The 57,114-nt window shown below is 66.0% G+C and carries 50 protein-coding genes (1 of these 50 only partly in view); 22 read left to right on the top strand and 28 right to left on the bottom strand.

What is annotated here, in order from left to right; genetic code table 11:
• A protein-coding gene (locus AO684_RS19550; RefSeq protein WP_255349807.1) for a nitronate monooxygenase family protein crosses the window boundary here: on the top strand, positions 1–967 show its 3' portion. Its footprint begins 98 nt before the window's first position; the window shows 967 of its 1,065 coding nt (coding positions 99–1,065); its start codon lies off the left edge, out of view; the stop codon is at positions 965–967.
• Complete coding sequence (locus AO684_RS19545; RefSeq protein ID WP_054304412.1) at positions 964–1,623, top strand: 5-formyltetrahydrofolate cyclo-ligase; 660 nt, start codon at positions 964–966, stop codon at positions 1,621–1,623. The genes AO684_RS19550 and AO684_RS19545 overlap by 4 nt, the downstream gene beginning before the upstream one ends.
• 153 nt (positions 1,624–1,776) lie before the next feature.
• Here the strand turns inward: AO684_RS19545 and AO684_RS19540 are convergent, their stop codons facing one another.
• The 8 genes from AO684_RS19540 to lysA form a co-directional block, all read right to left on the bottom strand.
• Positions 1,777–3,345, bottom strand: a complete 1,569-nt coding sequence (locus AO684_RS19540; RefSeq protein ID WP_054304411.1) for a D-aminopeptidase — start codon at positions 3,343–3,345, stop codon at positions 1,777–1,779.
• A 7-nt stretch (positions 3,346–3,352) separates the two neighbouring features.
• On the bottom strand, positions 3,353–3,868 hold the full coding sequence (locus tag AO684_RS19535; RefSeq protein WP_054304410.1) for a L,D-transpeptidase: 516 nt from the start codon (positions 3,866–3,868) through the stop codon (positions 3,353–3,355).
• A 13-nt stretch (positions 3,869–3,881) separates the two neighbouring features.
• Positions 3,882–4,859, bottom strand: coding sequence for an ABC transporter ATP-binding protein (locus tag AO684_RS19530; protein ID WP_054304409.1), 978 nt, complete (start codon positions 4,857–4,859; stop codon positions 3,882–3,884).
• Positions 4,856–5,851 (bottom strand): ABC transporter ATP-binding protein, encoded by a 996-nt coding sequence (locus tag AO684_RS19525; RefSeq protein ID WP_054304408.1) that lies wholly within the window; start codon positions 5,849–5,851, stop codon positions 4,856–4,858. Before AO684_RS19525 ends, AO684_RS19530 begins: the two co-directional genes overlap by 4 nt.
• 3 nt (positions 5,852–5,854) lie before the next feature.
• Entirely contained in the window at positions 5,855–6,742 is an 888-nt protein-coding gene (locus tag AO684_RS19520; RefSeq protein ID WP_054304407.1) for an ABC transporter permease, read from the bottom strand.
• Positions 6,742–7,677, bottom strand: a complete 936-nt coding sequence (locus AO684_RS19515; RefSeq protein ID WP_054304406.1) for an ABC transporter permease — start codon at positions 7,675–7,677, stop codon at positions 6,742–6,744. Before AO684_RS19515 ends, AO684_RS19520 begins: the two co-directional genes overlap by 1 nt.
• Before the next feature lie 104 nt (positions 7,678–7,781).
• Positions 7,782–9,365 carry an ABC transporter substrate-binding protein gene (locus AO684_RS19510; RefSeq protein ID WP_054304405.1) on the bottom strand — a complete coding sequence of 528 codons (1,584 nt, stop codon included), beginning with the start codon at positions 9,363–9,365 and terminating at the stop codon, positions 7,782–7,784.
• Between the two features lie 119 nt (positions 9,366–9,484).
• Positions 9,485–10,801 (bottom strand): diaminopimelate decarboxylase, encoded by a 1,317-nt coding sequence (lysA, locus tag AO684_RS19505; RefSeq protein ID WP_082401142.1) that lies wholly within the window; start codon positions 10,799–10,801, stop codon positions 9,485–9,487.
• 117 nt (positions 10,802–10,918) lie between these two features.
• Here lysA and AO684_RS19500 point away from each other — a divergent pair, with 117 nt between their 5' ends.
• A complete protein-coding gene (locus tag AO684_RS19500) occupies positions 10,919–11,851 on the top strand; it encodes a LysR family transcriptional regulator (protein WP_054304420.1) in 933 nt (310 codons plus the stop codon).
• An 18-nt stretch (positions 11,852–11,869) separates the two neighbouring features.
• Here the strand turns inward: AO684_RS19500 and AO684_RS19495 are convergent, their stop codons facing one another.
• From AO684_RS19495 to iolD, 9 genes are all read right to left on the bottom strand, one after another.
• A complete protein-coding gene (locus tag AO684_RS19495) occupies positions 11,870–12,649 on the bottom strand; it encodes an ATP-binding cassette domain-containing protein (protein ID WP_054304404.1) in 780 nt (259 codons plus the stop codon).
• Positions 12,649–13,770: an ABC transporter permease gene (locus AO684_RS19490; protein WP_054304403.1), complete on the bottom strand. Its 1,122-nt coding sequence runs from the start codon at positions 13,768–13,770 to the stop codon at positions 12,649–12,651. Before AO684_RS19490 ends, AO684_RS19495 begins: the two co-directional genes overlap by 1 nt.
• An 82-nt stretch (positions 13,771–13,852) precedes the next feature.
• Entirely contained in the window at positions 13,853–14,797 is a 945-nt protein-coding gene (locus AO684_RS19485; protein WP_054304402.1) for a sugar ABC transporter substrate-binding protein, read from the bottom strand.
• A 62-nt stretch (positions 14,798–14,859) separates the two neighbouring features.
• The gene (locus AO684_RS19480; RefSeq protein WP_054304401.1) at positions 14,860–15,969 is read right to left on the bottom strand and encodes a phytanoyl-CoA dioxygenase family protein; all 1,110 of its coding nucleotides are present in this window, start codon (positions 15,967–15,969) and stop codon (positions 14,860–14,862) included.
• Between the two features lie 192 nt (positions 15,970–16,161).
• Complete coding sequence (locus AO684_RS19475) at positions 16,162–17,295, bottom strand: Gfo/Idh/MocA family protein (protein ID WP_054304400.1); 1,134 nt, start codon at positions 17,293–17,295, stop codon at positions 16,162–16,164.
• Positions 17,296–17,312: 17 nt separating this feature from the next.
• On the bottom strand, positions 17,313–18,377 hold the full coding sequence (locus AO684_RS19470) for a sugar phosphate isomerase/epimerase (protein ID WP_054304399.1): 1,065 nt from the start codon (positions 18,375–18,377) through the stop codon (positions 17,313–17,315).
• Between the two features lies 1 nt (position 18,378).
• Entirely contained in the window at positions 18,379–19,191 is an 813-nt protein-coding gene (locus tag AO684_RS19465) for an SDR family oxidoreductase (RefSeq protein WP_054304398.1), read from the bottom strand.
• The gene (iolE, locus tag AO684_RS19460; RefSeq protein ID WP_054304397.1) at positions 19,188–20,081 is read right to left on the bottom strand and encodes a myo-inosose-2 dehydratase; all 894 of its coding nucleotides are present in this window, start codon (positions 20,079–20,081) and stop codon (positions 19,188–19,190) included. The genes AO684_RS19465 and iolE overlap by 4 nt, the downstream gene beginning before the upstream one ends.
• 4 nt (positions 20,082–20,085) lie before the next feature.
• Complete coding sequence (gene iolD / locus AO684_RS19455) at positions 20,086–21,957, bottom strand: 3D-(3,5/4)-trihydroxycyclohexane-1,2-dione acylhydrolase (decyclizing) (protein ID WP_054304396.1); 1,872 nt, start codon at positions 21,955–21,957, stop codon at positions 20,086–20,088.
• A gap of 106 nt (positions 21,958–22,063) precedes the next feature.
• Here iolD and iolG point away from each other — a divergent pair, with 106 nt between their 5' ends.
• The 6 genes from iolG (at position 22,064) to AO684_RS19425 (ending at position 28,396) form a co-directional block, all read left to right on the top strand.
• Positions 22,064–23,071, top strand: a complete 1,008-nt coding sequence (gene iolG, locus AO684_RS19450) for an inositol 2-dehydrogenase (protein ID WP_054304395.1) — start codon at positions 22,064–22,066, stop codon at positions 23,069–23,071.
• Positions 23,072–23,073: 2 nt separating this feature from the next.
• Positions 23,074–24,504, top strand: coding sequence for an NAD-dependent succinate-semialdehyde dehydrogenase (locus AO684_RS19445; protein ID WP_054304394.1), 1,431 nt, complete (start codon positions 23,074–23,076; stop codon positions 24,502–24,504).
• 10 nt (positions 24,505–24,514) lie between these two features.
• Positions 24,515–25,324, top strand: a complete 810-nt coding sequence (locus tag AO684_RS19440) for an HpcH/HpaI aldolase/citrate lyase family protein (RefSeq protein WP_054304393.1) — start codon at positions 24,515–24,517, stop codon at positions 25,322–25,324.
• The gene (locus AO684_RS19435) at positions 25,324–26,289 is read left to right on the top strand and encodes a hydroxyacid dehydrogenase (protein WP_054304392.1); all 966 of its coding nucleotides are present in this window, start codon (positions 25,324–25,326) and stop codon (positions 26,287–26,289) included. Before AO684_RS19440 ends, AO684_RS19435 begins: the two co-directional genes overlap by 1 nt.
• Positions 26,282–27,403 (top strand): Gfo/Idh/MocA family protein, encoded by a 1,122-nt coding sequence (locus tag AO684_RS19430; protein ID WP_054304391.1) that lies wholly within the window; start codon positions 26,282–26,284, stop codon positions 27,401–27,403. The genes AO684_RS19435 and AO684_RS19430 overlap by 8 nt, the downstream gene beginning before the upstream one ends.
• 117 nt (positions 27,404–27,520) lie before the next feature.
• Positions 27,521–28,396, top strand: coding sequence for a MurR/RpiR family transcriptional regulator (locus AO684_RS19425; protein WP_054304390.1), 876 nt, complete (start codon positions 27,521–27,523; stop codon positions 28,394–28,396).
• Between the two features lie 27 nt (positions 28,397–28,423).
• Here AO684_RS19425 and AO684_RS19420 read toward each other — a convergent pair whose 3' ends face one another.
• Together AO684_RS19420 and AO684_RS19415 are read right to left on the bottom strand one after the other, a co-directional pair.
• On the bottom strand, positions 28,424–29,143 hold the full coding sequence (locus tag AO684_RS19420) for an aspartate/glutamate racemase family protein (RefSeq protein WP_235451328.1): 720 nt from the start codon (positions 29,141–29,143) through the stop codon (positions 28,424–28,426).
• A complete protein-coding gene (locus AO684_RS19415; protein WP_235451327.1) occupies positions 29,140–29,784 on the bottom strand; it encodes a flavin reductase family protein in 645 nt (214 codons plus the stop codon). Before AO684_RS19415 ends, AO684_RS19420 begins: the two co-directional genes overlap by 4 nt.
• A 145-nt stretch (positions 29,785–29,929) precedes the next feature.
• On the opposite strand from AO684_RS19415, the gene AO684_RS19410 reads away from it, so the two are divergent.
• From AO684_RS19410 to AO684_RS19375, 8 genes are all read left to right on the top strand, one after another.
• The gene (locus AO684_RS19410; protein ID WP_054304388.1) at positions 29,930–30,616 is read left to right on the top strand and encodes a GntR family transcriptional regulator; all 687 of its coding nucleotides are present in this window, start codon (positions 29,930–29,932) and stop codon (positions 30,614–30,616) included.
• A gap of 255 nt (positions 30,617–30,871) precedes the next feature.
• Positions 30,872–32,437 carry an ABC transporter substrate-binding protein gene (locus AO684_RS19405; RefSeq protein ID WP_054304387.1) on the top strand — a complete coding sequence of 522 codons (1,566 nt, stop codon included), beginning with the start codon at positions 30,872–30,874 and terminating at the stop codon, positions 32,435–32,437.
• Positions 32,438–32,504: 67 nt separating this feature from the next.
• Positions 32,505–33,476 carry an ABC transporter permease gene (locus AO684_RS19400; protein WP_054304386.1) on the top strand — a complete coding sequence of 324 codons (972 nt, stop codon included), beginning with the start codon at positions 32,505–32,507 and terminating at the stop codon, positions 33,474–33,476.
• A 4-nt stretch (positions 33,477–33,480) separates the two neighbouring features.
• Entirely contained in the window at positions 33,481–34,413 is a 933-nt protein-coding gene (locus AO684_RS19395; protein ID WP_054304385.1) for an ABC transporter permease, read from the top strand.
• A gap of 3 nt (positions 34,414–34,416) precedes the next feature.
• Entirely contained in the window at positions 34,417–35,619 is a 1,203-nt protein-coding gene (locus AO684_RS19390) for an amidohydrolase family protein (protein WP_054304384.1), read from the top strand.
• Positions 35,616–37,106 carry an amidohydrolase family protein gene (locus AO684_RS19385; protein ID WP_054304383.1) on the top strand — a complete coding sequence of 497 codons (1,491 nt, stop codon included), beginning with the start codon at positions 35,616–35,618 and terminating at the stop codon, positions 37,104–37,106. The genes AO684_RS19390 and AO684_RS19385 overlap by 4 nt, the downstream gene beginning before the upstream one ends.
• The gene (locus AO684_RS19380; protein WP_054304382.1) at positions 37,103–38,095 is read left to right on the top strand and encodes an ABC transporter ATP-binding protein; all 993 of its coding nucleotides are present in this window, start codon (positions 37,103–37,105) and stop codon (positions 38,093–38,095) included. The genes AO684_RS19385 and AO684_RS19380 overlap by 4 nt, the downstream gene beginning before the upstream one ends.
• Positions 38,092–39,081: an ABC transporter ATP-binding protein gene (locus AO684_RS19375; RefSeq protein WP_054304381.1), complete on the top strand. Its 990-nt coding sequence runs from the start codon at positions 38,092–38,094 to the stop codon at positions 39,079–39,081. The genes AO684_RS19380 and AO684_RS19375 overlap by 4 nt, the downstream gene beginning before the upstream one ends.
• 244 nt (positions 39,082–39,325) lie before the next feature.
• On the opposite strand, the gene AO684_RS19370 is transcribed toward AO684_RS19375, so the two are convergent.
• Positions 39,326–40,414, bottom strand: a complete 1,089-nt coding sequence (locus tag AO684_RS19370) for a ParB N-terminal domain-containing protein (RefSeq protein WP_054304380.1) — start codon at positions 40,412–40,414, stop codon at positions 39,326–39,328.
• A complete protein-coding gene (locus AO684_RS19365) occupies positions 40,411–41,718 on the bottom strand; it encodes an AAA family ATPase (RefSeq protein WP_054304379.1) in 1,308 nt (435 codons plus the stop codon). The genes AO684_RS19370 and AO684_RS19365 overlap by 4 nt, the downstream gene beginning before the upstream one ends.
• A gap of 532 nt (positions 41,719–42,250) precedes the next feature.
• Here AO684_RS19365 and AO684_RS19360 point away from each other — a divergent pair.
• Positions 42,251–42,925, top strand: coding sequence for a hypothetical protein (locus tag AO684_RS19360; RefSeq protein ID WP_054304378.1), 675 nt, complete (start codon positions 42,251–42,253; stop codon positions 42,923–42,925).
• Between the two features lie 6 nt (positions 42,926–42,931).
• Here the strand turns inward: AO684_RS19360 and AO684_RS19355 are convergent, their stop codons facing one another.
• The 3 genes from AO684_RS19355 to AO684_RS19345 are packed head-to-tail and all read right to left on the bottom strand — an operon-like array spanning position 42,932 to position 46,733.
• Positions 42,932–43,552, bottom strand: coding sequence for an HAD family phosphatase (locus tag AO684_RS19355; protein ID WP_054304377.1), 621 nt, complete (start codon positions 43,550–43,552; stop codon positions 42,932–42,934).
• Positions 43,549–46,008 carry an ATP-binding protein gene (locus AO684_RS19350; protein ID WP_054304376.1) on the bottom strand — a complete coding sequence of 820 codons (2,460 nt, stop codon included), beginning with the start codon at positions 46,006–46,008 and terminating at the stop codon, positions 43,549–43,551. Before AO684_RS19350 ends, AO684_RS19355 begins: the two co-directional genes overlap by 4 nt.
• On the bottom strand, positions 46,005–46,733 hold the full coding sequence (locus AO684_RS19345) for a response regulator (protein WP_054304375.1): 729 nt from the start codon (positions 46,731–46,733) through the stop codon (positions 46,005–46,007). Before AO684_RS19345 ends, AO684_RS19350 begins: the two co-directional genes overlap by 4 nt.
• Positions 46,734–46,989: 256 nt before the next feature.
• Here AO684_RS19345 and AO684_RS19340 point away from each other — a divergent pair, with 256 nt between their 5' ends.
• Genes AO684_RS19340 through AO684_RS19330 form a run of 3 tightly spaced genes read left to right on the top strand, consistent with a single transcriptional unit; the run spans position 46,990 to position 51,298 of the window.
• Positions 46,990–48,021, top strand: coding sequence for an ABC transporter substrate-binding protein (locus AO684_RS19340; protein ID WP_054304374.1), 1,032 nt, complete (start codon positions 46,990–46,992; stop codon positions 48,019–48,021).
• A gap of 54 nt (positions 48,022–48,075) precedes the next feature.
• The gene (locus AO684_RS19335) at positions 48,076–50,229 is read left to right on the top strand and encodes an iron ABC transporter permease (protein WP_054304373.1); all 2,154 of its coding nucleotides are present in this window, start codon (positions 48,076–48,078) and stop codon (positions 50,227–50,229) included.
• A gap of 1 nt (position 50,230) precedes the next feature.
• Entirely contained in the window at positions 50,231–51,298 is a 1,068-nt protein-coding gene (locus tag AO684_RS19330; RefSeq protein WP_235451326.1) for an ABC transporter ATP-binding protein, read from the top strand.
• A gap of 1 nt (position 51,299) precedes the next feature.
• Here AO684_RS19330 and AO684_RS19325 read toward each other — a convergent pair whose 3' ends face one another.
• From AO684_RS19325 to AO684_RS19310, 4 genes are all read right to left on the bottom strand, one after another.
• Positions 51,300–52,595, bottom strand: a complete 1,296-nt coding sequence (locus tag AO684_RS19325; protein ID WP_054304372.1) for a type II toxin-antitoxin system HipA family toxin — start codon at positions 52,593–52,595, stop codon at positions 51,300–51,302.
• On the bottom strand, positions 52,585–52,932 hold the full coding sequence (locus AO684_RS19320) for a helix-turn-helix transcriptional regulator (RefSeq protein WP_235451325.1): 348 nt from the start codon (positions 52,930–52,932) through the stop codon (positions 52,585–52,587). The genes AO684_RS19325 and AO684_RS19320 overlap by 11 nt, the downstream gene beginning before the upstream one ends.
• 122 nt (positions 52,933–53,054) lie before the next feature.
• Positions 53,055–53,348: a DUF2218 domain-containing protein gene (locus AO684_RS19315; protein WP_054304371.1), complete on the bottom strand. Its 294-nt coding sequence runs from the start codon at positions 53,346–53,348 to the stop codon at positions 53,055–53,057.
• 23 nt (positions 53,349–53,371) lie between these two features.
• Positions 53,372–53,887: a hypothetical protein gene (locus tag AO684_RS19310; protein WP_054304370.1), complete on the bottom strand. Its 516-nt coding sequence runs from the start codon at positions 53,885–53,887 to the stop codon at positions 53,372–53,374.
• Positions 53,888–54,297: 410 nt separating this feature from the next.
• On the opposite strand from AO684_RS19310, the gene AO684_RS19305 reads away from it, so the two are divergent.
• The coding region (locus AO684_RS19305) for an AMP-binding protein (RefSeq protein WP_152968477.1) at positions 54,298–57,114 on the top strand (2,817 nt) is incomplete at its 3' end.

The raw sequence follows: 57,114 nt of genomic DNA, 5'->3' as shown, positions 1-57,114 counted from the left end.
GCTTCCCATCCTGCTGGCGGGTATGGGCGGCGTGGCAAGATGGGAACTCGCGGCCGCTGTTGCGCAGGCTGGCGGCTTTGCGATGCTGGGCATGGTGCGCGAAGATCCCGCCCTGATCGAGGCCGAGGTGACAGCGCTGCGGGCCGCAACCGACCGTCGCTTTGCGGTCAACCTGATCCCGGCAGCCACCGACCCCTTGTTGCTGGATGCCCAGATCGGCCGTTGCCTTGATCTCGGGGTCGATACCTTCACCTTCTTCTGGGATGTGATCCCGGCAGTGGTGCGGCGCATCAAACAGGCCGGTGGGCTGGTGCTGCATCAGGTAGGCAGCGCCGGGGCGGCACGGATGGCGGAAGATGCGGGGGCGGATGTCCTTATCGCACAGGGGGTCGAGGCGGGGGGCCATGTGCATGGCCGCAGCGGTGCCTTCGCCCTTGCCGAAACCCTGCTTGCCGAGGCCGGCGTTCCCGTCGTCATTTCGGGCGGCATTTCCACCGGACGCGGCCTTGCGGCAGCGCTGGCGGCGGGCGCGCAGGGTGTGCAATGCGGCACAGCCTTTCTGGCGACGGCAGAGTCCTTCGCGCATGACTATCACAAGGCGCGCGTGGTCGCGGCACGCGGCGAGGAAACCGTGCTGACCGATGTGTTCGTGCTGAACTGGCCGATGGGCGCAGCGGTGCGGGTGATCGGCAACAGCGTGACACAGGGGCTGGGCAATCGCCTGCTGGGCCATGATCCGGCCCGCCTGCCGCGCGAGGTGATCGCCGAAGACGGGGGCACGCCGCTCATGCGCTTCAGCACGGATTCCCCGATGCGCCACACCACGGGCAATCTGGAGGCGATGGCGCTTTACGCAGGGCAGGGCGTGGGGGCGATCCGCGATATCGTTCCGGCGGCGCAGCGCCTGCACCTGATGGCGGATGAGGCGGCGGCCTGTCTGGCCCGTGCCGCAGGGAGCCGGGCATGACAGATGATCCGCAGGCCCGGCCGCCCGCCTCATCGCCCTGTCTTGCGGCAGATCTTGCACCCGCCGATGTCTCTGACCTGCCAGGCTGGCGCCGGGCCGAACGGGCCCGGCTGCGCGCCGCCCGCGATGCCCTGCGCGTCACCGAACGCCAGACCATCGGCACTGCGATATTTCGTCATCTCGCGGGGCTGGTGCCGGGCATGTTGCCGCCGGGCGGCGTGTTTTCCGCCTATTGGCCGATCAAGGGTGAACCCGATCTGAGGCCGTTGATGTTCACGCTGCACGAGGCGGGATTCCGCATCGCGCTGCCGGTGGTCGAAACCCGGTTCGCCCCGCTGGTGTTCCGGCACTGGACGCCCGAAACCCGGATGGAGCGTGGTGACTGGAACATCCCGGTTCCGCCCGCCGACAGCCTGCGCCTGATCCCGGACGTGGCGCTGGCGCCATTGGTCGGATGGGATGATGCCGCTTTCCGGCTTGGCTATGGCGGCGGTTATTTCGACCGCACGCTGGCCGCGCTGACCCCCGCGCCGCTGGTGATCGGTGTCGGGTTTCAGGCCGCGCGGCTCGATACGATTTGCCCGCAACCGCATGACATCCCGCTCGACCTGATCGTCACCGAGGCCGGTGTGCAGGCCAGCCGGCGCCCGCGCTGACGGCAGCCTGACGAGACCAGGCGGATGGCTCGCACTTAATATTATAACATAATATAGATTAGCCGACTCTTCGGAAACCCGCCCGCCCCGCCCAGATGCGCTCATTGATCAATATGCAGCGCATTTCTGCTTGCACCAAAATACCGGACACAATCAGCCGCCCAGCGGGCCGTCATACTGGATCTTGCGGGCCAGCCAGCAACCCAGCGTCAGCCCGGTGACGCGGCCATCGCTGCCCCGCCGGATACGCAGGGTCCATTCGCCGGGCGGGGCCGCATCCATGGCGCGACGGCAGGTCACCGACCACAGGTCGTGTGCCAGAGGATACATCCGCTCCATCGGACCCGGGCCGAACAGCCCTTCAAAACCGATATAGGCCGCGCCGTCCCGCGCCTCGATCACCAGACCGGCGTCGATGGCGCCCGCGTGATATTGCCCGGCGATATCCGCGGCATCGGCACGGTCCACCGGCTCCAGCGGTTCGGCCCGGACGATCAGGTTCTCGGCCGGGCGCTCCATGACCAGCGCCCCGCCCTCCCGCCGCAGCAGGATGCCGGGGGCCTCGGCCTGGCTGGCGCTGACCGGGGCCAGCAGCACAGGCGAGACCGCGTAATGCAGTCGCACCCCGCCAGGCGTATCGGTCGTGCGCAGGAACAGATCCGCCTCAGGGTCAAGCCACAGCCCGCCCCAGCCCTGCGCCGGAACCGGCGCAGCGGGCGCGGGCAGATCCAGCGCCGCCGCCAGCAGCGCCTCGGCCGCGCGCATCGCGCTGGCCTCGTGATTGAAGATCACCACCACCGAAAACCGCTCTGCCGCGACATGCAGCCGGTAAGAGCAAAAGCCGCGCAATCCGCCGCCATGGCCCGTCACCTCGTAGCCCGCATGGCTGTAGCGGCGCAGGCCATAGGCATAGGGCGCGGGCGTGCCATCGGCGAAAGTGGCAGGCGCCGAAATGCGCCGGTAGAGCCCGGACGGATCATCGCGCGTCGCGTCGATATGGCGCTCCCACGCCAGCATATCGTCCAGCGAGGCCATGACACCGGCATCGCCAAACCATGTGATTGCAGTCTCGGCGGGCAGGAAGCCCACCTCGTCATTGCCTTCATAGCCCATCACACCATCGATGTGATCGCTTGTGTCCGCGCCCAAACAGGCGGTCGGCATCCCCGCGTGGCGCAGAATGCGTTCGGCCAGCAGTGCCCCGAAATCGCGGCCTGTCGCGCGCCGGATCAGTTCTGCCAGCAGGCGGAAGTTGCCGTTGCTGTAGGAATAATGCGCCCCCGGCGCAAAATGCCCGTCCCGCGCCGTCGCCAGCAGCTCCAGCCCCTGCGCCGCCGTGCAGCGGCCTTCCGGCGCCGCCCCTTGCAGAACGCTCAGGGCCCAGTAATCGCGCAATCCCGACTGGTTGTGACAGAGCTGCGCGACGCTGGGCAGCGGCCCTTCAAATCGCGGCAGCAGATCGGGCAGCAGCGGCGCCAGTGCCTCGGGGTCGTCGAACAGATCCAGCAGCAGCGCACAGGTCATCTGTTTTGAGATCGAGCAGATCGGCATGCGCAGCGTCGCGGTCATCGGCAGCCGCGCCGCCATATCGGCATAGCCCCATGCCCGCCGCGCGATCACCTGCCCGTCCTTCACCACGCCCGCCACACCGGCAGGGCCGCGATACTGACCCGGCAGCAGATCAAGTGCGCGTTCCAGCGCCTGCATGTCGATCCCGCTCATGGCCGCCTCATTCGGTTTCGCGGAAACACAGCCGGGTATCCGGCCCGGCCAGTGCCAGAAACTCCAGCAGGTCGGCCCGGCTCAGCGCGGCGCATCCGGCGGTCGGGGTATAGCCCTCGCGCGCCAGATGCAGGAAGATCGCACTGCCCGCGCCCGGAACCACCGGATCATCATTCTGCCCCAGCACGACAACGATGTCGTAAAGATCATCGGCCCGCCACATCTCTTCATGGCTGGCAGCGAAGGGGCGCTTCACAGGGCGGTTGTAATCCGGGTGATCGGGCGCATCGCACCAGCCGTCATCGGGCGCGATCCTGGCGGTCGGGAACACGGTCACCGGCGCAGATCCCAGCTTGTCGGCCCGCCACAGCACGCGGCGGATCGGCCAGCAGCCGACCGGGCTGATCCCGTCACCCTCGGCCTGTTTCACCGCGATACCGCCCCGGCCCACCGCAGCCCGCCAGATCCTGTCGCCGAAGCGGGCCTGCCAGCCCGCCCCCTGCCCGCTCACGATCAGATCCAAAGGTCTCTCCTTCTCAACCATCCAGCGGGAAGTGACAGGCCACCGCCCGCCCATCCCGGTCTTGCAGTGCCGGATCTTCCGTCCGGCAAATCTCGAGCGCGAAGGGGCAGCGGGTGTGAAACCGGCATCCCGAGGGCAGATTCATCGGGCTTGGAATCTCGCCCTGCATCATCAGCCTGTCCCGCCCCCGCAGGCGGGGATCAGGGCGCGGCACCGCCGCCATCAGAAGCATCGTATAGGGATGCAACGGCCGGGCAAACATCTCTTCCGTCGTACCGACCTCGACCACGCGCCCCAGAAACATCACCCCCACCCGATCCGCGAACTGCCGCACCACGGCAAGATCGTGGGTGATGAACAGATAGGTCAGGCTGAGCTGGTCCTGAAGCTCGGCCAGCAGGTTCAGAACCTGCGCCTGAATCGACACATCCAGCGCCGAGACGGATTCGTCGCAAACCACGAAATCAGGCCGGTTCGCCAATGCCCGCGCGATGCCGATACGCTGACGTTGGCCGCCCGAGAACTGATGCGGATAGTTGCGCAGGTATTGCCGGCGCAGCCCCACCATCTCCAGCAGTTCGGCGCAGCGGTCACGAATCTCATCCGCCGTGCCGAAACCATGGCTGCGCAGCGGCTCTGACAGGATTTCACCGACCCGCATCCGCGGGTTGAGCGAGGCATAAGGGTCCTGGAATACGATCTGCAATTTCTTGCGCAGCCCGTTCATCGTGGCCTCGTCCAGGCCGGTCAGATCGGTGCCGCGATAGGCCACCGTTCCCGAACTCGGTTCTTGCAGACGCAGCATCACCCGGCCCAGCGTGGTCTTGCCGCAGCCGCTTTCGCCCACCAGCGCAAAGGTTTCGCGCGCGCGGATGTCCAGCGTGACACCGTCGACCGCACGGACCACCCGTGCCGGCCCGCCCATAAATCCGCCGCCGACATGGAAATGCCGGGTCAGGTCGCGGGTGGAAATCACCACATCCTCGGTCATGTCCGGTCTCCGTTCGGGCTGTGCAGCCAGCAGCGCGCGGCATGGCCGGGGGCGATGCCGGTCAGGACGGGGTCGCGTTGCAGGCAGACCGGCATGGCGGCGGCGCAGCGCGGGTTGAAGCGGCAACCGGGCGGCAACCGGGCAAGGTTCGGCACCATGCCGGGGATCGAGGGCATCCGCCGCCCGGCCCGTGGCTCCGTCGCGCGCGGGATCGAGGCCAGCAGGCCGCGCGTGTAGGGATGCGAGGGCGTCTCGAACAGGCTGAACACATCGGCCTGTTCCACCAGTTGCCCGGCATACATCACGTTCACCTCGTCGCACATTTCGGCGATGATCCCCAGATCATGCGTGATGAGGATGATCGAGGTGCCCACCCGGTCGCGCAGGTCGCGCATCAGATGCAGGATCTGCGATTGCGTGGTCACATCCAGCGCCGTGGTCGGCTCGTCCGCGATCAGAAGCTTCGGCTCGCAGATCAGACCCATCGCGATCATGGCCCGCTGCCGCAGCCCGCCCGAAAGCTGATGCGGATAGGCGTCCAGCCGGGTCTGGGGTTCGGGAATGCCGACCAGTTCGAACATCTCAAGCACGCGGGCGCGGATGGCGCGGCGGCCAAGCCCGTGGTGGATCGCCAGCGGTTCGCCCACCTGTTCCCACACCCGCCTTACGGGGTTGAGCGAGGTCATCGGCTCCTGGAACACCATGGCGATGTCGCGGCCCCGGATGCCCCGCATCCCGGCGGGACCGAGGCGGGTGATATCGCGGCCGTCGAGTGTGATCGACCGGGCGCTGACCCGCCCCTGCGGCTGCGGCACCAGCCCCATAAGTGACAGCGCCGTCATGCTTTTACCCGAACCGGATTCGCCGACGACCCCGACGATCCGGCCCCGGCCCACATCAAAGGACACGTCGTCCAGCACCCGCACATTGCCGCGGTCGCCGCTGAAATCGGTACACAGGCCGCGCACGGAAAGAATGGTTTCTGCCGTCATCGCTCAGTCCTTCATCGAAGGGTCAAGCGCGTCGCGCAGCCCGTCGCCGATGAAATTGAAGGCCAGCACCGTCAGCAGGATCGCCACGCCGGGGGCAATGGCCACGGTGGGGGCCTGGAACATGTATTCCTTACCCTTGGCCACCAGCAGACCCCAGCTTGCCTCCGGTGGCTGCACGCCGACCCCCAGAAAGCTGAGGCTCGATTCCCACATGATCGCCTCGGGGATGGCGAGGGTGAACAGCACGATCAGCGTCGGAATGACGTTCGGAAAGATGTGCCGCAGCATCACGGTAACTCTCGCCGTGCCGTTGGCGCGCGCCGCTTCGATGAATTCCTTCTCGCGCAGCGCCAGCGTCTGCGACCGCACCACCCGCGCGACCGAAGCCCAGCCGACAAGCGCCAGCGCAAGGAAGATGTTCAGCAGGTTCGCACCCAGCGTATACATCACCACCATGGCCAGCAGCAGCGACGGGAAGGCGATCATCATGTCGGCCAGCCGCATGATGACAAAATCGGTACGCCCGCCCAGATATCCGCTGAGAATGCCCATCATCGTGCCGATGCTCAGCGAGATCAGGCTTGGTACGATCCCCACCACCAGCGAGATGCGCGCGCCGTAAAGGATGCGGGTCAGAACGTCCCGGCCGAAATTGTCGGTGCCCAGCCAATAGGTTGTCGAGGCGGGCAGCAACTGTTCGTCCAGCGCCACGCGGTAGGGATCATGCGGGCTGATCCAGGGCGCGAAGATGGCGCCCAGGACAAGCAGCAGCACGAAGCCAAGGCCCAGCATGGCCATGCGGTTCCTGCGGAAGGCCCGGAGGGTATCACGCAGGAAGCTTGCTTCCTCCAGCGCCTCAGGCGCGTCGGTCAGGTCGGAAGAACGTGACATCACACCTCTTTCCTCATCTGCGCCCGGATGCGGGGATCAAGGACGGAATACAGGATGTCGGCCACCAGATTGCCGAAGATCACCAGAACCGTGGCAAACAGCACCGCGCCCTGCAAAAGCGGCATATCGCGCGAGGATATGGCGCTGACCGTGATGCGCCCGACACCGGGGATCGAAAAGATCGCCTCGGTGATGACCGCGCCCGACAGCAGCCCCGCGACCTGAATCGCCATGATCGTGACCACCGGGATCAGCGCATTCTTCAACGCATGCCGGGTGATGACGCCGGTTTCGCGCAGGCCCTTGGCGCGCGCGGTGCGGATGTAATCCAGCCGCATCACCTCCAGCAGGCTCGACCGCATCAGTCGCGCGATCACCCCGGCCGAGGACCAGCCCAGCACCACGGCGGGCAGGATCATGTATTGCCAGCCATAGAAGCCCGACACCGGCAGCAGCTTCAGCTTCATCGCGAAGATATATTGCAGCAGCAGCGCCGACCAGAAGATCGGCATCGACACGCCCAGCAGCGAGAAACCCATGAAGAAGCGGTCAATGAAACTGTCGCGCCGGACCGCCGACAGGATGCCCACCGGAATGCCGATGACCCAGGACACCAGCGCGGCCGAAACCGCCAGCATCAGCGTATTGGGAAAGGCCTTGAGGATCAGGTCAGTGACCGGACGGTTGAGCTTGATCGAATTGCCCAGATCGCCATGCAGCGCATCCCACAGGAACCTGAGATAACGGGTGATCAGCGGGTCATCGAGACGCATCTGCGCCCGCACCCGCTCGATCACATCGGCACTGGCGTGTTCCTTCATCATCAGCGCGATGGGATCGCCGGGCACGACGTTCAGCATGATGAACAGGATCAGCGTAATGCCGATCAGGACCGGAATGGACACAAGGATGCGTCGGAGCGCGAACATCAACATCGGGAAAGGCTCTTTCTGCGGCACCCGCGCAGGGCGGGGGCGAGGCGGAAGGATGAAATGCCTGGGCCGGGGTGCGCGGTTCCGCGCACCCCGTCAAGGTACTCTTACTCGACGTCCACCTTGTAATAGTTCATGTCGCTCCAGCCGTTCCACGGCACGACGAAGTTCTTCACCCGCGGCTGCACCACATAGCTGTGGTCCAGACTGAACAGCGGCACCCAGGCGGCATCGGTATCGACGATGCGGGCCGTCAGTTCCTGATACAGCTTGCAGCGCGCCTCCTGATCGGTCATGCCGCGCGCCTTTTCGATGGCGGCAAAGACCTCGGGGTCATTGTTGTTGTAGCCCCTGACCTTGGTCCCGGATTCCGAGAAGAAGGTGTAGAAGAAATTGTCCGGGTCGTTGAAATCGGCGGACCAGACCTGGGTATAAGCCTCGGCATCGCCCGCCTTGCGCGCGGCGAGGAAGGCGGCCTCGTCGGTGGTGACGATATTGGCCTTGAACCCGGCCTCGGCCACCTGCGCCTGGATGATCTGGTTCATGTCAGACCATTTCGTCGACCAGCTCGACACCTGTTGCAGATTGATCTCCACCCCGTCCGGGTAACCCGCCTCGGCCAGCAGTTCCTTCGCCCTGGCCGGGTTGTATTCGATGGGCGTCGCCGGGGTATAGCAGGCCAGGCCGCGCGGCATCACGCCGTCTTCCAGCTTGCCCTTGCCGTAGAAGTTCTTGTCCAGAATGGTCTGCCGGTCGATCGACATCTGGAACGCCTTGCGCACGCGCGCATCGTCGAACGGCTTTTTCAGCTGGTTGATGTTGTAATAATAGATCCCCACCCGCGGACCGGAACGGACCTGATCCTTCCACTGGTCGCTGCCATAGAAATATGGGGTCTGGGTTGGCGCGTAATCCAGATCGAACACGTCCAGTTCGTCGGATTCGAACAGCATCCGCAACGTTTCGGAATCCGACACCACGCGCACCAGCAGCCGGTCAAGCTTCGGGCGGCCACGCCAGTAATTGTCGTTCGCCTCAAGCATCTGGCTGTCGTTCAGCGTATAGTCGCGCAGAATGAACGGGCCGGTGCCATTCGTGGTTTCCGCCGTCAGACCGAACTGATCGCCCGCAGCTTCGGTAAAGGCGCGGTTGTAGATCGAGGCGCCGGGCGAGGCCAGCAGCGCAAGGAAGGCCGCATAGGGTTTCGACAGGGTGATCTGGACCGTGTGCTCGTCCAGCGCCTTCAGCCCCGACACACTGTCGGCCTTGCCATCCAGCCGGTCCTCGGCCCCGGCAATGAAGGTCAGGATATCGGTGTTCAGCGCCTTGGTTGCCGGGTTCAGCATCCGGTCAAAGGTATAGACCACATCATCGGCGGTCAGCGCCGCACCGTCATGGAAGGTCACGCCCCCACGGAGGTGGAACGTATAGGTCAGGCCGTCCTCCGACACATCCCAGCTTTCGGCCAGCCCCGGCACCAGCGCCGACTGGCCCGGCGCCGTCGTCTCGGATTCCACCAGCCGGTCGAAGATATTCAGCGGAAGTGTATAGGCATCCGTCGTCATCTGCACGTCGGCGGTCTTGGGGTCTTCGGGATAGGACACGCGCAGCATGTTCTCGGCCAGCGCCGGCGACATCAGCACAAGGCTGGTCAGGCCGGTGGCCAGAAGCAGTTTCATCTTCTTGTTCATCTTGTACCTCGCTCTGTCGGTTTGGCCGCTGTTGATCGGGAGCACCCTGCGACCGCTGTTATCGGCGACCCTTGTTTCCGGGCGGGCCTGTCGCACGGCACCCCCCTTTGCTTCCCCCTTTACCCGGCGCGCTGCCACGGTCCGGGCTGTTCCAGTTGCAGCGCCTCGTCGATACCGACCCGGCGACGGATCACACGGAACTGCGCACCATCCACCAGAACCTCGGGAATCAGATCCCGCGAATTATAGGTTGAGGACATGGCCGCGCCGTAGGCTCCCGCGTCGCGGAAGGCCAGAAGGTCCCCGGCCTGAAGCGGGCCAAGTCCCTGATATGTCCCGAAATCGTCCGAGCTTTCACAGATCGGGCCAACAAGCCGGCAAGGGGTCGTGGCCCCCACCTGACGCGGCGGGGCCAGCGGCTCTACCGCATGCCGGGCGTCATACAGCGCCGGGCGCATCAGATCGTTCATCGCCGCGTCGACAATGGCGAAATCCGCGCCGTCACCGGGTTTGGTATAGATCACCCGGGCCACCATGACCCCGGCCCGGGCGCAGAGCCAGCGCCCCGGCTCCACATTCAGCGCCAGCCCCATGCCGCCCACCGTATCCGCGATGATCCGGGCATATTCGGCCAGATCGGGGCCGGAGTGGCCGTCGCCCCCTACCCCGAGCCCGCCACCCAGATCCAGCCGTCCGACCTGCTGCCCCGCCGCCCGCAGATCGCGGACCAGACCGGCCATTGCGGCCCAGGCCCGGCGGAACGGCGCAAGATCAAGGATCTGCGACCCGATATGCACCGCCAGCCCGACCATGTTCAGTTCGGGCCGCATCGCGGCGGCGGCATAAAGCGCGGGGATCTCACCGATGGCGATACCGAATTTGCTGTCCTTGCGCGCGGTGGTGATCTTGGCATGGGTCAGGGCATCGACATCGGGATTGACCCGCAGCGCCACCGGGGCGCTCTGGCCCAGATCGCGCGCGACCGCCGCCACCACCTCCAGCTCCGCCGGGCTTTCGACGTTGATCTGATGCAGGCCCGCCAGCAGCGCCGCCCGGATTTCCGCCTCGGTCTTGCCGACACCGGAAAAGATGATCCGCTCCGCAGGCACCCCGGCGGCCAGCGCGCGCGCCATCTCGCCACCCGATACGATGTCCATACCGCATCCCAGCCGGGCAAATTCCGACAGGACGTGAATGTTGCTGTTGGCCTTCACCGCAAAGCAGACATCCACCCCGTGCGGCGCGACTGCACCCGACAGCGCGGTGTATCCCGCCCGCAGCGCCTGCGCCGAATAGGCGTAGAACGGCGTCCCCACCGCCTCGGCGATGCGGGCCAGCGGCACGCCTTCCATGCGCAGCGCGCCGTCGCGGCGATGCAGCAGATCCGGCGCGGGGTCATCGGCAGGGGCCGGGGCCAGGGCAATGGTCTGGGACATGACGACCCTTTGTCTGTTCTGGGTTTCCGCCACCTTCCCAGATGTTTTCATGCAAATGAAATACTTCATGGGCGTTTCTTATTCATTTCTGATATGCAAAGGGAAAAGGGGATCACCATGAAACTGAACCAGCGCCAGATTGACGTCTTCAACGCGGTCATGGTGAACAAGAGCATTACCGCCGCCGCTGCCAAACTGGGCAGTTCACAGCCCACGCTGAGCCGCGAGATCCGCGAGATCGAAAGCCGTCTTGGCTTTGACCTGTTCCTGCGTTTCGGCAAGCGGCTGACACCCACGCAGCAGGCGATCCTGCTGCATGAGGTGGTGCTGCGCTCTTTTGTCGGGCTGGATGAGATCAGCCGCGCCGCCTCGGCCATCCGCACCCACAATGCCGCAAACTTCCGCATCGCCAGCATTCCGGCCTATGCGGAATCCATCATCCCCCGCGTCATCCAGCGCTTTCTGAAAACCCGCCGCGATGTGCATTTTTCGATCCACTCGCACGAGGAACCCTCGCTGCGGCATGAAATGACAACTCAGGTTTTCGACCTGTGTCTGGCCGAAAACCTGTCAGAGCGGGAAAGTGCGACCGGCGAATCCGTCTTTGTCGGGGATATGGTCTGCGTCCTGCCACAGGGGCATCCGCTGACCGCGCGCAATGTGCTGACCCCAGCCGATTTCGCGAACCAGCCCTTCATCTATTTCAGCCAGAACGACCCCTACCGGCACAAGCTGGATGTGGTGTTTCACGAGGCCGATGTCTCGCGCGACTATGCCGCAGAAACGACCACCGCCGCCAGCGTCTGCGCCATGGTGGCGGCGGGGGTCGGTCTGTCGGTGATCAACCCGCTGACCGCGGCCAGCCATGCGGGCGGGCCGGTCGCGCTGCGGCGGCTGTCGGTTTCGGTGCCGTATCGGGTGGCGCTGTGGCATCCCCCGCGCAGCACCCGGATCGCGCAGGTCCGGCGCTTCATCTCCGTCCTGCACGAGGTGGCCGCAGAAATGGCCGCCGGGCTGGATCAGCACCTTCTCCCGCAGCAAGGGGAGTAAGGTCTGACCCGCCCCGCCTCAGATGGTGCCGCCCAGCGAGCTTTCCAGATCCGCCAGTTCCTGCCCGCCGGCCATCATGTCCTGCAAGCCCGGCGCATCCACCTCGCCGCGCAGGGCTGTCCCCAGCGTCTGCCCCCGGTTCAGCACGGTGAACCGATCCCCGACCGCCATCGCATGCCGCACGTTATGGGTGATGAACACCACACCGATCCCCTGCTTGCGCACCCGGTCAATCGTGCCCAGCACATTCGCCGTCTGCCGCACACCCAGAGCCGAGGTCGGCTCGTCCAGGATCAGCACCTTGGCGCCGAAATAGACGGCACGGGCAATGGCGACGGTCTGCCGTTCTCCCCCCGACAGGGTGCCGACCGCCTGATCGGGGCCACGCAGGTTGATGCCCATTTTCCGCATCTCGCTCATGGTGATGGCGTCGGCCTTTGCCAGATCCAGCGTGCGCAGCGGCCAGATGCCCTTTTCCGGCTCGCGCCCCATCCAGAAATTGCGGCTGACGCTCATCAGCGGGATCATCGCCAGATCCTGATACACAGTGGCAATCCCCGCCGTCATGGCGTCGCGCGGGCTTTCAAAGACAACCGGCCTGCCCTCCACCCGCATCTCACCCGCGCTGGGGCGGAACACGCCCGACATGGTCTTGATGAAAGTCGATTTCCCGGCGCCGTTGTCGCCCAGCAGGCAATGGCATTCCCCGGCGCGCACATCGAAGGACACCCCGTTCAGCGCGATCACATGGCCGAAATGTTTCTTGATGTCGCGCATGTCGACGATGGGCGTGGTCATCAGCGTTCCCCCGTGATGATGCGGCGGATGTAGGTGTTCATGATGACCGCGATCAGCAGAATCATCCCGAGGAACACCCGGAAAAGCGAGCTTTCGGCATTGGCGAAGAACAGACCCTGCTGCACCACGCCAAAGATCACCGCCCCCAGCGCCGCCCCGATGACCGAGCCGTAACCGCCGGTCAGCAGCGCGCCGCCGATCACCACGCAGATGATCGCCTCGAACTCCTTCAGCAGGCCCCGGTCGGCGGCGGCCGAGCCGAATTCCATCACCTGACACATCGAAAAGACGCAGGCACAGAAGGCCGAGAACATGAACATCAGGATCTTCACCCGGTTCACCGGCACACCGACATAGCGCGCCGCCTGCGCATCACCACCGCTGGCGAAGACCCAGTTGCCGAATTTGGTGCGCGTCAGCAGCCAGTGGCCGAAGATCACCAGCGCGAGGGCCCAGACCACCAGCATGGGGATGCCGTCCACCACCGGCTGCCCGGCCCGGTTGCCGCGCGTGAAAGTGGCGATCCAGCCCGCATCGCCCATCCATTGAAACAGGCCCGTCAGGATCTTGCCACCGAAGACCGGCGCCAGCCAGTCGCCCTGCGCCCGGTCGGCCACGCCGCCGATGATGGTCTGCCGGGTGAAATAGACCGATCCCCAGATCGTCAGTCCGCGCAGGATGTAAAGGAAGGCCAGCGTCACGATGAACGAGGGCAGTCCGGTGCGGATCACCAGCCAGCCATTCAGCGCCCCGATGGCGATACAGAAAGCAAAGGTTGCCAGAATGGCCAGCCACAGCGGCCAGCCCATCTGCACCGACAGGATCGCCATCAGCACCCCGGAAAACCCGATCATCGAGCCGGTGGACAGGTCGAACTCGCCCGCGATCATCAGCAGGCAGGCCCCGACCGCGATGACCATGAATTGTGCCGAAACCACCGTCCAGTTCATCACTCCTTCGGCGGCGAACATGCCGCTGTCCCCGGCGATCAGCCCGAACAGGATGAAGACCAGGATGGTGCCGCAGATCCCGCCCAGTTCCGGGCGGATCAGCATACGGCGCAGCGGAGAGACATCTTTTATGCGTTCGTCACCGGCCGGGCCGGAGGTGGTGTCGGTCATTCTTGGCCTCGTTGAGATCAGAGGAAAGGCGTGCGGGTGGGGAGCATTCACCCGCACGCTGGCCCCGTAGGGGCGGGGTCGCTCAGCGGAACTCGCCCGCCAGCGATTCAACCAGTTCGATATTGTCCTTGGTCACGAAGCCCGGGCCGGTGAAGATCGAATTGGCCGGGGCAACGCCGTAGCGCACATAATTGGTCAGCACCTGGATCGGCACCGAACCTTGCAGGAACGGCTGCTGGTCGATGGCAAAGTTGATGGTGCCATCCTTGATTCCGGCCGAGATTTCCGAAGACAGGTCGAAGGTGCCGAAATAAATCTCGCCATCCAGCCCCATATCCTTCACCGCACGGATCGAGGGCTCGGCCGAATTGGGCCCAAGCGTCAGGATCGCGCCGGTATCGGGGTTGGCGGTCAGATAGGCCTTCACCTTGTTCTGCACCTCCGACGGGTCGATGCCGGAATCGATCATCTGGCTGCCCAGATCAACGCCAAGCGCATCGGCAAAGCCGCGGCAGCGCTCAACCGAAGCCGGGTTGGTGATATAGTGGTTCACGCACAGGAACGAGCTGATCCCCGCCTCTTTCGCGCGCTTGCCCGCACCCAGACCCGCCTCGTATTCCGGCTGGCCGACATGCATCAGAGCGCCAAGCTTCTGGCTTTCCTCGACGGTGCCCGAGTTCACGGTGACCACCGGGATGCCCTTGGCGACGGCATCCTTGATCGGGCCTTCCAGCACATTGTAATCGGCGATGGTGACGATGATCCCGTCCACGCCCGCAGCCGAAGCCTGCTGCACGATCCGCGCCATATCGGCCAGATCGCCGGTCGGCGGATTGCGGTATTCGGTTTCCACGCCCATCTGCTCGTTCGTGACCTTGATTGCATTCTTGATCACGTTGAACCAGCTGTCGCTGTCCGGGCCATGGCTGATCCAGACGAATTTCTCGCCCTCCGCATGGGCAGCCCCGGCCAGGGCCGTGGTCGCAAGCAAGGCCGCTGCGGCCACGGTGTGCAGCATTTTCTTCATAGGTTTCTCCTCCCTTTGGTCGTTATCTTGCGGCGCCGGATTCCCCCCGGAACTGTCGCCGCTCAGGCCCGGCGTTTGCGGGCCTGTTCCTCCAGCGCGGTCTCCAGCCGCGCCTGATCCCACCCTTCGGCAACCGCACGGGCCAGCAGATCCTGCTGGCTTTCGGGAGCAAGCCCCCCGATCGGCGGATCGGTGTCCAGATTGGTCGGGAAAGGATAGCCGTCCGCCGTCGCCGCGATGACGGCGCGCCGCCCCTCGGGTGAAAGCGCGGCCAGATGCGGGTAGACCGCGCGCACCATCGCGGTGCGGTCAAGGTTTTCCATATGCCGCGCGAAGGCCGAGGCGGTCTGGATCAGGTTCACCATCCGCACCACATCGGCCGTCCGGTTCTCGCCCGCCGCATGGAACAGCGCCGGGCTGAAGAAGATCGCATCGCCCTTTTCCAGAGGCAACTGGACGTGATGCGCCTCGAAATAATCGCGGAACTCGGGGCGGGTCGCGGCGATATAGCCATGCAGATAGCGCTGCGAATGAGGCAGAAGCTTGGTCGTGCCGCTTTCCACCGGCATGTCGCAATGCGCCACGCCGCCTTGCAGGATCAGCGTCGGCCCCGTGGCATGGATGTGATCGGGGTACTGCGCCATCTGGTCGGGCGACATGAAACCCAGATGATAGTCGCGGTGCGGCGCCTGTGCCTTGCCACCGGGACGCACCTGATTGACCTGGGTCGCCAGCTGATAGCCGGGGCCAAGCCAGGCGCGGCAGGCAATGTCGATCACCGGATTGGCCATATAGCGCGCATAGACCGCCGGATCATGCAGACACAGCTTTTGCAGGCTGTTCCAGATCCGGTCATTCGCACCCGCCTTGGCGAAATGATCCCCCGCTGCAATCCCTTCCGCCCGCTCCTGCGCGATGATGGCGCGGAAGGCGTCGCTGGCGCGGTCGATGGCGCGCAGATCGGCGAAGGCGCGCTTGATGACAAAGACGCCCGGCCCCTGCCCGATGACCCCCGCCCATTCCGGCGCAATCGCCTCGGTTACGCTGGCCCCGTCATAGATCGGGATGTTCTTTTCGATGACCATGGCCGAAGGGCACATTGCCGGCGTCGTCGTGGTTTCGGCTTCAGCGCGAAACGCCTCAAGGCTGATGCCGGATACGAAGTCCTTCATGCTCTCTCCTCCCGGATCGCACAGGCGATCTTGCGACAGGGCAGCCCGCAGCCTCCCCAGCCGCGAACCCCGTGAAGTCAGTTGAAAAATTGCAAATTTATCCGTGTTGCAATGAGTATTGCAGTCTTATTGCAGGAGTCAACAGATATTTCCGTCACGCCCTGCCATGCAGACCATTGCACCGCCCGGAAGCTATACCGCCACCGGCCGCAACCAGGGCTGATCCGCCGCCTCGGCGCTGTCCACCACCGCCTCAACGAAAGCCACGCCCTTCAGCCCGTCCCATGCCGTCGGCAGGTTGCGCCCGATGGCCGTGGGTTTGCGCCTCTCGGCCCGCGCCCGGATCGCCTCGGCAAAGCCCGCGTAAAGATTGGCGAAAGCCTCCAGATACCCTTCGGGATGGCCCGGCGGGGTGCGGGTGCGCGCCTGCGCATCCTCCGACAGATCCGTCGCGCCGCGTTTCACCACCTGCACCCGGCCTTCCAGCGGCGTCAGGATCAGCTCGTTCGGCTGTTCCTGATACCATTGCAGCGAGCCCGTCTCGCCAAAGACCCGCAGCCGCACGCCGTTGGAATGGCCGATGGCGACCTGCGACGACCACAAAAGTCCGCGCGCCCCGCCCTGATAGCGCAGCATGACATGCGCGTTGTCATCCAGCGCCCGGCCACTCACGAAGGTCGCCAGATCGGCGGTCAGGCTGTCCAGCGTCAGCCCGCTGACAAATCCCGCCAGATGATAGGCATGGGTTCCGATATCGCCGATGGACCCGCCGCGCCCATTCTTCACCGGATCGGTGCGCCAGGCCGCCTGCGCATTGCCCTGCTGCTCGATGGCCGTCGCCATCCATTCCAGCGGGTATTCCACCTGCACCGTGCGCACCGCGCCGATTTCACCCGCCGCGACCCGCACGCGCGCCTCGTGCACCATGGGGTAACCCGAATAGGTATAAGTCACCCCGACAAAGCGCCCGCTGTCCCGCGCCAGTTGTTCCAGCGCCACCGCATCCGCCAGCGTGGCGGTCAGCGGCTTTTCGCAGATCACATCGAACCCCGCCTCGATCAGCGCCTTCGCGATCGGGTAATGGGTGAAATTCGGCGTGCAGATCGCCACCGCCTCCACCCGATCGGGCCGCGCGGCCTCTGCCGCGATCATCTCCTGCCATGTCCCGTAGCTGCGCGCGGGGTCAAGCCCCTGCGAAAGCGCGAAGGCGCGGCCGCGCTCCGGGTCTACATCGAAGGCGCCCGCCACAAGCTGCCACTGGCCATCCAGCCGCGCCGCAAGGCGATGGATATTGCCGATATAGGCGCCCTGCCCGCCGCCCACCATGCCAAGCCGCAAGGGTCTCATGCCTCATCCTCCAGACCGAGCATCGCCCGGTTGGCGCGGCGATCCGCGCCGGATTTCACGAAATCATCGAAGGCGCGATCCGACACGCCGATGATGTGATCCGCGATGAACTGCGCACCTTCGCGGGCGCCGTCCTCGGGGTTCTTGACGAAACATTCCCATTCCAGCACCGCCCAGCCGTCATAGCCATGCGTTGTCAGCCTGGTGAAGATCGCGCCGAAATCCACCTGCCCGTCGCCGGGGCTGCGGAAGCGGCCCGCGCGCTTCGCCCAAGGCATATAACCGCCATAGGCGCCGGATTTGCCATCGGGGCGGAACTCGGCATCCTTCACATGGAAGGCGCGGATGCGGTCGTGATAATGGTCGATGAAGGCCAGATAATCCAGCGACTGAAGCACGAAATGGCTGGGATCATACGTCAGATTGGCGCGGGAGTGGCCCTTCACCTTCTCAAGGAAATACTCCCACGAATGGCCGTCGTGCAGATCCTCGCAAGGGTGGATCTCATAGCAGACATCCACGCCATGCACGTCGAAATCGTTCAGGATCGGGGTCCAGCGTTTCGCCAGTTCGTCAAACCCCTCCTCCACCAGCCCCTCGGGCCATTGCGGATAGGGGTAAAGATAGGGCCAGAGCAGCGCGCCCGAAAAGGTCACATGCCGGTCAATGCCCAGCCGGGCCGAGGCACGCGCGGCAAAGCGCAACTGTTCCTCCGCCCAGGCCCGTCGCGCCTTCGGGTTCCCCCGCACCGGCGCGGGCGCGAAACTGTCCATCACCGCATCATGCGCCGGATGCACTGCCACCAGTTGCCCGGTGATATGCGAGGCGAATTCGGTGATCTGCAAACCATGGTCGGCCAGCATCCCGCGCAGCTCATCGCAATAGGCGTCGCTTTCAGCGGCGAGCCGCATGTCGATCAGCCGGGTGTCCCATGTCGGGATCTGCACCCCCTTGAACCCCTTGCCCGCCGCCCATGCGGCCAAACCCGGCAGGCTGTCGTAAGGCGCCTGATCCGCCGCGAACTGAGCCAGAAACACCCCCGGCCCCCTGATGGTGCGCATGTCAGCCCTCCAGCTTTGCCGCTGGCACCGGCGCCTCGTCAAAGCCACCATAGACCGATTGGTCGAAAGGGATGACGGTGCCGGTCATCATGCCGCAGTCATCCGACGCCATCCACAGCACCGCCCGCGCCACCTCGGCCGGGTCGAGGATACGGCCAAAGGGCTTTTCGGCGGCCTTCCGGTCGATGAAGGTCGGATCACCCGTCTCCGACAGCACCAGCTTGCGCTCGTGGTCCGAGTTCATCCAGCCGATGTCGAGCTGATTGACATGGATCCGGTTGCGCATCAGTGCGAAACCCGCGTGCCGGGTCAGCGTGGCCAGCGCCCCTTTCGAGGTCGCATAGGGAGCAAGGAACGGCTGCCCCGCCAGACCGGAAACCGATCCGATATTGACGATGCGCCCCTCGATCCCCTCGCGGATCATCACTTTCGCCGCGTCCTGAATCAGGAAGAAGGGCGCGCGGGTATTGACGGCGATCATGCGGTCAAACAACTCGGGGCTGGTGTTCAGCATATTGCCCCGGTCGGTCAGCCCGGCGGCATTGACCAGAATATCCACCCGGCCAAAGCGGCGGTCGGCGGCGGCGACAATGCCGCGCACATCGTCCATGTTGCCCAGATCGGCGGCCAGCATCTCGACCGGAACGCCGGTCGCGGCGGAGATGTCCTCCGCCACTGCGCGACCCTTCTCGACCCCGCGCCCGACGATCACGATGCCACCCGCCCCGGCCGCCGCAAAGACCCGCGCGATGGCCGCGCCCAGCCCCTGCGTGCCGCCCGTGACAATGGCGATCTTGCCGTCGATGCGGTTCATGGCATGACCTCGTATCCGGCCGCCGCCATGACGCGCAGCAGCTCCGCATACCCTTTCTTCGCCATCTCCAGCGGGGGCGAGACCCTGGGGTCCTGCTCTGCCTCGACGACGAACCAGCCCTCATAGCCTTTCGCCGCCAGCGCCTTCACGATGGCCTCGAAATCCAGACTGCCATCGCCCGGCACGGTAAAGGCACCCTTCACCACCGCATCGAGGAAGCTTTCGCGCGTGCGGTCCAGCGCGTCGATCACCGGGCGACGGATGTCCTTTGTATGAACATGCGTGATGCGGGCATGATGGTTTTCGATCACCCGCATCACATCGCCCCCGGCAAAGGCCATATGTCCCGCATCGAACAACAGCGGCACCGAGGAATGCTGCATCAGCAGATCCAGTTCCGCCTCGGTCTCGATCACCGCCGCCATGTGGTGATGGTAGGAAACCGGCATCCCCTGCCCCGCGCACCAATCCGCAAAATCGCTCATCTTGCGGCCATAGGCGGCAATCTCCGCCTCGGTCAGCTTCGGCTTCGTCGCCAGCGGCGCCGATTTCACGCCCTGAATGCTGCGCGCGGTTTCGCCATAGACGATGCAGGGCGCCCCCGCCGCCTTGAAGAAGGCAAGTTGCTGCGCGATCCGTTCCTTTTCCACCTCGATATCGCCATCCAGCAGCAGGCCGGAGAACCAGCCGCCACAGACCGAAATCCCGTATTTCGCCAGAACCGGCCCCAGCGCGCCCATGTCCATCGGGAAGCGGCGCCCCGTCTCCATCCCGGTATAGCCGGCAACCGAGGCCTGCCGCAGGCATTCCTCAAGGCTCACATCATCGCTCAGCTCGGCCAGATCGTCGTTCCACCACGCAATCGGCGCAATGCCCAGTCTTGCCTTCATTCCCTTACACTCCAACGCGCTGGTTCGCGCGAATTGCATCCTGTGCCGCGCGGGCCGCGCGCACCTTTTCAAAGCTGGAAACCTCGGGCACGCCGACATCCCAGTCGGCATCGCCCGGCACCCAGGCAAAGGCGTCCGACACGATGGAGATGACGGTCGGCCCTTCGTTCTGCAACGCCCATTTCACCGCCTCTTCCAGATCGGCGAGGCTGTCCACCTTGCGCGCCTTTGCACCCATCGCCTCGGCATGTCTGGCGAAATCGACATGCAGCGGCGCATCCCGGTTCTGCACCCGGCAATCCGTCAGCAGGTTGTTGAACCCCGGCACGCCCTTGAACTGTTGCAGGCGGTTGATGACCGCATAGCCGCCATTGTCGCACACCACGACGACCATGCGATGCCCGGTCAGCGCGGCGGAATAGATGTCGGAATTCATCATCATGTAGGTGCCGTCGCCCAGCATCACGATGGGCGTGCCGCCGGTGGCACCGGGGCCTTCCTGCGCCATGGCACAGCCCCAGCCCGCCGCGATTTCATAGCCCATGCAGGAAAAGCCGAATTCGCAATCGAAAGTATTGGGGTTCTTCACCCGCCAGCCCTTCGTCACCTCGCCCGGCGTGCCGCCTGCTGCCGCGATCAGCGTGTCATCCGGGCCGGCCACCCTGTTCAGCACCCCCACCACCTGCGCATAGGACGGCACGGCGGCATTGGTCGGGCGCTGATGATCGTCGACAAGCGCGTTCCATTCGGCAAACAGCCGTTGCGCGCGGGCCATCAGACCGGCCTCCGCCGCCCAATCGCCAAGCGCCGCATCCAGATCGGCCAGCGCCTCCTTCGCATCGCCCACCACCGGCAGAGCCCGGTGCTTCACCGCATCGAACCGCGCCGCATTGACCGAGATGAACTTCGCATCCTGCGCAAAGGCGGTCCACGACCCGGTGGTGAAATCCTGAAGCCGCGTGCCGATGGCAAGGATCACATCGGCCTCTTTCGCCAGCACATTGGCCGAGGTGGACCCCACGATCCCGATGGGCCCGGCATGGACCGGATGGTGATGCGTCAGCGCCCCCTTTCCCGCGATGGTTTCCACCACCGGAATCCCGCGCCGCGCCGCGAAATCGGCCAGTTCTGCCTCGGCCAGCGAATAGCGCACCCCGCCGCCCGAGATGATCAGCGGTTTCTTCGCCCCCTTCAGCAGCGCCGCCGCCTCGGCCACCGCATCCCGGTCAGGCCGCGGACGCGGGATTTTCCAGACCTTCTGCTCAAAGAACACCTCCGGGTAATCGAAGGCCTTTTCCTGCGTGTCCTGTGCCAGCCCGATGAAGGCCGGGCCGCAATCGGCGGGGTCCAGCATGGTGGCAATCGCCTGCGGCAGCGAGGTGATGATCTGTTCGGGCAGCGTGATCCGGTCCCAGTAGCGCACTACCGGCTTGAAGGCATCGTTCACTGTCACCGTCGGGTCGCCGAAATGTTCTACCTGCTGCAACACCGGGTCGGGCAGCCGGTTGGCGAAGGTATCGCCCGCCAACAACAGCACCGGCAGCCGGTTGGTCATCGCCACACCCGCCGCCGTCACCATATTCGCCGCCCCCGGCCCGATCGAGGTCGCCGCCACCATGATCTGCCGCCGCCGCTTGGCCTTGGCGAAGCCGATGGCCGCCAGTGCCATGCTTTGTTCGTTCTGACCGCGCCATGTCGGCAACTGGTCCTGCACCTGCTCCAGCGCTTCGGACAGGCATGTCACATTGCCATGGCCGAAGATGCCGAACACCCCCGCGAAAAGCGGAACGCGGCTGCCGTCGATCTCGGTGAACTGGTTGCACAGATAGCGCACAAGGGCCTGGGACATGGTCAGGCGCACGGTGGTCCGGGTCATCTCGCCTCCTCCTGCGGATGGGTTTGGCGAGAGACTACGGAATGCCCATTGACATTGCAATAGTTCTGCAATGATTATTGCAAATCGCTTTCGGGAGGAGAACGAAATGCTCAGGATCGCCGTCCTTGGCTGTGGTCGCATCGGGCGCATGCATGCCGAAAACATCGCCCGCCATCCGCGCGCGGCGCTTGCCGGGGTCTATGACACCCACGAACCGGCGGCTGTCGAAGTGTCGGAAAAGCTGGACGTGCCGCGTTTCGAATCGGCGGAAGCCGTGCTGGCCTCACAGGCGGTGGATGCCGTACTGATTGCCACCTCCACCGCCACCCATGCCGATTACATCGAACAGGCGGTTGCGGCGGGCAAACCCATCCTGTGCGAAAAACCCATCGACCTGTCGCTGGACCGGGTGAACGCCTGCGCCGCCCGCATCGCGGGAACCGATCTGCCCATCATGCTGGGCTTCGTGCGTCGCTTCGATACCGGCCACGCCGCTGTGCGCCGCGCCATTACCGATGGCACGCTGGGCGAGGTGCACCAGATCGTCATCACCTCGCGCGATCCGGGCATGGCACCCGATGCCTATGTCGAGGTTTCGGGCGGCATCTTCCGCGATATGACAATCCATGATTTCGACATGGCCCGCTTCATGCTGGGCGAGGAAGTGACAGCTGTCACCGCCACCGGCGCCCGCCTCGTCGATCCGGCGCTGATGGAACGCTGCAACGATTACGACACCGTCACCGTCGTGCTGACCACCGCCAGCGGCAAACAGGCCGTCATCGTGAACTCGCGTCGCGCCGTCTATGGCTATGACCAGCGGGTCGAGGCATTCGGCTCGGGCGGCATGGCCATCTCTGAAAACCGCCGCATGAACAACATGCAGCTTTTCGGAGCAGATTTCACGGCACAGGGCGCGGTGCTGCAAAACTTCTTCATCGACCGCTATGCCGAGGCTTTCGCAGCAGAGATCGACGCCTTCGTCGATGCGATAGAATCGGGCACCCCGGTCGCCGTTGGTTTCGAGGATGGCCGCCTGGCGCTGTTGCTGGCCGAGGCCGCGATCCGTTCGGTCGCCGAGGGCCGGACGGTCCGCACCAGCGAACTGGCCTGACCATGTACCAGCCGTTCGGATTGTTCCTTGACGGCGCATGGCACAGGCCCGCCGCGACGGCGCCGGTGATTTCGCCCGTGACCGAAAAGTCGCTGGGCGAGGCCCCCGCCGCCACCCTGACCGAAACGCAGGCTGCGCTGGATGCCGCCGCCCGCGCCCTGCCCGCCCTCCGCGCCATGGGCGGCTTTGCCCGCGCCGAGGCGCTGCACCGTGCCGCCGACGAAATGCTGCGCCGCGCCGAGGAAGGCGCGCGCATGATCACCACCGAAACCGGCAAGCCCCTTGCGCAGGCCGGACGGGAATGGGCGCTCGCCTGTGACCAGTTCCGCTGGTATGCCGAGGAAGCCCGCCGCATCTATGGCCGTATTGTCGAAAGCCGCGTGCCCGGCGGCCGGTTCGAGGTGACACGGGAACCCGTCGGCGTGGTTGGCGCCTTCACCGCCTGGAACTTCCCTGCCGCCCTGCCCGCCCGCAAGCTCGCCCCCGCGCTGGCGGCAGGCTGCCCGGTGGTGCTGCGCCCCTCGTCGCAGACGCCCGGCGTCGCCATGGTCATGGTGGATTGCCTGCGCGCCGCCGGCCTGCCCGATGGCGCCGTGAACCTTGTCATCGGCTCGACCGCCACCACCTATGACCCGATCATGGCCGACACGCGCGTCCGCAAGGTCAGCCTCACCGGATCGACCCGCGTGGGCCAGCAGATGATCCGCGACGCCGCCGCCACAGTCAAGAAAGTGTCCATGGAACTGGGTGGCAACGCCCCCGTCATCATCCAAGACGATGCCGATCTGGACGCCGCGCTGGATCTTTGCGTGCCGACGAAATTCGCCAATTGCGGCCAGGTCTGCGTGACGCCCGACAGGTTCTTCGTGCATGACAGCCTGCATGATGCCTTCGTCGAAGGCTTCGTTGCCCGCGCCGCGAAAATCCGGCTGGGCGACGGGCTGGACCCGGAAACCGGCATGGGCCCGCTTATCAACGCCCGCCGCCTGACCGAAATCGACGCCGTGGTGCAAGAGGCCGTGGCCGCAGGCGCCACGCTGGCGCATGGCGGCAGGCGTGCCCCGGAACACAACAGCGGCTTCTTCTACCAACCGACCGTCCTGACCGGCGTGACCGACGACATGCGGGTCTTTGCCGAGGAAAACTTCGGCCCCGTCGCCGCCATCACCCGTTTCACGACCGAGGACGAGGCGCTGAACCGCGCCAATGCCAGCGACATGGGCCTGTCGGCCTATGCCTTCACCCGCTCGCCCGACCGCGCGCGGCGCATGGTGACGGGGCTGAAAGCCGGGATGGTGGGGATCAACAGCTTTGCCCTCGCCGCTTCCGAGGCCCCCTTCGGCGGCACCAACCATTCCGGCATGGGCCGCGAGGGCGGCAGCGAGGGGATCGGCGATTACCTCGACACCAAGCTGGCGCAGATCGTGTTCTAGGGAGGGAACGATGCAGAACAGGCTGAAACAGATCTGGGCCGCAGGCCGCCCCGCCCTGAACGGCTGGCTGTCCATCGGCAACAGCTTCACCGCCGAGATCATGGCGGCGCAGGGCTATGACAGTCTCACCGTCGATCTTCAGCACGGTGCGCTGGATTACAGCGCGCTGCTGCCGATGCTGCAGGCGATGCACGGTTCGGGTGTGGTGCCGCTGGCGCGGGTGCCATGGCGCGAACCCGGCATCGTGATGAAGGCGCTGGACGCGGGCGCCATGGGCATCATCTGCCCCATGATCAATTCCGGCGCTGAAGCCGCGGAATTTGTCAGCTACCTGCGCTATCCGCCGCTGGGACAGCGCAGCTATGGCCCCACCCGCGCGGCAGTGGCCCATGGCGGCTACGGCCCCACCGTCAATGACCAGATCCTTGCCCTTGCAATGATCGAAACTCAGGCGGGCGTCGACAATCTGGAAGACATCGCCGCGACGCCGGGCCTCGACGGTCTCTATATCGGCCCGGCCGATCTGACACTGGGCACCCAGAATGGCTGCCTGCCCCCCGGCTTTGACCGGGAAGAGCCGGAAATGGTGGCGTTGATCCAGCGCATCCTCGCCGCCTGCAAGGCCAATGGCATCCGCGCCTGCCTCCATTGCGGAACCCCCGCCTATGCCGCGAAAGCCATCGGCTGGGGCTTCGACCTGACCACCGTGTCGGGCGATTCCCGCCTGCTGGCAGGGGCCGCCGCCGCCTCGGTCCGCGACTGGCGGCAACTGACCGGCGCCGCACCGCTGGCCGGGACGGAGCAGAAAGGGGGCTACTGATGCCGCATCTTCTGATCGCCGGAAAGCTGCACCCCTCGGGCGAGGCGATGCTGCACAGGCTTCAGGCGCAGGGTCTGGGGGTGGACTATGTCGAGGAGGTCTCGGAACCTTCCTACGCGCCGCTGATCCACAAGGCCGATGCGCTGGTGATCCGCACCCAGCCGCTGACGGCCGCGACCGTGGCGCAGGCAGAACGGCTGCGCGTGGTGTCACGCCATGGTGTCGGGTATGATTCCGTCGATCTGGCGGCACTGAACGCGCGCGGCATCGCGTTGACCATCGTGGGCGATGTCAATTCCGTTTCGGTGGCCGAACATGCCATGATGCAGCTTCTGGCCGGTGCGAAACGCGCCCTGCGCGCCGACCGCGCCGTGCGCGACCCGGCAGGCTGGGGCTGGCGCAACCGCATGGAAGCACAGGAGATTTCGGGCAAGAACCTCCTGATCCTCGGCTATGGCCGGATCGGGCGGCATCTGGCGCGGATGGCGGCGGGCTTTCACATGCAGGTGCGCGCCCATGACCCCTATCTGGAACAGGCGGGCTGGCCCGACGGTCCGGTGCATCCCGTGCCGCTGGACGAGGGCCTGGCCTGGGCGGACTGCATCTCGGTCCATATCCCGAAAGGCGACAGGCCCATCCTCGGTGCCGCCGAGATTGCCCGCATGAAACATGGCGCGATCCTTGCCAATACCGCCCGTGGCGGCGTGGTGGATGAAACCGAGCTGGCCCGCGCGCTGGCCTCCGGCCAGATTGCCGCCGCCGGGGTGGATGTGTTCGAGACAGAGCCGCCGGCCGCAAGCCCGCTTCTGGCACAGGACAATGCAATCCTGTCCCCGCATATCGCCGGGCTGACCGCCGACTGCGGCGAACGCATGGCCATTGCCGCCATCCAGAATGCTCTGGCCTGTCTGGATGGCTCCATCGACCCCGACCTGATCGTCAACCGGAAGATCCTTCATGTCTGACAAACCGAAACTGCGCATCGGCCTGATCGGCACCGGCTTCATGGGCAAGACCCATGTCTTCGGCTTCGCCACCGCCGCCAAGGTCTTCGACCTGCCCTTCGAGGTGGAACTGCACACCGTCGCCGATGTGACGGAAAGCGCGGCCCGCAAGGCGGCCGAGGCCTGGGGTTTTGCCCATGCCACAACCGACTGGCGGCAGATGGTGGCCGATCCGGCGATTGATCTGGTGGACATCACCGCCCCCAACGCGCTGCACAAGGACATGGCGCTGGCCGCGATCCGGGCGGGCAAGCATGTCTATTGCGAAAAGCCGCTCGCCCCCCTGGCCGCCGATGCGCAGGAAATGGCCCTCGCAGCCGAGGCGGCAGGCGTGCGCACGCAGGTCGGCTTCAACTATCTCTGCAACCCGATGCTCCATCTCGCGCGCGAGATGATCGCGGCGGGGGAGCTGGGCGAGATTCGCGCCTACCGCGGTGTCCATGCCGAGGATTACATGGCGGATGCTTCCGGCCCCTTCACCTTCCGGCACGATCCGGCGGGCGGAGGGGCGCTGGCCGACATCGGCAGCCACGCGCTCGCCACCGCCGAATTCCTGCTGGGTCCGATTACCCGCGTGATGGGCGATTGCGTCACCATGATCGGCAGCCGCCCCGGCAGCGATGGCCAGCCCCGCCCCGTCGAGGTCGATGACATCGGCCGCGCCTTCCTGCGGTTCGCCAATGGCGCCTCGGGCAGTATCGAGGCGAACTGGATCGCCACCGGCCGCAAGATGCAGCATGATTTCGATGTCTATGGCTCGAAAGGCGCGCTGGTGTTCAGCCAGGAACGTTTCAACGAGCTGCATTTCTACTCCACTGCCGATGCGGCAGGGCGGCGCGGCTTCCGCCGGATCGAGGCGGCGCCGGATCACGCGCCCTATGGCGCCTTCTGCGTGGCACCCGGCCATCAGCTTGGCTTCAACGATCTGAAGGCCATCGAGGTGGCGGGCTATCTGGCCGCCATCGCGGGCAGGCAGGCCGAACCGTTCGGGTTCCGCGCGGGCTGGCGCATTCAGACCCTGATCGAGACGATCCAGACCTCGGCCCGCAGCGGCGGCTGGCAGGATGTTCCCTGACCCCCGCCCGTCCCCGGACGCCCGCTGGAATGCGGGCGGACCGATCTGCAATATTCATTGCAGGCCCTGGCACCCCATGCCAGATTGCAACGACATATGTGCGAGGGAGGCCAGCGCATGGCACTGACCGGGGCCGAACCCCCAAAGGACTATGAATCGCTTATCCGGCTGATCCACGAGCGCCACGACAGGATGAGCAAGACCTATCAGCAGATCTCGGTCTATCTGACCCAGAACCCTAATGACGTGGCGGTGCAATCGGTGAATGCCATCGCCGAACGCTGCGGCATCCACGCCTCCAGCTTCGTGCGGTTCGCACAATCCCTCGGCTACAAGGGGTTCAAAGAGCTTCAGCTTCTGTTCCAGAAACGGCTTTCCACCGCCGCGCCGGGGTTCGAGGCGCGGGTGAAGGCCTTGGAAGAGGAGTTGCAGGGCCGCGAGGATGCCTCCGATTACGGCTTCCTGCGCGATCTGGTGGTGCGTGACATCGCCTCGCTTCAAAGCCTGCTGGATGACATCCCGCCCGAAAGCCTCGCCAGTGCCGCAGACCTGCTGCACAAGGCCGAGGTGGTGTATCTGCTGGGCCAGTTGCGCTCCGCCCCGGTGGTGGAATTGCTGCGCTATGTCTTCACCATGCTGGGCAAGCGCTGCGTGCTTCTGGACAGCGGCGGCGGCCTCGCCACCCATATGGCGCGCACCATCACCGAACGGGATCTGCTGCTGGCGGTCTCGTTCCGGTTCTATGCCAATGAGGTGGTGAACATCGTCGAGGAAGCGGGCGCCCGCAAGGTGCCCATCGTCGCAGTGTCGGACAGCACGCTCAGCCCGCTGGCCAAATCGGCACGGGTGCTGTTTGCCGTGCCGGAACATGATTATTCCTTTTCGCGGTCGCTCGCGGCGCCGATGTGTCTGGTCCAGGCCCTGGCGGTGGCGCTGGCCTCCCGCGTGCAGCGCGACGACACCCCCCGTATCCCCACGGTCACCGGCACCTGACGGCGGCGCGGCCCGAGGCGCCGGGCCTCAGCCCGCCGCCTGCGGAAACTTGACCCGCGGAAAATCATAGGCCCCGATCTTCGAGGTCAGGTAACGCCCGCCCACCAAGCCTTCGGCCAGTTTCACCGCCGCGCTGACCCCGTCGATCACCGGCATCCCGGTCAGCGCCTGCAACCGTTCGCACATGTCCGACATGCCGGCGCAGCCCAGCAGAACCGCCTCGGCCCCGTCCTGTTCGCGCGCGGCGCGGATCTCGTGCAGCAGGCGCAGTTCGCAGGTTTCCGGCTCCTGCTCCAGCGCCAGAACCGGCATGTTCACCGCCCGCACATTGCGGCAGCGCCCCGTCGCCCCGTAACCCGCCACCAGATCCTCGATGATCGGCACAGAACGCGGCAGCGTCGTCACGATGGAAAAGCGGCTGGCGATGGTCGAGGCCACCTGCACCCCGGCCTGACAGATGCCGATGACCGGCCCGCGCGCCACCTCGCGCGCCGCCGCCAGCCCCGGATCGTCGAAACAGGCGATGACATGGGCGTCAAAACCCCGCGCCTCGCCCGCGCGGATCAGATCCAGCATCGCGGGCACCGCCAGCGCCTCGTCGGCATGGCCCTCAATGCTCGCCGGGGTGTCGCGGGGGTTCACCGTCTCGATCACCGTGCCGGGAAAGGCGGCGCGACGCGCACTTTCACCGATCTGCGCCGTCATTGAGGCGGTGGAATTGGGGTTGATGACCAGAATGCGCATCATTTCACCTCGGCGGGGCGGATTTCGGCAGGCATCGGCGGCGTCGGCATCACGAACTGCCGGTCCGAGGTGATGTAATTGTCGGCATGCAGCCGCGCGATGGGCTGATAGACCTCGGGGTTCACATAGCGCCCCGCCGCGTCCAGACAGTCGCGCCGCACATGCATCTGCACCACTTCGCCGATGACCAGAAGCCGCCGCCCGTATTCCAGCAGCCGGTCCACCCGGCATTCCATGGCGCAGGGGCTTTCGACGATGCGCCGCGCGCGGATATGGGCACAGGGCGCCGAACTCAGCCCGGCCAGCGCCACCTCGTCCACATCCTCAGCCACGCCCAGCCCGCAAACCAGCATGGCCTGCGACAGCGCCATGTCGACCATGTTCACCACAAACTCCCCCTCACGGCGGATATTGCGCACGGTGTCTTTCTCCTGCCCGTCAGGGCGGGTCTGGATGCCCAGCACCACAAGCGCGGGGTCATGCGAGAATACGTTGAAAAAGCTCATGGGCGCTGCATTGTCCTGCCCGCCTTCCGACCGGGTGGACACCAGCGCGATAGGGCGCGGCCCGATGAAGTTGGTCAGCAGGCGATAGCGGTCCTGCGGGTCCAGGCGCGTGAAATCGAACTCCATGGTCTGTGGCATTGTCGTCCTGTCCCTCTGGATTACGGGCCGGGAACCCGCTATTATCTTCAACATGATTGTCGACATTTTTGTTGTCAATAAAAACCTGCCGCCGATTGACATTCGGTTGAAGGCGGCAAGAATGCCGTAGTGAAAGGGGGTTCTGATGTATCAGAACAAAGAAGCCACGCCCGGCCCGGCAGCGGAAATCTGCGAAAGGATCTGGCTGTCCATCGCCGAACGCAAGCTGCGCCCCGGCACCCGCCTCAAGGAAGAACAGCTGGCCGAGGTGTTCGAGGTCAGCCGCGCACGGGTGCGTCAGGCGCTGGCCATGCTGGAAAGCGACGGGCTGGTGACGATCCTGCCGAATCGGGGGGCCTTCGTTTCGGAACCCGGCGTTGACGAGGCGCGCGATGTCTTTCACTTCCGCCGCCAGGTCGAGGCGCGCGTGCTGGAACGGCTGATGGCCAATATCGCCGATACGGCAATCCCGCAGCTTGAGGCGCATCTGGCGCTGGAGCGCGAGGCCGATGCCCGCGGCGATACCACCGCCACCATCCGCCTGTCGGGCGGCTTTCATCTGCTGCTGGCAGAGCTTTCGGGCTCCGGCTTCCTCACCTCCACCCTGCGCGACCTCATCTCGCGCTCGACGCTGATCACCACCATGTATCGCCGCCATTCGCATCACAACTGCGGGCCGGACGAACATGCCGGGCTGATTGCCCGCATCCGCGCCCGCGACCTGGCCGGCGCGCTGCGGCTGATGGAGGATCACCTGCGCCATGTCGAGGACGAGCTTGACCTGACCGAGGATGTCCCGGTGCTGCGCGATCTGCGCGACGCGCTGGTCTGACCCCCTGCCCTTTCCGAGGCACTGCCCCGCCCCGGCGGGCAGCGATGATTTTCGTCCGGCCTGAATTTCGGGCATTTCCGCCCTGAAACCCGGCGCGGAAAGATACCAGACAAAATTGTCGACAAAATTATTGACAGAAAAGTCGTCACCCCGCACTCTGGACTGGTCCACCGCCGGAATCGGACGGAAGACCTTTGCAACCGCCGGAGAAGCCCGCATCAGACGGACGGGCCGGCACCTTGACAGGGATAGACCATGACCAGCCTCAAAGCCTCGCTTCTTTCCTGCGTCGCGCTTGCCTGCTTCGCGGGCGACGCCTCGGCCCAGACGCTCCGCTGGGGTGCGGCGCGCGATATCAACTCGCTCGATCCCTATTCCTACGGATCGACCTTCACCATCAGCTTCCTGAACCACGTCTACGAAGGACTTGTGCGCTACAACGACAAGCTGGAAATCGAACCGGCGCTGGCGACCGAATGGGAAGTGCTGCCCGGCAATGTCTGGCGCTTCAAGCTGCGGCAGGGCGTCAAATTCCATGATGGCGCCGAGTTCACCGCCGATGATGTGGTCGCCTCGCTGACCCGCGTCAGCCACCCGGATTCGCCCCTGCGCGGCAACCTGCCCGCCTATGTTTCCTCCGCCAAGGTCGATGATTATACCGTCGACATCACGGTGAACGGCACCTACCCGCTGCTGCTCAACGACCTGACCAACATCCATATGTTCGATGCAGGCTGGCTGAAGGACCACAATGCCGAAGTCCCGACCGACGTCGCCAAGAAGGTCGAGGGTTACCCGACCTTCAACGCCAATGGCACCGGCCCGTTCAGCGTCGAAAGCCGCGTGCCGGACAGCAAGACCGTTCTCGTCGTGAACGAAGGCTGGTGGGATACGCCGCAGCACAACCTCAAGCGCATCGAGTTCACCCCCATCGCCTCGGATGCCACCCGCGTCGCCGCACTGCTGTCGGGCGAGATCGACTTTACCGAAAAGGCCCCGATCCAGGATCTGCCGCGCCTCGAATCCACACCCACCGTCAAGGTGCTGGAAGGCAGCGAGTTGCGCACCATCATGTTCGGCTTCACCTTTGCCGACAAGCTGCACAACGGCCAGTCCAACCTGTTCAAAGACAAGAAGATGCGTGAGGCCGTCGCCGCCGCCATCGACCTTGACCTGATCCAGAAGAAGGTGATGCGCGGCAAGTCGCGCAACGCGGGCACGGTGGTCGCCCCGGCGATCCCCGGCTATGACGCGGCGCTGGATACGCCCAATGCCTATGATCCCGAAAAGGCCGCCGCGCTGATCAAGGAACTGGGCGCCGAAGGTTATGAATTCGAGATCGTCTGCGCCAACGATGTCTGGCTGAACGAAGAGGAAATCTGCAACGCGCTGGTGTCCATGCTGACCCGCGCCGGGCTGAAGCCCACGCTGTCCATCGGTCCGAATGCGGTGCAGCAGATCAAGCAGACCAATGGCGAGGCCGATATGTTCAGCTTCGGCTGGGCCAACGAGCCGATGCTCGACAGCTACTCGATCCTGCTTCAGGTGTTCCACTCGAAATCCGACAATGCGGGCGTGTTCAACTGGGGCGGCTGGGTCTATCCTGACCTCGACAAGCTGGTCGATGCCGCCTCGACCGAACTGGACCGCGCCAAACGCCTCGCCATGCAGACCGAGGCGCTGAAGATCGTGAAGGACGAGCTGATCATGCTGCCCTTCCACCAGCAGCCGATGGCCTGGGCCACGTCGGACAAGGTGGAAAGCGTCGTGCAGCTTTCCGACAACAAGGGCCGTCACTGGATGACCCGCATGGCGGAATGACCCTTGCGGCACGGCCCCCGCTGCGGGGCCGTGCCGTGACGCGCATCCGCAACAAGGGGGCCTCGCCTTGATCGTATTTCTCATAAAACGTCTGGCCAATGCGGCGCTGGTCATGCTGGCCGTGGCGCTCATGGCCTTCCTGATCTTCCGCTTCGTCGGCGATCCCGTGCAGCTGATGGTCAACGAACAGACCACGCAGGCCGAAAAGGACGCGCTGCGCGAAAACCTCGGCCTGAATGATCCCGTCGCGGTGCAGTTCCTGCGCTTTGTCGGCAATGCGGTGCAGGGGGATTTCGGTGTCTCCTACCGCAACCAGCAAGAGGTGATGAGCCTCATCGCCGAACGTTTCCCCGCCACGATCGAGCTTGTTCTGCTGGCCACCATCATCTCGCTGGTCGTCGGCGTGCCGCTCGGCGTCTATACCGCCATCCATCGCGGCAGCTGGGCCAGCGAGGGCTTGCAGTTCCTGTCGATCATCGGCGTCTCGCTGCCAAGTTTCGTCATCGGCATCCTGCTGATCCTCGTCTTTTCGGTCATGCTCAACATCGCACCGGCCTTCGGGCGGGGCGAGGTGGTCAGCATCGGCTGGTGGACCACGGGCCTTCTGACCCCCTCGGGCCGGGCCGCGCTGATCCTGCCCTCGGTCGCATTGTCGCTGTACCAGATCACGCTGGTGATGCGTCTGGTCCGCGCCGAGATGATGGAGGTTCTGCGCTCGGATTTCGTGAAATTCGCGCGGGCCCGCGGCGTCCCGCGCTGGCGCATCCACTATGTCCATGCCCTGCGCAACTGCCTGATGCCGGTGGTGACAATGACCGCCATGAACATCGGCTCGCTGATCGCCTTCGCCCTGATCACGGAAACGGTGTTCCAGTGGCCGGGCATGGGGATGCTGTTCATCCAGGCGGTGACCTTCGTCGATATCCCGGTGATGGCGGCCTATCTCTGCATCGTTTCCTTCATCTTCGTGGCGCTGAACACGCTGGTCGACATCACCTATGCTCTGATCGACCCGCGCCTGCGCATGGCAAGAGGCTGAGCCCATGACCGCGCGTCCCCTCCCCCCCTCGCGGCTGTCCCGCCTGCGCCAGAGCGACCTGTGGTGGTCCTTCACCCATCATCGCGGCGCCATGATCGCGGCCGCCCTGCTGTTCGTGCTGATCTTCAGCGCCTTCACCGCGCCGCTTTATGTGCCGCAGAACCCGTTCGACCCCGCGCAGCTTGACCTGCTGAATGCCGAATACCCGCCGATCTGGACCGAGGGCGGGCAATGGCCCTACCTTCTGGGCACCGATACCCAGGGCCGCGACATCCTGTCGGCCATCCTTTACGGCTCGCGCATTTCCATCCTGATCGGCCTCGCCTCGGTATTCTTCGCCCTGGTGGTGGGCATCGGCACCGGGCTGGTGGCGGGTTATTACGGCGGGCTGATCGAAAACCTGCTGATGCGCTTTGGCGACATCCTGCTGTCGATCCCCACCATCCTGATCGCCATTCTGGTCAGCGCCATCGTGCGCGAACTGCTGCCCCCCTCGCTGCGCGAGGTGGGCGCGGGCGGCGTGCTGGTGCTGGCCATCGTTCTGTCGGGCTGGGTGCAATATGCCCGCACCGTGCGGGCGCAGACAGCCGTAGAACGCGGCAAGGAATATGTGCAGGCGGCGCAACTGCTCAGGGTGCCCGCGCGGCGCATCATGTTTCGCCACATCCTGCCCAATACGCTCACCCCGATCCTCGTTGCCGCCACGCTGAACTTCGGCATGGCGATCCTGACCGAAGCCACGCTGTCCTTCCTCGGCATCGGGATGCCCGCCAGCCAGCCCAGCCTCGGCACGCTGATCCGGCTGGGCAATCAGTTCCTGTTCTCCGGCATGTGGTGGATCACCGTCTTCCCCGTGCTGCAACTCTGCCTGCTGGTCGTCGCCGTCAACATCCTCGGGGATTGGCTGCGGGACGCCCTGAACCCGAAACTGAGGTAAGCCATGCAAGATCTGCTGATCCGCAACATCCGCCCGATGGGGGCCGAAGCGCAGGACATCCTGATCCGCGCGGGCCGCATCGCCGCCATCGGCAAGGGCCTCGCCGCCGAAGGCGCAACGGTCGAGGATGGCGCGGGCGCCATCGCCATTCCGACGCTGGCCGACACCCATACCCATCTCGACAAGACCACCTGGGGCATGCCCTGGTATCCGGGCCGCAAGGGCGGCAGCCTTCAGGATCTGATCGACAACGAAAGGAACAGCCGCATTCCGCTGGGCCTGGATGTCCACCGCCAGTCGATGCGTCACGCCATCCAGCTTGTCGAAAACGGCACCGGCCATATTCGCAGCCATGTCGACATCGACACTGATCACGGGCTGAGCCTGCTGGAAGGCAAGCTCGCCACCCGCACGGCACTGGCGGATGCTGTCGACATGCAGATCGTCGCCTTCCCGCAATCGGGCCTGATGAAACGCCCCGGCACCTATGAGCTGATGGACGAGGCGCTGGCCATGGGGGCGGATGTGGTCGGCGGGCTGGACCCGTCCTCGATGGACCGCGACCCGAAAGGCTCGCTGGATGCCATCTTCCGGCTGGCCGAAAAGCACGGCAAGCCCATCGACATCCACCTGCACGAATATGGCGAACTGGGCGCCTTCACGCTGGAGGAAATCATCGCCCGCACCCATGCCCTCGGGATGCAGGGTCTGGTCGGCGTCTCGCATTGCTTCTGTCTGGGCATGCCCGATCCGCTGCGCGTCGGCCCGTTGATGGAGGAGGTGGCGAAAGCCGACATCCGCATCTTCACCACCGGCCACCCTTCGGCCGAGGTGCCGAGCCTGCAAGACATGCGCGCGGCGGGGATCAGGGTCGGGCTGGGCTGCGACGGTATCCGTGACACCTGGGGGCCGTGGGGCCAGCCCGACATGCTGCACCGCGCCCGCATCGTCGGCATGAAGAACCGCATGCGCCGCGATGATGAACTGGAGCTGCTGCTGGACGCCGCCTCGCGCGGCGGGGTCGAGGCGATGGGGCTGGAGGCTCCGGGGCTGGTGCCCGGCGGCTCCGGCGACCTGACGCTGGTCGCGGGTGAAACGCTGGCCCATGCCGTTGTCGAGGAAGCGCCGCGCCCGCTGGTGGTGAAACGCGGGCGGGTCGTGGCGCGCGCGGGCCGGATTGCCCTGCCCGGCGTGGTGATGCCATGATCCGGCTGACGGATCTGCCGCTTGGCACCCCCCTGCCCGGCCGCACCGCGCTGACCGCGCAATGGGTGCTGGGCCATGCCGGGGGGCAGCATTGCCTGATCCCCAGTGGCGAGGTGGTGTTCGAGGCGGGCCGCATCCTGCATGTCGGGCCGCGCTTTCCGGGTGAGGTCGCACGGCGCATCGACCTGGGCCGCGCGCTGATCTCGCCGGGGCTGATCGACCTTGACGCGCTGTCCGACCTCGACACCACCGTGCTGGCCATCGACCACCAGCCCGGCTGGGCCAAGGGCCGGGTCTGGCCGCGCAGCTATGTCGACCGTGGCCCCTACGAGATGTATGCGCCCGAGGAACTGGCCTTCCAGAAGCGCTTTGCCTTCGCGCAACTGCTGCTGAACGGCATCACCACCGCCGCGCCCATCGCCTCGCTGTTCTACCGCGAATGGGGCGAGACGGTCGCCGAATTTTCCGCCGCCGCCGACGCGGCGGGCGAGATGGGTCTGCGGGTCTATCTGTCGCCCGCCTATCGCTCGGGCGGCATGGTTCTGGAAGGCCCCGGCCAGATGGAGCCGGTGTTTGACGAGCCGCGCGGCATGGAAGGGCTGGAGGCCGCCATCGCCTTCGTCACCGCGCAGGAGGGCCGCCATGGCGGTCTGGTGCGCGGCATGCTGGCACCCGACCGGGTGGAAACCTGCACCCTGCCGCTGCTGCGCCGAACCATGGACGCCGCCGCCGATCTGGGATGCAAGGTGCGCCTGCATATGGCGCAGGGCGAGATGGAGGTGCAGACCGTCCGCCGCCTGCACGGCACCACCGCGCCCGACTGGCTGGCGCAGGCCGGGCTGCTCAGCGACCGGCTGATCGCGCCCCATGCCACCAATGCCACCGAAGCCGATCTTGCGCATTATGCCGCCCATGAGGTCAGCGTCGTGCATTGCCCGCTGGTCTCGGCCCGTTTCGGGTCTGCCCTGCGCAGCTTCGGGCGGCTGAAGGCGGCGGGGATCAACCTGTGCATGGGGACCGATACCGTCCCCGCCGACATGCTGATGAACCTGATGGCGGGCCTTCTGGCCGCGCGCCTTACCGATCCGGGGGCGCCGCACCAGTCCAGCGCCGATTTCTGGGATGCGGCCACGCTGGGTGGTGCCCGCGCGCTGAACCGCGACGATCTGGGGCGGCTTGCCCCCGGTGCGTGCGCCGATATGGCAGTCTTCCGGCTGGATGATGCGGTGATGACCCCGGCCATCGACCCGATCACTACGCTGGTCGCGGGCGGCACCGGCCGCGTCACGCAGGCCACCTTCGTCGACGGGCGGCTGTCGATGTGCGAGGGCCGCGTGGCCGGCATCGACCTTGCCGCCGCACAATCCCGCGCGCAGGCCCAGTTCGACGGGCTGGTCGCCAAATACCCCGAACGGAGCTGGCAGCATCCGCCCGTCTCCGACCTTTTCCCCCCCAGCTACCCCATCCGCGAGGAAGCCATCCCATGACCGAGCAGCCGACGCTTGATGTCCGCAATCTGCGGGTGGAATTTCCGGGCCGTCATGGCACGGTCACCGCGCTGGACGATGTGAGCCTTACCATCCGTCCGGGCGAGATTCTGGGGGTCGTGGGCGAATCCGGTGCGGGCAAGTCAATGACCGGCCTCGCCGTGCAGCGCCTGCTGGAGCCGCCAGGCCATATCGCGGGGGGTGAGGTCTGGCTCAACGGCCGCCGCATCGACCAGTTGCCCGAACCGCAGATGGAAAAGATCCGGGGCCGCGAGATCGGCGCGATCTTTCAGGACCCGCTCACCTCGCTCAACCCGCTGTTTTCGGTCGGGAGGCAACTGGTCGAAACCATCCGCCTGCACAGCGACCTGTCAAAGCCCGCCGCCCGCGCCCGCGCGGTGGACCTGCTGGCCGAAGTCGGCATCCCCGCCCCTGCCGAACGGGTGGATCATTTCCCCCACCAGTTCTCCGGCGGCATGCGGCAGCGGGTGGTCATCGCCCTCGCCCTCGCCGCGCGGCCCAGGCTGGTCATCGCGGATGAACCGACCACCGCGCTTGATGTCTCGATCCAGGCACAGATCACCGCGCTCTTGCGCAAGCTCTGCAAGGATCACGGCACGGCGGTGATGCTGGTGACACATGACATGGGCGTCATCGCCGAAACTGCCGACCGGGTGGCGGTGATGTATGCGGGCCGTCTGGTCGAGATCGGCCCGGTGGCCGAGGTCGTGGCCCGCCCCTCGCATCCCTACACGCGCGGGCTGATGGGCTCGATCCCCACCCTGGGCGCCCGTGTGCCGCGTCTGGCGCAGATCGACGGCGCCATGCCGCGTCTGGATGCCATCCCGACCGGCTGCGCCTTCAACCCGCGCTGCCCGCTGGTGCAGGACCGCTGCCGCCGCGACCGCCCCGACCTGCGCCCGATGGGCGCGGGCCTTGCCGCCTGCTGGATCGACCCCGCCGCTGCCGCCACGGAGACCGCCGCATGATCCCCCACACCGCCCCCTCCGCCCTGACCGTCAGCGCCATGACCCGGCGGTTCGACGTCTCCGCCCCCTGGCTGAACCGCGTCATCGAACGCAAGCCCCGCCTCTTCGTCCGCGCCGTCGACGATGTCAGCTTCGAGGTGCCGAAGGGCGGCTGCCTCAGCCTTGTGGGCGAATCCGGCTGCGGCAAATCCACCGTGGCGCGGCTGGTCACCGGGCTTTACGCCCCGTCCGAAGGCAGCATCGCCTTCGCCCCCGGCGCCGATGGCCGCCCGCTGTCGGTGCAGATGATCTTTCAGGACCCCTACGCCAGCCTCAACCCGCGCTGGCGGGTGTTCGACATCATCGCCGAACCCCTGCGCGAACTGAAACTGCGCGAGACCGAGGCCGAAATCGCCGACCGTGTGGCGGAGCTTCTGAAAACCGTGGGGCTGACCGCCAGCGACGGTCGCAAGTTCCCGCATGAGTTTTCCGGCGGGCAGCGGCAGCGCATTTCCATCGCCCGCGCCCTCGCCTCCGAGCCGGATTTCCTCGTCTGCGACGAACCGACCTCGGCGCTGGATGTGTCGGTGCAGGCCCAGATCCTCAACCTGATGCGCCGTCTTCAGGATGAGATGGGCCTGACCTATCTGTTCATCAGCCATGACATGAGCGTGGTGCGCCACATGTCGGATCAGATTGCAGTGATGTATCTGGGCCGCATCGTCGAACAGGCGCCAACCGAGGTGCTGTTTGCCCATCCGCGCCATCCCTATACGCAGCTGCTGCTGGAAACGATCCCCAATGTCACCGCCCCGCGCCGGGATCGCGAGCCGCAGGCGGGCGAGGTTCCCAGCCCGCTGAAACCGCCTTCCGGCTGCACCTTCCACCCGCGCTGCCCGCAGGCCGACAGCCGCTGTTCCGCCGAACGGCCCGAGATGACGGCCATGCCGGACGGCAGCCGCGTCGCCTGCCATCGGGTCGAAGAGATGCTGGCCCGGATGGCCTGAGCCACCCGGCCACAGCTTTTCTGGCGGTTCCGGCGTGGCTGGCACCGCCAGAAAAGGTATTCAAACACCCCCCTGCCCTTCTGCCTCGCGCGCTTTTCTTCAGGACGCGCGGGCATTTTTATGGCAGGAATCATTCATAATTTATTGATTTTCATACATAAAATTCTATCATCCTCAAAAAAAGAAAGCCCGAAACCCGCTTCCGCAGGCTCCGGGCTTTCCCCAACCTTCCCCGCGGGGAAGATCAGGCGATATCGGTCAGCAGCCGCGCCAGCGCCGCCTCCAGCTTGCGCCGGTCCAGCGCCGAGAAATCGCGGTCCAGCCGGATCTCCAGCCGCCCGTTCGCCGCCGTGCATTTCGCGGCCCCCGAGGGCGTCGGCACCTGAAAGGTGGTCTTGGCCCGCGCCGTGGCCTTTGCCGCCCCCTCGCCCGCCGCAGCAGGCTTCACCGCGCCCTCCTCCCCCTCGTCGCCGATGGCCTTGCGCAACACGTCGATCTCGTCCGTGACGGAACGGTTGTCCCAGTCGCGCAGAACGGCCCGGATCTGCGGCACCAGTTCTGGCCGCTCGTCGATGGCTGCCGCCAGCCGCAGCCCCAGGGCACGCGGGATATGCGGTGCAAAGCGCAGGTCATCGCCCAGCCGGTCCATCACCCGGATGAACTGCCGGATGTAGCTGCGCTTCTGATAGCCCGCCGATTTGAACAACTCCGCCACCGCGCGGTCGGCATCATTCTCGGCGATCTGCGGGTCGCGGGCATAGTTCAGTGCCAGCATCGCCATTTCGGCAAAAGAGATGTCCTTGCGCACAAGGTTCTCGTCCACCATCCGGCGATACAGCGCCTCCAGATCTTCCCCGCGGGGAAGAATGCCCGCCGGGATGCGGCCCCAGCTTTCGGTGTCGCCCGTCTCTTCCAGAAGCTGCCGATAGGCCGCCAGACGGCGGAAACCCTGCACCAGTTCAAACCTGCCATCCGCCCGCGCCTCGACCCGGATCGGGTTCGACAGGCCCAGATCGCGGATCGAGGCGACCAGCTCGGCCAGCTCCATGTCGTCGCCCTTGGCACGGTCGCGCACCAGCTTCCAGGTCTCAACCGCGTCCAGATCAACCAGATCGACGATCAGACCCAGCTTTTTCATCCGCACATGTTCGGCCGCCAGCGCGTCATTCTCGGCGCGGATCTGTGCCTCCACGGCCCGGCGGTCACGCAGCGCATCGGCATTCTCGGAAATCGCCGTCGCCATGGGCGACCGGCGCGGCGCGGCCGTCTCCGCGCGCGGCGCCGTCTCCTCGGCCTCCGGCAGGTCGATATCGAAGGTGCGGCGCTTCTTCATTGCTCATCCTCCATCTTCGCCCAGGCGTCGAGGAAACAGGCGCGGAATTCCTCATAGGCGCGGTCGAACGAGGCGCGGGCGCGACGCCAGGTCTCGCGCGTCATGGTGCGGTAGTCGATTTCATAGACCGACGAAAGGAAGCGCCCGGATTGTTCGACCGCGCGGGTCATCTCGATCGGTTCGTTGCAGACCGTATCGCCGAACACCTTGCGGAACGCCTCCAGCATCGCGCGGTGCAATTCATTGCCCGGCTCGTAGCGCGTCATCAGGAAGCGCAGGTCCAGGAAGACTTTCGGCAGCCGCATCTTCCCCGCGGGGAAGGTTCCGTCGAACCCATGCGCCAGATCCTCCAGCGCCTCGGACAATTGCCCGATGAAGGATGTGGTGCTGTCATATTCCCAATAGCCGGGGCCGGAGGGGATATACAGCACATCCGCCGCGAAGACCGCGTTCATCGACTGATAGCCAATGGCAGGCGGGCAATCGAACAGGATCAGGTCATAGGCATCGGCAGACAGCGCATCCAGATAGCGCGACACGGCGGCGAAGAACGACCAGTCGGGATTGAGGTGCCGGTATTGCGCGCTGGCAAATTCCACAAAGGCGGCATTGGCGCAGCTTGGCACGATATCGATGGTGGGCCAGGCGGTCGGCCGGATGAAATCGGTCACGCGCAGATCGCCCAGACCCAGATCGCGGACCGAGGCGGGCAGGCGGCGCTGGGGCAGGGCGGTGCCGCTTTCGGCGGCCTGCGGCATGGCATTCATCCGGTCCGTCTCGCGCACCAGATCGCGGGCGATGATGCCCCAGACCGTCAGATCCTCACTGACGTCGTGCAGGCCCATGGAATGCGTCAGCGTGGCCTGCGGGTCGAAATCGACCACGAGCACCCGATAACCGTCCAGCGCCGCGGCATGGGCCATGTGCAGCGCCACCGTGGACTTGCCGGCCCCGCCCTTGAAGTTGGAAATCGCCACCCGGATCGCCCGTTTGCCCGCCGGGCGCTTCGGCATCAGCGAGGTGCGGTTGATCTTCATCTTGCGGCGCAGTTCGTTGATCTCGGTCAGCGAGAACCAGCGCTGGCGCCCGTCCTCCTCAACTTCCCCGCCGGGAAGGTCGGGGTCTGCGGCAAGGCGGCCGCGGAAGGTGGACTGGTTGATCCTGAAGATCAGTTCCGCCACCTCCCAGGACGAAAAGCGCCGCAGGGTCTTTTCATGCTCGGGCGAGAAGGTCTGACGGCGGATGAAGCCCTGCATCTTCAGCGATTGAGCCTGAAGGGCGGCGAGATCCTCGTGGGTATACATGCTCGGTTCCGTTGACTGGACGTAGATTATTGATGAATTCAGAAATACGCCGGATTTGCAAAAATCGCAAAAGCTAAGTTATGCTGTGATCCAGAAAACCCGAATGCGCCAGATCCGCGAAATTCCTTAGTCCTTTCAAACGCCCCACCGATTCGGACGCCTGTTGCAAACCCTGCGCCCATCGCCGATCCGACCGCGCGGATGACACAAAACCTGGGGGGACATTTTCGATCCTCACGCCACCCGTTGAGGGGACATTGCAGACGGGATAGGGTGACACCCAGTATGTCCCCCAATACCAGAAGAACCATTTCTTTTTTGAACGCTGATCGGGAAATGCCAAGGTTTCCGGCCGAGAGGACAAGGCGGCCCTTGACAGAATCGGACTACAGGACGCTAATGCCGACAACGAAATGAAAAACGCCGGGCAGAAGCGGGCGACCTCCACAGACAACGTTCTTTGGCCCGGTCCCCGGAATAACACTGTAGCTGCCGGTCAAGAAACGGTTGGGGCATACCCCGGAGGCCAGGCATGTTGATGAAGAAGGCGGTTGGCCGGGGCGGCAGCACGCGCAAATACGACCTGCTGACCATTCTTGGCGTTCATGCGCTTGCACAGGGCAAGACCCTGCAACGCCAGACGCTGCGGCTTCTGTGCCTTATCACCGCGCGCTACAACTGGCAGAGCGACCAGCTTTCGGTGGGGCAGGCCGAAATCGCGCGGCTCTGGTCCGTCGATACCCGCACGGTCAAGCGCGAGATGGCGGCACTGCGCGACCGGGGCTGGCTGGTCGAGAAACGACCGGCGGCGCGGGGGCGGGTCACGCTCTACGGGCTGGGGATTGCGCAGATCCTGCATGATACCCGCGCAAGCTGGGACATGGTGGGCCCCGATCTGGTGGCGCGGATGGATGCGCCCGAGGCCCCGCCGGAACCGGAGGCAGGGGGCAAGGTGATCCCCTTCCCGCAGATGCCCATGCCGGAAGGGGAGGGGGCCTGGCCCCGCATTGCGCGGCGGTTGCAACAAAGCGATGCGGGCCTCTACCGGCTGTGGTTCGCCATGCTGGACGGCACCGAAAGCGGGCATGAGTTGCAGATCAGCGCGCCCTCTGCCTTCCATGCCGCCTATGTGCAGACGCATCACCTGCCGCTGCTGGAACGCGCCTTGCGGCAAGAGGCGCCAGGGTTGAGCCTGCGCTTCGTCTGAGGCGGCTCAGACCGGGGCGGCGAGGCTGCGGGTCAGCTGTTCCACCTTCGCCAGCGCCGGTGCCTCGCGCACGTCCAGCGCGGGAATACCGGCGCGACGCGCGGCCTCCATCCCCTGTGCGCTGTCCTCCAGCACCAGGCAATCGGCCGGGGCGGTGCCGAGGCGGGCGGCGGCCAGCAGGAACATCGCCGGATCGGGCTTCGCGGCCGGAACGTCGTTCAGCGTCACCACGGTATCGAACAGGGCATGCAGTCCGGCGCCATGCAGGATGGCATTGACCACTGGCGCCTCGCCGTTGGAGGCGACGGCGGAGGGCCGTGCGCCCCAGGCGCGGGCCAGTGCCGCAACCGGCGGATTGGGGGCGCATTGGCCGGTGCGGGCAAGCTTTGCCGCCGCGTCAATGCTGTCGCGCACCGCGCGGTCGATGTCGAGCGGGCTGCCACTGTCAGCCACCCAGTCCGCGATCAGTTCGCGGCGCGCAAGCCCGCCGCGGGCGTGATAGAAGGCCAGGTCCAGCGCATCGCCCTGCAAGGCAAAGGCCTCGGTGAAGGCGGCGAAATGCAGATCGCCGGTCAGCACCAGCGTGCCGTCGCAATCGAAGATCAGGGCCTTTGGCATCGGGGTCATGTCGTTCGGTTTCCTTGCAGGCAGGCGGACAGCGCCGCCGTATCGAGCGGTTTGGGCAGGCGGAACAGCCTGCCGGGAAAGCGGGCGCCCAGCGGGTCGGCATCGGGCAGGTGGCCGGAGGTGACGATGACGCGCGTGCCCTCGGCCCGGCGCAGCGCCGCCTCGGCGATGGCCCAGCCGGAGGCGGCGCCGTCGAGGTGCAAATCGGTCAGCACGAGGTCGAAGGGCGGGCTGGCTGCGATCAGGCGCTGCGCCTCGGCCGCAGTGGCGGCCTCGGTCAGATCGGCCCCGGCCAGCAGGCGGCGCGCATGGGCGGCGTCTGACGCGGCATCCTCGACCAGCAGCACGCGGCCCAGCGGGGGCAGGGCGGGTTCGGCACTGGTGGCCAGCGGCAGCAGCAGGCGCACGCTGGTGCCTTTGCCGGGTTCGGACCGGATGTCGATATCGCCGCCCGACTGGCGGATGAAGCCGCAGACCATGGCAAGGCCCAGCCCGGTGCCGGTGCCATCGGGACGGGCGGTGAAGAACGGCTCCATCGCCATGGCCAGCACCTCGGGCGTCATGCCGTGCCCGGTGTCGCTGACCTCGACCAGCGCGCGGCCCGAGGGGGCGGGGGCCAGCGTGACGGTAATCGCCCCTGCGCCGTCAATCGCCTGTGCGGCGTTGAGGCAGAGGTTCAAAAGCGCGCTTTCCATCTGGCCGGGGTCGATCCGCACCGCCAGCGGGCAGGCGGAAGGGCAGAGGGTCAGGGCGATGCGGTCGTCGAGCGCAAGCGCGATCAGATCCTCCATCCCCTCGACCAGCGCGTTCAGGTCTACCACTTCCGGGTCCAGATGCAGGCGGCGGGCAAAGGCCAGCAGGCGCTGGGTCAGCGCGGTGCCCAGATCCAGCGCGGCGGCCAGCGTCTGATGCAGGCCGCCCGCCCGCTCGGGCGGCGCGGTTTCCAGAAGGTGCAGGCTGGTCGAAATGGTCGAGAGGATATTGCCGAAATCATGCGCGACCTCGCCCGCGATCTTGCCAAGCGCCTCGGTCCGCTGCACCTGTTGCAGCCGGTCCTCCAGCGCGCGGCGGGCGGAGACATCGGTCAGCAGCATGACGGTGCCGCCGGTGGCGAGGCGGCTTTGGCGCAGATCGACTACGCGGCCATCGGCGTGATGCAGCTCGGCAAAACCTTCGGGGCCGGGGATGCGCTGCCAGCCCGCGCCCACCAGCAGCGCCGCCATGTCGGGGCGGCCGTCGAAAGCCCCGGCGGGCAGGCCCAGAACCGGGGCAAGATGGCGGTTGTGGGCCACCAGCGCGCCCGCGTCGGACAGGATGGCCAGACCGTCGGACATGCCGTCGAACAGATTTTCGAACAGGGCGTTGCGCTGTGCAAGCTGCCGGTTGGAGCGGTCAAGCCGCAGGGTATTTGCGCGGAAGGCACGGAAGGCATGGAACAGCTTGCCGATCTCGTCGCCCGCATGTTCGCCGCGCGGCAGGCGCGAGGAGCGGTCGCCCACCGCCAGCCGCATCATCGCATCCGAAATGGCACGCAGATTGGCGGTGACATAGCCGGAAACGAACAGCGCCGCCGACAGTGCGACGAGGGCGCTGCCGATGCTGACGAGCACGATGATGCTGCGTGCATAGGCGATGGCCGACAGGGTGCGCGCCCGTTCGGCGGCGATATCGGCCTGGGTACGCGCGGTCACTTCGGCAGCATGCAGGCTGACCGCCTCGGCCCCGCGGCGGATGCGGGCGAGCGCGGCCTCGGCGGCGATCTGGCGGGCGAGTTCGAGGCGGCGCAGTTCCAACAGCCCTTCGGGGCCTTCGGCGAGGGCGCGCATCTCGTCCAGATAGGGGCGGTTGGCGGGGGTGGTGGCGATGGCGCGGATCAGGCGGAAATATTCGCGATGATGTTCGCCCACGCTGACCAGATTGCTGGCCCGCCCCGCCCCCAGCAGTGCGCGGGTGATGCGTTGCAGGGTCAACCAGTCCTGCGCGAAGGGCTCGGCAGCGGCGCGGGCGACCAGCTGGCGCTCTATCCCGGCGGTGCGGGCGTTGAGACGCAGGATCTGGTCGGTGTACCCCGCGCGGGCGGAGGCGGCGGCGACCAGATCCAGCACGGCGGCATCCATGCCGCGCAGGGTGGCGGCCAGCGCCGCCTCGCCGGGCGCAAGGCTTCCGGCGATGCCCGCGATCAGGGCGCGGGCGGTCTCGGCCTCTTGCCGGATGCGGAACGGGCTTTGCAGGGTCAGGAGCCAGGGCGCCCCCGTCGCAAGGTCCGAGGCGCGGCGCGACAGCGTCAGCGCCTGATCCACGGCGGTCAGCGTTTCGTCATGCAGCCGGTCCAGCCGGGCGGTGGCCTGATGCAGCGTGACCCAGCTTGTCGCGCCCACGATCAGCGTCGCGGTCGCCAGCGCCGCCAGCGCCCCCCACATCCGGGCGCGCACGCTGGGGCGGGGCCAGGGCGTCATGGCGCAGTGACGAAAATGTAGCCCTGCCCGCGCCGGGTTTGCAGATGCGCCGGTTTCGAGGGCACGGGTTCGATCTTGCGGCGCAGGCGCAGGATCAGCACGTCGATGGTGCGGTCCATGTAAAGCGACAGGTCATTGCCCAGCTCGCGCAACAGGTCCGACCGCGGGATGATGCGGTCGGGGTGGCGCAGGAAGTAATCAAGCAGCCGGTATTCGGCATTGGTCAGCGGAATTTCGGTGCCATCCGGCCCCAGCAGTTCGCGCCGCGTCTGATCCAGCCGCAGGACGCCGAAGCTGCGCATCCGGCTCTGGCTGCGGTCGGGCGTCGCGAGGGCAGGGTGGCCGGAACGGCGCAGCACGGCGCGCAGCCGCGCCACCAGTTCGCGCGGGTTGAAGGGCTTCATCATGTAATCGTCGGCGCCGGTTTCCAGCCCGATGATCTTGTCGGTTTCATCGCCGCGCCCGGTCAGCATGACAATGGGCAGGCCCATCGTCTCGCGGATGCGGATGGCGAGGGTCTGGCCGCTTTCGCCCGCCAGCCGCAGGTCGATCAGGGCAAGGTCCACCGGCCCGGCGGCAGCGGCGGCAAAGAAGCCAGCGCTGTCGGGCACGGCGACGGGGGCAAAGCCGTTCTCGGCCAGAAGCGCCGCCAGGCTGGCGCGCAGGTCTGCATCGTCATCCACAATGACGACGACGGGCCCCCGGGGTGGTGCCGCGCTGGTCATGGTTCCTCCGTCTTGCCGCGCCCTCCCGCCCGGCCTGACCATGATGCCTTGTGGCCCGGTTCGCGGGGAGAGGGTTTCGGGTTTCATTTGTGACCCGTTCGGCGGGGTTTTGTAATATTGTTCATCAAAAACCCGGTCTGGTGCAGTGCTGTTCATTCTTCCGGGGGTCGCTTGCCCCCGGCTTTGCGTGGCAGGCTTGGGGCAATCCGGCCCATCCGCCCGAGGAAGCGGCAGGCCGGAGCAACGGGAGGATACCATGACCAACAAGCTTTTCATCAGCGCGCTGGCGCTGTCTGCCGCCATGTCCGCCACCTCGGCCATGGCCGATGAACTGAACGTCGTCTGTTCCAACGAACAGACCTGGTGCGATCTGATGGCGCAGAATTTCGAGGCCGCGACCGGCATTGATGTCGCCATGGTGCGCAAGTCGACCGGCGAGGTTCTGGCGCAGCTGCGCGCCGAAAAGGGCAATCCGAAGGTCGATGTGTGGTGGGGCGGCACGGGCGATCCCCATATCATCGCCGCCAGCGAGGGCCTGACCCATGCGACCGGCGTCGATGTTTCCGGCCTGCTGGGCTGGGCGCAGAACATGACGAAGATGACCGAGGGCCGCGCCGTCGGCGTGCATGTGGGCCTTCTGGGATTCATCTACAACACCGAGGTGCTGGCCGAAAAGAACCTGCCCGCCCCGGCCTGCTGGCGTGATCTGGCCAAGCCCGAATACAAGGGCGAGATCCAGGTGGCGAACCCCAATTCCTCGGGCACGGCCTATACGGAACTGGCGACGCTGGTGCAGCTGTTCGGCGAGGACGAGGCCTTCAAGCTGCTGGCCGAAATCGGCGCCAATGTGAACCAGTATACCAAATCCGGCTCGGCGCCGGTGAAGGCCACCGCGCGGGGCGAAACGACCATCGGCATCGGTTTCATGCATGACATGGTGAAGCTGAAGAAAGAGGGGTTCCCGGTGGAACTGGTCGCCCCCTGCGAAGGCACGGGCTACGAGCTGGGTGCGGTGTCGGTGGTCGAGGGTACGCCGCATCTGGAAGCGGCGAAGAAGTGGGTGGAATATGTCACCTCGGCCGAAGGGCAGTCGCCGGGGCTTGAGGTCGGGGTCTACAACATCCCGTCGAACCCCGGTGCAGCGACCGACCCGGAAGCGCCCGACATGGCCTCGATCAAGCTGATTGATTACGATTTCGCCACCTATGGCGCATCGGCCACCCGCGAACGCCTGCTGGCACGCTGGGAGAAGGATGTGAAGGGCGCCGGCGGCGCGATTGAAGAGTAACCCAACCGGCCCGCGCCTGACCGGCGCGGGCCCTTCCGTTCAGGGACGATCACGATGACGCGCACCGCAAGGCTGTGGAGCCTGGTGGGGTTGGCGGGCTTTGTCCTGCTGCCCTGGTATATGGTGCCGAAGGGCTTTCTGTCCTTCGGCTGGATGGCAGATCCCGCGGGGCAGGGGGCTTCGGGTCTTGTCTCGGTGCTGGAAGGGCGGTTCTGGCTGATCGGGCCGGGGCTGGCGCTTCTGGCGGCGCTGGTGCTGAGCCTTGGCGGGCGGGAGGCCACGGTCCGGGCGAAGGGCTGGGTGATCTGCGGCACCGCCGGGCTGGCGTTGCTGGCCGGGCAGGGGCTGCTGATCCTCGGCTCGGGCCCGCGATTGGCCGTTCTGGGCGATGCGGCGCAGCCCGGTATGGGGCTGGGCGCCTTTGTCACCGCGCTGGCGCTGCTGTTCGTCACCACCACCGGCATTTCGGCTGGCGGCAAGGGCAGGGGGGACGCCTTCGTCACCGGGCTGGTCGGGCTGATCGTCGCGCTTGTGGGTGTGTTCGTCTTCTATCCGATGGCTTTCATCCTGATCCGCGCCTTCGAACTGAAGGGCGGGGCGGGGTTCGGCGTTTCGGAGTTCCTGCCGCGCTTTCTGTCCTCCGACACCTGGTCGCTGGCCTGTCTGGCAGGGCGGGGTTATTGCGGCCCGGCTGTCAATTCGCTGGTGCTGGCGCTGGCGACGGGGCTTGGCACCACCTGCCTTGGCCTTGCCTTCGCGCTGATCTTCACCCGCACCGATTTCGCCGCGAAAAAGCTGCTGCGGGTGCTGACGATCCTGCCGATCATCACGCCGCCCTTCGTGATCGGCCTTGCTCTGATCCTGCTGTTCGGGCGGTCGGGCACGATCACCGAGTTTTTCGCCTGGGCCTTCGGCATGGAAAAGACCCGCTGGCTTTACGGCTTCTGGGGGGTGTGGCTGGCGCAGATGCTGTCGTTCACGCCCATTGCCTTTCTGGTGCTGATCGGCGTGGTCGAAGGCATCAGCCCCTCGATGGAGGAAGCGAGCCAGACGCTGGACGCCGACCGCTGGCAGACCTTCCGCCGCGTCTCGTTGCCGCTGATGCGGCCGGGCCTGGCCAATGCCTTTCTGCTGGGTTTCATCGAAAGCCTTGCCGATTTCGGCAACCCGCTGGTGCTGGGCGGCAATTTCAACGTGCTGTCGACCGAGATCTACTTTGCCATCGTGGGCACCGTCGCCGATCCGGCCAAGGCCGCGATCCTGTCGATGATCCTGCTGGCGATGACGCTGGGCGCCTTTCTGGTGCAGCGGCGCTGGCTGGGTCGCAAAAGCTATGCCACGGTCACGGGCAAGGCCGACAATGGCCAGCATGCCAGCCTGAATCCGGGGCTGAAATGGGCCTGCTATGCCACCGCGCTGCCCTGGGCGGCCTTCACGCTGATCCTTTATGCGCTGATCGTCTTCGGCAGTTTCGTAAAGCTCTGGGGCTATAATCACAGCTTCACGCTGGCGCACTACAAGCAGGCTTTCGCCATCTCGTTCCGCAATGGCGTGCATTTCACCGGCTCAGCCTGGGACAGCTATTTTTCCACGCTGGGGATCGCGGCGATTTCCGCACCGCTGACGGCGATGGTGGGGCTGGCGACGGCCTATCTGCTGGTGCGGCAGAAATTCGCGGGCAAGGATGCGTTCGAGTTTTCCACCATGCTCAGCTTTGCCATTCCCGGCACGGTGATCGGGGTTGCCTATGTCATGGCCTTCAACTTCCCGCCGATCGAGCTGACGGGAACGGCGATCATCCTGATCCTCGTCTTTGTCTTCCGCAACATGCCGGTGGGTGTGCGCGGCGGTATCGCGGCGATGAGCCAGCTGGACAAGTCGCTGGACGAGGCCTCGATCATGCTGGGGGCGAACAGCTTTACCACGCTGCGCCGGGTGATCCTGCCCTTGATGGGCCCCGCGATCCTGGCGGCCATCACCTATAGTTTCGTGCGGGCGATCACCTCGGTTTCCGCCGTGATCTTCCTTGTCTCCGCCCGGCACAACATGGCCACCAGCTTTATCGTCGGCCGGGTCGAGAACAACGAATACGGCATCGCCATCGCCTATTCGACGGTGCTGATCATCACGATGCTGGCTGCCATCCTTGCTTTGCAGGCCGTCATCGGCCGCCGCCGCCTGCGCCGGTCTGACCGCGTGGCGGCATGACATGAAAGGTTCCGAGATGACCAAGGGTTCCGTCCGTTTCGAGAATGTCACCAAGCGCTATGGCGAGGTGACGGCGCTGAAGCCGCTGACGCTGGATATCCAGCCCGGCACGCTCTGCACGCTGCTGGGGCCGTCGGGCTGCGGCAAGACCACGACGCTGCGGCTGATCGCCGGGCTGGAAAGCGCCAGCGAGGGGCGCATCCTGATCGGCGGGCAGGATGTGACGCATCTGTCGGCGACCTATCGGCGGGTGTCGATGGTGTTCCAGTCCTATGCGCTGTTCCCGCATATGACGGTGCTGGAAAACGTGGCCTATGGGCTGAGCGTCAAGCGGATGCCGAAAGCCGAGGCCGAAGCCCGTGCCGAGGCGGGGCTGGAGATGGTGGGGCTGAAGGGTTTCGGGGCGCGTCTGCCGTCGGAACTTTCCGGCGGGCAGCAGCAGCGGGTCGCGGTGGCCCGCGCCATCGTGCTGGAGCCGGAGGTTCTGTTGCTGGACGAGCCGCTGTCGAACCTGGACGCCAAGCTGCGCCGCCATGTCCGCGAGGAGATCCGCCAGATCCAGCAGCGGCTGGGCCTGACGGCGGTCTATGTGACCCATGATCAGGAAGAGGCGATGGCAGTTTCCGACCGGATCATCGTGATGAAGAATGCCGAGATCGCACAGGAAGGCACGCCGCACGATCTGTATGAACGTCCGGCTTCCGCCTTTATCGCGGATTTCATCGGTGATGCGAACCTGCTGGATGTCGAGGTGACGGAAAGCGGCGCGGCCACGCGGTTGCGTTTGCTGGGGCAGGATTATGCGCTGCCGCTGGCCAGCACGGCGAAAGGCGCAGCCAAGCTGGTCCTGCGTCCGCATCAGGTGCGGCTGTCAGCCGGGCCGGTGCCGGGCGGCATCCCTGCCGAAGTCAGCTATGCCGCCTATCTGGGCAATTCGATCCAGTATACGCTGGCAACCCCGGCGGGCGAGGTCTTTGCCATCCTGCCGCCTTCGGCGCATCCCTTTGCCAAGGGTGACAGCGTGGTGCTGACGTGGCAGCCCGAGGATGTGCGGCTGGTCGCGGCCTGAGCTAGAGCGGGCCGTCCAGCGCGGCAAGCTCCTGTGGGGCGTCCTCGAACGCATAGGGGTTGAGGATCGCGCGGCCTGCCAGAAGATCGGCCTCGGGCCGGGTCAGTCCTGCCGCCTCGGCCAGCGGGCGGAACCGGGCGCGGATGGTTTCGATCTGCTGGCGGGCGAGGGCAATGGCCTCGTCCTGCCGCAACCCGAACTCGCCTGCCGCTGCAAGCGCGGTGGCGATGCGGGCGCGGCGGTCATTGCCCTGCACGGCCATGGCCTGATTGGCCTCGCGCCCCAGACGGGGCCGGGGGTCGATGTCATAGGCGGGCGTCAGCCGGATTGCGTGACCATCCCAGAAACAGGCATGGTTGCGGGCGTGATCGTCGGTATTGCCGACAAGGATGTTGAACAGCATCCGTGACCAGAGCGCGCGACAATCCGCGACCGGGCTGGCCGAACGGTGGCGCAGCACCGTGGCCAGTGCCGGATAGCTGGCATAGCGGGCGGCGGTTTCGTCCAGCCCTTGCAGGGTAAGGGCCGAAACCATGGCGCGGCGCAGGAAGCCTGCGCCCTGTGCCACGCGGTCGAAGCGTTCGACCAGCAGGACATCCTTGCCCTCGACCTGCGCGCATTGGACTTCGGCCACTTCCAGCCCTGCTTCGCGGGCGAGGCACATCGCCAGAAACTCACCCCTCACCACGTTGTGCTGATCGCGCGAGGATGAGAATTTGGCGATCAGCTTGCGATGGCCGTCAGTCAGTTGCGCCTTGGGCCGCGCGCCACCGATCGACGTGCCGTGCCGCAGCGCCTCGTCCAGTTCGGGCGACAGGGGGGTGCCGCGCTCCACTGCGTCGGCGGCGTTCAGCAGATCCTGCAACCGGGCTTCGCCTTGCAGGCGGGGGCGGTAGTCGGTGGCGGAGGTCTGGAAATCCAGCGCGCCGATCCGGTCGGAGCCGGAGAGCAGCAGATAGTTCAGCTCGTCGAGTTCGGCGGTATCGACATCCTTGCCCCGGCGGCGGAACTGCCGGTTCAGCACGACCCGGCGGCCCCATTGATCGGGCGCGGCATCGCGCAGCGCACCGGCGATGACATGCGGTGCCTCGGGCAGGATCACCCGGTCCACCAAGGGCAGTTCCGGCAGCCAGACCGGGATGGCATCGGGCCTGGCCAGGTAGCTGCGGCCATAGGTGAAGCGGTTGATGCCGTCCACCAGGTCGATCCGGCCGCAGACCACAGGGTCGGTGGCGCCGGGCAGCCAGATCCAGACGAAGGCGGATTGCGCCGGGCGCAGCAGGGGGTCAGAAGTCATTGTCGGGCTTCGACTGGCTGGCCTGGAAGGCGCGTTTCGGCAGCAGGGCGTTCAGGGCGCGTCTCTGGCCCAGAAACGTGCCAAGCTGGTCGGCCGGCACGTCGAACAGCGGAATGCCAAGGATCACCGCCGCCTCGAAAGCGGTGCCGATGGCGGTGCCCGGCTCGCCCGCCTCAAGCCGCTGGATGACCCCGCGCGACACTCCGACCCGTGCGCCAAGTTCAGCGGCGGTCATGCCGCGCTGCATCCGAGCCGCGCGGATCATCGCAGCGAGAATGCCAAGCGCCTCTTGCGCCGGGGGGGATATGGTCTGGTCCTTGCGCATCGGATGATCCATGAACGGGGCTCATACGCCGGGTATGATCGTTATATGGATCATCATGCGGGATTTCAACCGCGATGATCTGTTTATAGGCCTCAAATGCGGTCTGGGGTTCATAAACGGATCATCAATGGTCCTCAGGCTGGATCAAGCTGCCAGTCGAGGCCGGTAAACCCCTCCCGGTAGGCGAAATTCACCAGATGGCTGTCAATGACATACCGCGCCTGGATCAGCGCCTTGGCGTCCTCGGCGGTGACGCGAAGGGTCAGCCCCTCGGGGTCGGCGGTCATCTCCGCCGGGCCGGAGGCCAGCGCGACGCGGCCCTGCGTGGCGTCGAAGCTGACCTCTACCTTGTGGGCGAAATGCTTGCACAGCTGTTGCAGATATTTCGAGCCATGGGCGGTGGGATAGCGGGCGGTCGAAACGAGCATGGGGGTTCCTTCAGGGGGGCGGGTCAGTGAACCAGCCGCAGGTGACGCGGGGCCGGTGCGGATGTCTCGGCCGGGGTGAAGGTCTGCGCATCCGGCCCGGCGGGGTGGCGGGCCGCAAAGGCCAGCGCGGCGCGGATCAGGCCGGGGTCCATGGTGCCTTCGGTCAGCCGCAGCACAGCGGGGCGGGCGAGATCGGTGCGGTCGCGGCGCATGGCCTGGATCATCGCCAGGAAGGCAACCTCGGAGCCGGTGGCCCAGGTCCGGCAGGTGCGGCACAGCGGATTGGCAAAATCGAACGGCCCCCGCCGGGCGCCGCGCAGCGTTTGCAGCACCGACAGCAAGCCCATGGCGACCTGCGGACCGCGCGCCTGACCCCAGCGTTCGGCCGCAATCTGGAAGGCGGCCTGCCAGCTTTGCGAGTCAGGATGGGCATAGGCGGTCAGGAAATGCCGCAGCACCGCCAGAAGGCCGGTTTCGAAATCATCGAGCCGGAGCGTATCCACCGGAACGGCATCGGCGGAGGGCAGATGGCGGGTCATCGGGTGCCCCCTGTCTGCAAGGCTGCGGCGCGGGGGATGTCGGGGAGCATACTGTATCCTTTCCACCTGATTCGATCTGGCGGCAGGCTTGATCGCGTATTTCTTATTGTTTTAGTCAGAATACTGCAAGGCCCTGCTTCTGTCACCGGAGAACGGCTGTTGAAGGCGCCTCAGAAAAACAATTTTCTTGACGCAACAAATTTTTTCTTTCGTAATGGTTGTAAGAAAAATGGCGAACAGCCAGTCAGTTTCAGGGTGAGGATGTGACCATGATGTCAGGACCGGCGGGCCGGGCCCCGCAGGCGCGACCTGTGTTCCTCTGTCCCTGCCAGATCCTGTCCCGTCCTGAATAAACGCGCCGTTCCGGATGCTGGCTTTAATTCATTCAACGTTTGCAATGGCTTGGTAAGATGACAGAGTTTGCGACCTTTTCCGATCTGCTGCTTGCCAGATTTCGGGACGATGCCGAAAAGCCTGCGTTCACCTTCCTGGATCAGGACCGGCAGGAGCTTCTGAGCTTTGGCGGTCTTGGTGATCTGGCGCGGGGGGTGGCGGGCCGCATCCAGGCGCAGGCGGCGGCGGGGGACCGCGTGCTGATCGTCTTGCCACCGGGACGCGACTATGTGGTTGCGGTGGTGGCCTGTGCGCTTGCGGGGGTGGTGGCGGTGCCCGCGCTGTCGCCCGCCTCGGTCAAGGGGTTGCCGCGTCTGGCGCGGATCGCGGAAGACGCCGGGGCGGTGCTGCTGCTGACCGGCGCCGCGCAGGGTGAAAAGCTTGTGGCGGAGCCCGCGCTGGCCGCGCTGCCGCGCCTGCTGGTCGAAGGGGAAGCGCCTGCGGACTGGGTTGCCCCCGCGCTGTCGCCCGATGATCTGTTGTTCCTGCAATATACCTCTGGCTCGACCGGCACGCCCAAGGGGGTGATGATCAGCCATCGCAACGCGCTGGCCAATCTGGGGCTGAGCCGCGAGACATTCGGGATGAGCGCGCGGGATGTCATCGTGTCCTGGCTGCCACCGCATCACGATTTCGGGCTGGTGGGTGGCATCTTCTCGGCGCTGTTCAACGGCTGCCATGCGGTGCATCTGACGCCGCTGGCCTTCCTGACCCGGCCGCGCCGCTGGCTTCAGGCAATCAGCGATTTCCGCGCGACCATCACCGGGGCGCCGAATTTCGCCTGGGATCTGTGCGTGTCGCGGATCGGGGCAGAGGATCGCGCCGGGCTGGACCTGTCGTCGCTGCGGGTGGCGATCAACGGGGCGGAGCGGGTGCGCCCCGAGACGCTGACCGCCTTCTGCACGGCCTTCGCGGATTGCGGTTTCGACCCGGCGGCGGTGACGCCGGCCTATGGGCTGGCGGAAACCACGCTTCTGGTGGCGGCGCCGCACCTGCATGTGGCGGGGCAGTTGCCGCGCATGATCGCCGGTTCGAATGCTTCGGGCGACGAGGCGGCGCTGGCGCAGGGGCAGCTTGTCGGGCATGGCGTGGCGCCGGGCACGGTGATCGTGGGGCCGGAGGGCGCGGTGCTGCCCGAGGGTCAGCCGGGCGAGATCTGGGTCAGCGGCCCTTCGGTCGCGCGCGGCTACTGGCGCAACCCGGCGGAAACGCAGGCGGCCTTCGGCCATCGTCTGCCGGGGCAGGCGGGCGCGTTCTTCAGGACCGGCGACATCGGCCTGATCGACGGGGGCGAGCTGTTCATCGCCGGGCGCAGCAAGGAAATGATGATCCTCGCCGGGCGCAACCTGTTCCCGCAGGATATCGAACCGGATGTCGAGGCGCTGAGCCCGGCGTTCCGGCGCAGCGGGGCTGCCGTCTTTACGGTGGAGGACGGGCGCGAGACCCGGCTGGTGGTGGTGCAGGAGGTGCTGGACCGCCGCGCGCTGAAAACCGAGGGGCTGGCCGAACAGTTGCGCGCCATGCTGGCCGAACGGCACGACATCGCGGATCTGGCGGCCTTCCTGCTGGTCAGAACCGGCGATCTGCCGCGCACCACCTCGGGCAAGATCCAGCGCTTCCGCTGCGCGCGGCTGTTCGCGGAACAGGGGTTCCGGCCGCTGTGGTCGTGGCAGGCCGGGGCGGCGGTGCAAAGCGATTTCGTGGCGCCGCGCAGCGCGACCGAGATCGAGCTTGCCGCGCTGTGGCGCGATCTGCTGGGCGGCGAGGGCATCTCGATCCGCGACAATTTTCTGGAACTGGCGGGCAATTCGCTGCTGGCGACGCAGATCATCTCGGCGCTGGACCAGCGGTTCGGGGTGGATGTCTCGCTGACCGCGCTGTTCGAGAATCCGACGATCGAGATGCTGGCGGTCGAGATCGACCATGCGCTTGCCCGCCGGGTGGTGGTGGCCGAGGATATTCAGCCCCGCCCGGTGTCGCCCTTGCAGGCGCGGCTGTTTTATCTGGACCAGTTCGCGCCGGGGGATCCGATCTATACGGTCAGCCGGGGGCTGCGGCTGGAGGGGACGGTTGATCCCGGCGCGCTGGAACGGGCTGCCGCTGCGCTTGCGGCACGGCACGAGGTGCTGCGTTATCGCTTCGCGCTGGAAGAGGGCCGCCCGGTGGCGCAACTTCTGCCAGCGCTCGACGGGCTGACCGACTGCCGGGTGGTGGCGGATCTGGAAGCTGCCGCCGATGCGGTGCGGGCGGCGCCATTCGATCTGCTGGCGGGCGGGTTGCTGCGGATCGCGCTGCTGACTTCGGCGGCGGATGACGAGGTGCATCGCCTGATCCTGTGCGCCCATCGTATCGTGGCCGATGACCTGTCGGCGGAGCGGATGCTGGCGGAACTGGCCGCGCTTTATTCGGCCGAGGTAGCGGGGCTGGCCCCGCGTCTGCCCGCCGCGCGGCAACATGCGGCGCTGGCCGAGGCGCAGCTTGGCTGGATGGCCTCGGACAATGGCCGCGCCGATCTGGACTGGTGGCGCGATGCCTTGCAGGATGCGCCCGCGCTGCTGGCGCTGCCGACCGACCGGCCACGGCCTGCGGTGCAGGATCACAGCGGCGCGCGGCATGGCTTCTTCCTGTCGCTGGCGGCGGCAAGCGCGGCAGAGGCCGCCGATCTGGCCGCCACCGCCTTTGCCGTGCTGCTGCATCGCTACAGCGGGCAGGGCGATCTGTGCATCGGTCTGCCGCATCGGGTGCCGACCGGCGAAGTCGGCCCGCTGACCGACATGCTGCCGCTGCGGCTGGCGGTTTCGGGCGAGATGCGGTTTGGCGATCTGCGGCACCGG

The sequence above is a fragment of the Gemmobacter sp. LW-1 genome, from assembly GCF_001303875.1.
GTDB classification, from domain to species: domain Bacteria; phylum Pseudomonadota; class Alphaproteobacteria; order Rhodobacterales; family Rhodobacteraceae; genus Gemmobacter; species Gemmobacter caeni.
Note: the sequence above shows the minus strand (reverse complement) of the source record. Positions and strands in the feature narration are given on the sequence as shown.

Coding starts and splice junctions, on each gene's coding strand:
- AO684_RS19545 (WP_054304412.1), top strand. CDS start 964: ATGACAGATGATCCGCAGGCCCGGCCGCCCGCCTCATCGCCCTGTCTT.
- AO684_RS19385 (WP_054304383.1), top strand. CDS start 35,616: ATGATCCGGCTGACGGATCTGCCGCTTGGCACCCCCCTGCCCGGCCGC.
- AO684_RS19490 (WP_054304403.1), bottom strand. CDS start 13,770: ATGACCGACACCACCTCCGGCCCGGCCGGTGACGAACGCATAAAAGAT.
- AO684_RS19530 (WP_054304409.1), bottom strand. CDS start 4,859: ATGACCGAGGATGTGGTGATTTCCACCCGCGACCTGACCCGGCATTTC.
- lysA (WP_082401142.1), bottom strand. CDS start 10,801: ATGTCCCAGACCATTGCCCTGGCCCCGGCCCCTGCCGATGACCCCGCG.
- AO684_RS19510 (WP_054304405.1), bottom strand. CDS start 9,365: ATGAACAAGAAGATGAAACTGCTTCTGGCCACCGGCCTGACCAGCCTT.
- iolG (WP_054304395.1), top strand. CDS start 22,064: ATGCTCAGGATCGCCGTCCTTGGCTGTGGTCGCATCGGGCGCATGCAT.
- AO684_RS19390 (WP_054304384.1), top strand. CDS start 34,417: ATGCAAGATCTGCTGATCCGCAACATCCGCCCGATGGGGGCCGAAGCG.
- AO684_RS19375 (WP_054304381.1), top strand. CDS start 38,092: ATGATCCCCCACACCGCCCCCTCCGCCCTGACCGTCAGCGCCATGACC.
- AO684_RS19370 (WP_054304380.1), bottom strand. CDS start 40,414: ATGAAGAAGCGCCGCACCTTCGATATCGACCTGCCGGAGGCCGAGGAG.
- AO684_RS19325 (WP_054304372.1), bottom strand. CDS start 52,595: ATGACTTCTGACCCCCTGCTGCGCCCGGCGCAATCCGCCTTCGTCTGG.
- iolD (WP_054304396.1), bottom strand. CDS start 21,957: ATGACCCGGACCACCGTGCGCCTGACCATGTCCCAGGCCCTTGTGCGC.
- AO684_RS19440 (WP_054304393.1), top strand. CDS start 24,515: ATGCAGAACAGGCTGAAACAGATCTGGGCCGCAGGCCGCCCCGCCCTG.
- AO684_RS19335 (WP_054304373.1), top strand. CDS start 48,076: ATGACGCGCACCGCAAGGCTGTGGAGCCTGGTGGGGTTGGCGGGCTTT.
- AO684_RS19540 (WP_054304411.1), bottom strand. CDS start 3,345: ATGAGCGGGATCGACATGCAGGCGCTGGAACGCGCACTTGATCTGCTG.
- AO684_RS19475 (WP_054304400.1), bottom strand. CDS start 17,295: ATGGTGGGCGGCGGGCAGGGCGCCTATATCGGCAATATCCATCGCCTT.
- AO684_RS19485 (WP_054304402.1), bottom strand. CDS start 14,797: ATGAAGAAAATGCTGCACACCGTGGCCGCAGCGGCCTTGCTTGCGACC.
- AO684_RS19330 (WP_235451326.1), top strand. CDS start 50,231: ATGAAAGGTTCCGAGATGACCAAGGGTTCCGTCCGTTTCGAGAATGTC.
- AO684_RS19425 (WP_054304390.1), top strand. CDS start 27,521: ATGGCACTGACCGGGGCCGAACCCCCAAAGGACTATGAATCGCTTATC.
- AO684_RS19365 (WP_054304379.1), bottom strand. CDS start 41,718: ATGTATACCCACGAGGATCTCGCCGCCCTTCAGGCTCAATCGCTGAAG.
- AO684_RS19420 (WP_235451328.1), bottom strand. CDS start 29,143: ATGATGCGCATTCTGGTCATCAACCCCAATTCCACCGCCTCAATGACG.
- AO684_RS19345 (WP_054304375.1), bottom strand. CDS start 46,733: ATGACCAGCGCGGCACCACCCCGGGGGCCCGTCGTCGTCATTGTGGAT.
- AO684_RS19430 (WP_054304391.1), top strand. CDS start 26,282: ATGTCTGACAAACCGAAACTGCGCATCGGCCTGATCGGCACCGGCTTC.
- AO684_RS19340 (WP_054304374.1), top strand. CDS start 46,990: ATGACCAACAAGCTTTTCATCAGCGCGCTGGCGCTGTCTGCCGCCATG.
- AO684_RS19525 (WP_054304408.1), bottom strand. CDS start 5,851: ATGACGGCAGAAACCATTCTTTCCGTGCGCGGCCTGTGTACCGATTTC.
- iolE (WP_054304397.1), bottom strand. CDS start 20,081: ATGAAGGCAAGACTGGGCATTGCGCCGATTGCGTGGTGGAACGACGAT.
- AO684_RS19350 (WP_054304376.1), bottom strand. CDS start 46,008: ATGACGCCCTGGCCCCGCCCCAGCGTGCGCGCCCGGATGTGGGGGGCG.
- AO684_RS19480 (WP_054304401.1), bottom strand. CDS start 15,969: ATGAAGGACTTCGTATCCGGCATCAGCCTTGAGGCGTTTCGCGCTGAA.
- AO684_RS19515 (WP_054304406.1), bottom strand. CDS start 7,677: ATGTTGATGTTCGCGCTCCGACGCATCCTTGTGTCCATTCCGGTCCTG.
- AO684_RS19445 (WP_054304394.1), top strand. CDS start 23,074: ATGTACCAGCCGTTCGGATTGTTCCTTGACGGCGCATGGCACAGGCCC.
- AO684_RS19520 (WP_054304407.1), bottom strand. CDS start 6,742: ATGTCACGTTCTTCCGACCTGACCGACGCGCCTGAGGCGCTGGAGGAA.
- AO684_RS19415 (WP_235451327.1), bottom strand. CDS start 29,784: ATGCCACAGACCATGGAGTTCGATTTCACGCGCCTGGACCCGCAGGAC.
- AO684_RS19395 (WP_054304385.1), top strand. CDS start 33,481: ATGACCGCGCGTCCCCTCCCCCCCTCGCGGCTGTCCCGCCTGCGCCAG.
- AO684_RS19310 (WP_054304370.1), bottom strand. CDS start 53,887: ATGACCCGCCATCTGCCCTCCGCCGATGCCGTTCCGGTGGATACGCTC.
- AO684_RS19495 (WP_054304404.1), bottom strand. CDS start 12,649: ATGACCACGCCCATCGTCGACATGCGCGACATCAAGAAACATTTCGGC.
- AO684_RS19315 (WP_054304371.1), bottom strand. CDS start 53,348: ATGCTCGTTTCGACCGCCCGCTATCCCACCGCCCATGGCTCGAAATAT.
- AO684_RS19470 (WP_054304399.1), bottom strand. CDS start 18,377: ATGCGCACCATCAGGGGGCCGGGGGTGTTTCTGGCTCAGTTCGCGGCG.
- AO684_RS19435 (WP_054304392.1), top strand. CDS start 25,324: ATGCCGCATCTTCTGATCGCCGGAAAGCTGCACCCCTCGGGCGAGGCG.
- AO684_RS19320 (WP_235451325.1), bottom strand. CDS start 52,932: ATGGATCATCCGATGCGCAAGGACCAGACCATATCCCCCCCGGCGCAA.
- AO684_RS19355 (WP_054304377.1), bottom strand. CDS start 43,552: ATGACCCCGATGCCAAAGGCCCTGATCTTCGATTGCGACGGCACGCTG.
- AO684_RS19500 (WP_054304420.1), top strand. CDS start 10,919: ATGAAACTGAACCAGCGCCAGATTGACGTCTTCAACGCGGTCATGGTG.
- AO684_RS19410 (WP_054304388.1), top strand. CDS start 29,930: ATGTATCAGAACAAAGAAGCCACGCCCGGCCCGGCAGCGGAAATCTGC.
- AO684_RS19380 (WP_054304382.1), top strand. CDS start 37,103: ATGACCGAGCAGCCGACGCTTGATGTCCGCAATCTGCGGGTGGAATTT.
- AO684_RS19360 (WP_054304378.1), top strand. CDS start 42,251: ATGTTGATGAAGAAGGCGGTTGGCCGGGGCGGCAGCACGCGCAAATAC.
- AO684_RS19465 (WP_054304398.1), bottom strand. CDS start 19,191: ATGAACCGCATCGACGGCAAGATCGCCATTGTCACGGGCGGCACGCAG.
- AO684_RS19405 (WP_054304387.1), top strand. CDS start 30,872: ATGACCAGCCTCAAAGCCTCGCTTCTTTCCTGCGTCGCGCTTGCCTGC.